The sequence below is a fragment of the Lactobacillus sp. VURO6/B1 (VP7) genome, assembly GCF_058139575.1.
Window position 1 is genome coordinate 57426 of record NZ_JBVOWJ010000002.1, and the last position, 57671, is coordinate 115096.

A 57671-nucleotide genomic window follows, 5' to 3' on the forward strand; every position below is an offset into this window, starting at 1 on the left:
AGTAAAATTTAAGGTTTTTCCTAGGGATAGGAAGCATTTAATTTGTGTGGAGTTCATTTTATTTATTCTAATTTTCTATACATCTATTCTCTTTCATATTAATCATACAATTTTCTCGATGATAAACTCAATTCTGTAAGCGAAAACAATCCTAATAAAACGAAGGCAGTGATTGAGATGTAAAAAAATAAAAAATTTTTAGTTCAATTACATAGAAGATAAGGAGAATATCATGAATCCAATGACTATAACATTACTCATAATGTTAGCCGTTATTATAGCATTCATTTCTGGGAAAATTGCAATTTCATTAATTGGCGTCATAGTTATGTTTGCTTTAGCAATTTTTCAAGTATTACCACCTCAAAGAGCGTTTGGAAATATTACTAATACATCCGTAATTTTGTTTGCTGCAATGTTTGTAATAGGAAAGGGAATACAGAAAACCACGCTTATTACAACAGCCGCGAAATTTGTCGAAAAATTTAAAGATAATCCAAGATTGTTAAACTTTTTTACTTGTATAATTGCAGCGCTTTTAGCCATAGTATCAAACGGTACAATTGCCTTAGTTATTATGCTGCCGATACTTTGTGGCATTTGCGACGATATTGGTCTATCGAGAAGTAAAATTTTATATCCCTTTGAAGTCACTGCGGTTTCTGCCGCTGGCTCTTGGTTTTTAGGCGTTGGTGCCTTAAATATGTCTTGGTCAAGTGTCATGATGAAGTTAGGAGCTAAAGCTCCCGTTAATATCAACGATTTCTTGATTGCCAGAATACCTTTTTTGGTAGCCGTTATTCTTTATATGACTTTTATTGGCCCAAAATTGCTTCCGAATAAGAGCAATGATGATCTTAAAAAATCTTCCCCCGAGTATTCAAAAAATAAAAAGGAGGAAGTCTTACCAAAAAGTAAGAATATTTTAGGAATTTCAATTAGTGCTGTTACCATAATTTTAATGATCTTTTCATCATACATCCATGTTGATTCATATATTATAGCCCTGGCAGGTGCATTACTGATGGTATTAACTGGTGTTTTAAGTAATAAAGAAGCTCTAAATGCTTTAAACTTGAATATTATTTTATTAATTGCTGGAATGCTGGGATTAGCTGATGCTTTACAAGCTACTGGTGCCGGCAAAATGGTGGGCAATGCTATGGCAAACGTTGCTAAGAGCATCAGTAATCCATTTTTAATGATGGGTCTGTTTTTCTTAGTGGCAATCATTATAGCAAATTTGATCGGTGGTTTAGCTGCTGTTTCAATCTTGGTACCTTTGTGGACACTGACTTGTTTAAGAATGGGACTTGATCCCAGAGGGGCAGTTCTGGCTGCTGCTACCGCAAGTTCTTTTAGTTTCTTAACACCAATTGGTGGGCATAGTTTGCCACTAATAATGGATGCAGGTGGTTATAAATTAAATGATTTTTTAAAGTGTGGATTACCTCTAGCCGTCATACTTTGTATTTTAGGCTGCGTAGTAACACAATTAATGTACCCGTTATAAGGAGATAAAAATGAAAAATAAATATGATATTCTTGTAGTAGGTGGCTCTAATTCAGGTAGTTTTGCTGCAACGGCAGCAGCTGAAGCAGGAGCAAAAGTTTTAGTAATTGATAAAAGCAGTACGGTCGAGCACCTATTCCGTCACTGGCTTGGAGGAGTTAACTCTAAGGCTCAAGATCAGGCGGGGGTTCATATTGATCAAGAAGATTTAGTACAATTTTTAACTGCTTTTACCCAAGATAATGTTGACCAATCCTTAATACGCACATGGGTAGAAAATTCTGGTAAAACCATGGATTGGCTGGAAGAAAAAGTTCTAAAACCAAATGGGGCACATTTGTACAGTGAAAAAGATGCGCATTATGAAACCTTGATCAATAAGGCTTTTCCAACTGAACATCATGTAACCAAAGATGATCACTCCGATGATAAGGATTATGGCAATTACCTCATTGATTACGCACGTAAATTAGGTGTTGAATATAGATTTAATACTAAACTTGAACATTTACTAACTGCAAGTGATGGAAAAGTCGTTGGTGTTCAGGTAAAAGATACTAAGACAAATGAAGTTTATGAAATAAGTGCAACAAAGGGCGTTATTTTATGTACCGGAGGTTATGGGGCCAATAAAGCACTATTGCAAAAATGGAATCCTACAATTTTGAAGAAATGTTGCTTTACCCAAAGTCCTCGTGATGATGGTTCTGGTATTATTGCGGCTCTAGAGGTAGGGGCTGTTAAGGATGATGAGGCAGCATCAATTATTTTTGATCGAGGTGCCGTTCCCGTAGGTACAAACACCAAGGACACGTATCACATTGACTGGAGAAATAATCAGTACAATATTGGGTCCTTCCCCTTTTTAAAGGTCAACTTAAATGGTCAAAGATTTTTCAATGAGAGTGCGCCTTATCAGTTTGACATGAATGCTTTAATGCATCAGCCGGGTAATATTGAAGTTTTAATCTGGAATGAAGAAACTATGAATCGTTTAAAAGAGTTTCATACTTTAGGCTGTTCCCGTGTTGGCTGGCCGGGGAATAAAGAGATAGCTGGTCGCAAAAAACAAAATGAAGAAAAGATTCAAGAAGGTCTGGTGCAAAAAGCAGATACAATCTCTGAACTGGCTACAAAGCTGCAATTGCCTCAAGATCAATTAGAAAAGACTGTCGCTCGATATAATGAACTGGCTCATAAAGGTGTAGATGAGGATTTCGGCAAGGAAAAATCACGTTTGCTGTCGATCGAAGGTGCACCATATTATGGTGCGTGGTTTAGCGGTATTTTACTAGCAACTTTAGATGGATTGCATATCAATAAGTACATGCAAGTGCTTAATAGTACTAATCAACCAATTCCAGGCTTGTATGCTGCCGGTAATTGTTCCGGAGGATTTTTCTGGGGTTCATACGAAGACAGAGTTCCTGGTTTAACATGCAGTCATGCTCAAACCTTTGGCAGATTAGCAGGTCAGTATGCTGCTAAATAGTAATTTTATTTCTTAGTTTTATGCAATAAAAAACTTAATTTTATAACAAAAAGGGCCTGTCAAAGTAATTATCTGACAGGCTTCTTGTTTTTCTAAATTTTAAGAGTTTCGCAAGAGTAAAAGTAATATTTGTAAAATATTTTGGAAATATAGAACAAGTCCTACTATAATATCTAACTTTTCTTTAAAAACTATAATAGATAAAAATTAGCCATACATTGGACTTATTAATTGTTGGACCAGTGGCAACATTTGCTGATAACGAGCCAAATAATTTTTCAGAAACCGTTCCTGATAAATCAGAAAATATGAGACTGATACTAAATTGGCAAAATGGTTTTTATTACAAGAATAAGCATTTCGAGAGTTCTATATAGTTAGAATCATTAAAAAACTAAAAAATAAAGTAAAAAAGCTTGAGTTCTCTCAGGCTTTTTCTGTACTCTTATACTAGGTAAGAGATTGGGAAGTTGAATAATGAAGAGTTTTTTGTTTCGTTTATATTTAGCGGCAATGAAGTTAATTGCTCGTTTCACACCAGTGCAAGATAATAAAGTGGTTATACTTAATGGCGCAGGTAGATCGGGTTCAAATGGTTATTTATTTGGCAAATATTTGAAGAAAAATCATCCTGAATATGAAGTTATTACCGTTGAACCATGGCCGTCTTCACATTTATCTTTAAAAACTTGGCGACAAATTGGTGCAGCAAAGTTTGTGTTAACGACACACCAGCCATTTAAAGTTCATGCTGGACAAATCAATATTCAGTTCTGGCATGGTATTCCACTCAAGCGTATGGGATTTATGGCTAATAATACTAGTCGCAAAACTGATCAGCATAATGCTAATTTGTGGCAAAAAAATGCGGATATCGTGTGCTCGAGCAGCGATTTATATGAAAGTTTAATGAGTGCTTGCTGCGCGATTGAAACTAACAAATATCGAAAAACTGGGTTTCCTCGTCTTGATGCCTTGAAAAATCCTGCTATTAGTAAAAAGAAATTATTAACTGACTTATTCAAAGCTGAGGATAATGATGCTCAAATTGGAATATACATGCCAACTTTTCGTTATGAAATGGATGATCGACAAATTATGACGCAAGTTGAGCAGGGTAATTTCTTTGCATTGCCTGATTTTGATGCAGTGAAGCTGAATAATTCTTTAAAAAAGAACCATCAGTTTTTAATAGTAAAGTTGCATCCTTATGAAATGAACCTGTTTAAACACCTGCGGAGCAGCTTTTCAAATATTGCCTTTCTCAATAACGACTATTTGTATCAACTTGATATTGATTTGTATGAACTTTTAGGTAATACAGACTTTTTAATTACTGATTATTCTTCGATTTATTTTGATTATTTAAATATTGACAAACCAATCATATTTATTACCAATTATTTGCGGCAATACGAAAAAAAACGGGGACTTTTAATGGGACCTTATGAAGAAATTGTGCCTGGAGTGTGCGTGAAAGCACAGCAGGAACTTATTAAGGCACTTGTAATGCCAGATCAATTCAGTCAGAAGCGGCACTACTGGCTAAATCTAACTAATGAAGTGCAGACCGATTCAAACTGTGAAAATGTATTTAAATTGTTAAAAATAGAGGGTAAGTTGTGAAAAGAACATTTTTAAACATTCTATATAATGCGGTTTATCAAATATTTTTGGTATTAGTACCACTAATAACCGTGCCTTACCTTTCCCGAATTTTGGGCCCTAAAACATATGGTATTTATAGTAATGTGAATAATATTGTTCAGTTCTTAATGATATTCTGTACCCTGTCTGTGTCATATATTGGTATGAGGACCATTTCGCAGATTAGAGCTTTTGGCAGTGGCCAAGATTTAACCAAAGCCTTTTGGGGATTGTGGTACTTTCAGGCCATAGCTGGATTCGTCACAATAGTGATAGTGATTGCTGTAACCAGTTTTTTCCATATTAAGTACGGTCAATATTTGTTATTAATGGTGCCTTACCTCATTTCAGCCCAAGTAGATATTTCCTGGTTCTTTCAGGGACTGGCTGATTTTGGCCGAGTGGTTTTAAAAAATACTGCCGTTAAACTAGTATCTGTTATCTTGATTTTATTATGGGTTAAAAGTCCCGGTGATCTTTGGAAGTATATGTTGATTATGTCGGTTTCAACTATGTTAGGGTCATTTGTCTTTTGGTTTGATATACACCGTTATGTAGGTGGACCGGTCAAACACTTTTACCAATATCGCGCGACTGTTAAAGCAATCTTTACCCTTTTAATTCCGCAAATTGCCACGCAAATTTATACCTCGCTTGACAAGCCTATTTTAGGACTTTTTCAAAATTCCACTCAGGTTGCCTTTTACGACAATTCCCAAAGAATTTCCAATATGGTTTTGGGAATTGTGACCAGTATTTCCTTAGTGATTATGCCTAAAATGGCGGGTGAAGGTAAAAAAGAACAACGAATAGTTTTAAAAAAATCTTTGGAAGCGACAGTGATGCTAGGGACATTATTTGCAGTTATTATTATGGCGAATACTAAAGAATTTGTGCCTTTCTTTTTTGGGCATAAATTTATCCCAATGACGCCTTTGATGTTCTTCTTCACTTTGACCATCATAATGATTCCAACAGGTGGAGTTTTTGCTAACCAATTTGCCCTTGCTAATCACCGAGACCGAGATTATGCTATTCCCGTGATAGTCGGCGCAGTGTTAGAAATAGTATTGAGCTATTTTTTGGATCGGTTTTATGGTGCAACGGGAGCAATGATTGCAATTTTAATTACCGAGTTTATAGTTTTGCTTTTACGACTATGGATTGTTCGGGATGGTTATGATTTTAAATATTCTTTTCGTGAAATTCCTAAATATTTCCTAATTGCAATTATTGTTTTGGCAGCGGGGATGCTTCTGCCACAATTGTTTGCATCAGCATTTCTTAACATGCTAGTCAAATCAATCATTATGCTTGTTTTGTATATCGCTTTAATGTTCTTGTTGAAACTAGACTTTAATCAAGACATAATTTTGCTATTAAAGAAATTTTTTACTAGAGGTTAACTTATGATTCCCAAAATAATTCACTATGTCTGGGTGGGGGGCAACCCTAAGCCTAAAAATATTCAGCGTTGCATGAAAACTTGGACCAAGCATCTGCAAGACTACCAAATAATCGAATGGAACGAGGACAATTTCGATATTCACGAAAATAAATATGTTGAGCAGGCTTATCAAGCTAAAAAATGGGCGTTTGTTTCCGACTATATCCGGGCTAAAGCCGTTTATGAAATGGGCGGCATTTATATGGATACTGACGTTTTAGTCTTGGACAATTTGCATGATTTATTAAATAATAGAGCTTTTGTTGGTTTTGAAAATAAAGAGAATCCGTTTACGGCAGTCTTTGGCGCTGAAAAAGGTCATCCATTAATTAAAGACATGCTTTCTTATTATGATGACCGAGATTTTACATTTGATAAGCAGGACCAATTGGCGGGAGTCAATACTGTATCGGTGTCTGACATTTTAAAAAACAAGTACGGTGCTCAGCCTAATAACAAGGAGCAGCAATTGCAGACCGGTATACACGTTTATCCGGATGGCATACTTTGTAATCCGTCAGCACAATCAAAAACTATTCATGTGTTTACTGGTACGTGGATGGAAGGTGCCAAACCGTTAAAAAGAAAGTTAGTCACAGCTCTTAAAGTCAGGATTAAGACAAAAAAAGAGGCAGCTCTTTATGCCAAAGTTTTCAGATAATCTGACTGAAGAAGAATTACAGAACCTGGTGGCAGAAGTTTCTCTTAAGTATTTTGGCAGACAGTTTAAGCACCAAGTAAAAATTAATAAGCGCATGACAACAACTGGTGGTCGGTATCATTTAGATGATCACCACATTGAAATTAATGCGCATTTTTTAGTGCCGCAATATTATCAAGAATTGATTGGCATAATTAAGCACGAATTGACGCATTACCACTTACATTTAAATCACAGAGGATATCGTCATCAAGACCATGATTTTAAAGTTTTACTTAATAAAGTTGGTGGTTCAAGGTATGCACCGGATATTGGTCTCAGACGCAAAAGAAAAGCAAAATATTTGTATATTTGCACTATATGCGGTCAACAGTTTGTGCGGGTTCGGCGCGTTAATGTACGTCGTTATGGCTGTGGCAAATGCGGCGGCAGGTTAAAATTAGTCAGTTATAAAGAAGTTAAATAAAAGCTAATTAACATATTTTGTTTGACAAATTGTTAGGCACCAAACTATAATTTAATTGTAAATTATATTAGGTACCTAACTTTTTATTACATAAAAGGAGCTTAGTTATGAGTCAAGCAAGTGATCAATTAATGAAACAACTGCATTTTATTTTGCGGGCTAGTCGTTATTATATGTTTCAAAACAAAGAACCGATATCTGGACAAAAACGGGTATTGGCAGTTTTAAAACTTGAAGACGGTTTAACCCAAAATTATTTAGCTGAAATTTTGGCTTTGAAACCTGGTTCTTTAGCAGAATTATTGAAAAAAATGGAACTAAAAGGTGATATCTCACGTGAAGTTGATGAGCAGGACAAACGAGTTAAACGTGTTTATTTAACAGCAGCTGGGAAAGAAAAGGCTGCCAAGCTGGCTGAATTAAAAGACAAGCAAGATACCGAGCCTTTCTTTGCCGGTTTGACTGCGAAAGAGCAGGAGCAATTTGGTCAATATCTGCAAAAAATTGCTGCTGGCTGGGATGAAGATTTTAAGGAAAAAGCCACCGATTTTGTTGATCCCGCCTACCGCATGGAAAGAATTAAAAAATGGCGCAAATATGCTGCAGACCATGACTTCTCCAGGTCTGATATGCGAGACATGTGCCGCCACATGTATAGGAAGCATCACTGCCATCATGACTTTGAACCACGTGACTTTACCAAAAATTGTTATAATTATGATAAGATGCATAAATATGATCGGGACTTTTGGCGCAAATTCTGGCATAATGAAAATGAAGAATTATAATTAGCAAGATAAATAAAGAGCTTTTCAATTATTGAAAAACTCTTTTATTTAGTCTAACTAAGGAAAGCCGGTATCTTTTATGGCATTCAAGTCACTTAAAGATAAAACACAAAGTGTTAAATTCAGTGATTTTTTAAACTTGTTAAAAAGTTTGAATGTTAAAAAATCGTTATTTGCATTAGGGCTGTTTCTCAGTCTGATCACAAGTGTAGCAAATTTGGCTTTACCATTGTTAACCAGAGAATTAGTAGATACTAGCAAGTGGGATGATTTTAATTATTCGAGCTTAATTATTATTATCATTGTTTTTGTCCTTCAATTAATTTTAGGAACAGTGGGCGGATTTGTTTTGCGCTATTTTGGTGAAAGCGTTGTTAAAAGTCTGCGCGAACGCCTGTGGGGTCATCTTTTAAAGCTGCCTGTAAGTTATTTTGATGTTACTAAAGTAGGTGAAAGCAGTTCTCGTTTGGTTAATGATACGGGAATTATTAAAGATTTGCTGGCTTCTCAATTTCCTAACTTTATTACTGGGGCAATACAACTATTTTTCTCATTAATCATCTTATTTGTGATGGATTGGCAAATGGCCACCTTAATGTTTACCGTAATCCCTATTGTGGTAGTAATTTTATTGCCAATTGGTCGCATTATGGTGAGACTTGGTCGCAAATTGCAGTCAGAAACAGCTAAATTTAACGGTGATGTCAGTGAAAAATTGTCTGAGGTACGTTTAATTAAATCCAGTAATGGCGAACAGTATGAACAAGAATCGGGTAACCACAGGATCAAGAAGATTTTTACTATTGGCGTATTGGACGCTCGGGTTGAAGCTATTTTGCAGCCGATTATCATGACTTTGATGATGGCGGCTTTTGCAGGCATTCTGGCATTTGGTATTATTCGCGTAGGTCAGGGTTCTTTGACCAGTGGTTCTCTTGTAGCATTCTTACTATATCTGTTTAACGTGATTGCACCAGTTGCTAATTTTGCAACTTTCTTTTCACAGATACAAAAAGCCTTGGGTTCAACTGAACGCATACAAGCAATTTTACAAATTGAACCTGAAAAGAATTTAAGTCATCATACTTTTGATTTGAGTAATAAAACGTTGACAGCACAAAACGTTAGCTTTAACTATGTTAAAAATGAACCCGTTTTACAATCTATTTCATTTGTTTCAAAACCCAACTCTGTAATTGCCTTTGTGGGACCTAGTGGTGGCGGCAAATCTACCATTTTTGCCTTATTAGAACGCTTTTATCAGCCTGAAAGTGGCAAATTCACTATTGGGGATGAAAATATTCAAGATATTGACCTGGCAAATTGGCGCTCCCAAATAGGCTATGTTTCTCAGAACAGTGCTATTTTTTCCGGAACAATTCGGGAAAATTTGGTTTATGGTTTGACTAAGGACATGACGGACGATGAACTTTGGCACGGATTGGCTTTGGCTTATGCCGATCAATTTGTGCGGGAATTTCCTGATCAAATGGAGACTGAAATTGGTGAACGGGGAATTAAACTATCTGGTGGTCAGAAACAACGTTTAGCTATTGCCCGAGCTTTTTTGCGTAATCCTAAAATTTTGATGCTGGACGAAGCAACGGCAAGTCTGGACTCGGAATCCGAGGGAAAAGTGCAACAGGCTCTTGATAAACTAATGGTCAATAGAACCACATTGGTTATCGCACACCGCCTGGCTACGATAGTTAATGCTGATCAAATTTATTTTGTAGAGAACGGTAAAATTACAGGTCATGGTACTCACCACGAATTAATGCAAAATCACAGTTTGTATGCCAAGTATGTAAATGAGCAAATGGTCGATTAAAGCTTTTTAGCTAAAATGAGTAAGAAAAGTCTTGTGTTAAATTTAATTTTGGGTTATAGTATTGAATGTGTTGCGGGCATGGCGGAATGGCAGACGCGCAAGACTAAGGATCTTGTGATCGCTTTTAGATCGTGGAAGTTCGAGTCTTCTTGCCCGCATTTTTTAATGGAGCTTTGGCTCCATTTTTTTTGTATACTTAATTATATATGAGCAAAATTGTCATGTTAGCTTACTACTTTTATTTTAAAAATTAATTACATTGCATAATTTATACTCAAGAGAGGTTATACTTAAGAGGAGATTTTTAAAGCAAGGGAAAACAAATGGCGAGAAAACGAAAAAGCAAAAAATTATCTAATACAGCGATCATCATTCGAACATTTATCATTCTATTTTTATTGATTATTGCTTTTGCAACTTTTCGTTATTATCGCAGACAGGCAATTCAATCAGAGCAGATTAGACAGGAGCAGCTTGCTCGAGAACAGGCCAGGCAGAAGATCATCAGGCAACACAAAGCTTTTATCAGAGAAATAGGTCCGATAGCTAAAGAAGTGGATAAATCCTTCGATCTCTTGCCAAGTATTACTATTGCTCAGGCCTGCCTTGAAAGTGATTATGGCAAAAGCGACCTTTCACAAAAATACAATAACCTATTTGGCGTCAAAGGAAATAACCCTAATACTTCGGCAGTACTAAAAACCAAAGAGTTTGAAAAAGGTAAATGGGTAGTTGTTAAAGCTCGCTTTCAAATCTATGATTCCTATGAAGCTTCTATAAGGGCTCATGCGCGCTTGTTCCAAAAGGGGACAACTTGGGACGCAAAACAATATCGTCACGTTCTAGCTGCTAAGAACTATCAAACGCAGGCTCGAGCTCTAGTTAAAGACGGCTATGCAACTGACCCGAATTATGCCGACAAATTAATTAAGCTAATCGAAGAATACGATCTTGCACGTTTTGATAAATAGAATGCAATCAACTCAAAATATGGTCATGATTTTTGGTACAATAGAATAGTTAAAAAATTTTTGGGGTGAAAGAATTCAAAATGAGCGCAGAATCAATTTTAGCAGGTTTAAATCCACAGCAAAAAAAGGCAGTGCAGATTACTGAAGGACCATTATTAGTTGTTGCAGGAGCAGGTTCAGGGAAAACTTCTGTTTTAACCAGAAGAATTGCTTACCTTGTTGCTGAAAAAGGGATTGCGCCATGGAATATTTTGGCTATTACTTTTACCAATAAGGCTGCCACTGAAATGAGAGAGCGTGAGCATAAATTATTGGGACAACAGGCTGACAGTATTTGGATGTCTACTTTTCACGCTCTTTGTGTGCGAATATTACGGCGAGACGCAGAAAAAATTGGTTATACCAGTAATTTTTCGATTGCTGATTCGGCCGAACAGCTCACTTTAATCAAACATATTCAAAAAGAGCAAAATATTAATCCTAAAATGTACGAGCCACGCAGAATTTTGTCTGCTATTTCTAATGGCAAAAACGATTTACTCACTCCAGATGCATATTCTGCCAGTGCTGCTTCACCTTTTGAAAAAGTAACTGCCCAAGTTTATCAGGAATATCAAAAACGTTTAAAGAATGATCAAATTATGGATTTTGATGATTTGATCATGCAGACCTTAGTTCTGTTTAAAACTGATCCTACTGTTTTGCATTTTTACCAAAATAAGTTTCGCTATTTACTGGTTGATGAATACCAGGATACCAACCAGGCTCAATATGAATTGTGTCATGCATTAGCTGCACAATATAAAAATATTTGCGTTGTGGGAGATGCGGATCAGTCTATCTATGGTTGGCGCGGTGCTAACATGGAAAATATCATGAATTTTGAAAAAGATTATCATGATGCAGGCGTACAAACCGTCAAGTTGGAACAAAATTACCGTTCAACTGGACATATTTTGGCTGCCGCTAACGCAGTCATTAAGAATAATAGCAACCGTAAGGCTAAAAAATTATGGACAGACCAAGGTGAAGGAGCAAAAGTAACTTATTATCGAGCTCAAAGTGGCGACGATGAAGCACACTTTATCATTGCTAAAATTCAAGAAGAGGTCAAAGAGAAAAAACGTTCCTACCATGATTTTGCGGTATTATATCGTACTAATGCCCAGTCTAGAACGGTCGAAGAGTCATTCGTAAAGTCGAACGTGCCTTACCAAATTGTCGGTGGTCATAAGTTCTATGACAGAAAAGAAATCATGGACATTATGGCTTATCTGAAGTTAGTGGCTAATCCCAGCGATTCAATGAGTTTTAACCGCATTATTAATACTCCTAAACGTGGTATTGGTCCGGTGAGTGTTAGGCGCTTTATGGATTTTGCCCGTGATAATAATTTATCAATTCTAGGAGCCTTTGATCACCTTAATATGTCGGGCGTTACTGCACGGGCAGCGGCCAAACTGAGTGATTTTGGTGCTAAATTACGTGATGCAATTAATTTTGCTAAAGATCATAGCGTCACCGGTCTAACAGAAAAAATACTGCAGGATTTTGGCTATACAGCTGCTCTTAAGGCAGAACACACAATTGAAGCTGAAACCAGACTAGAAAACCTGGATGAATTTTTGTCTGTTACGAAACGTTTTGATGACGAATACGAAGAAAATGAAGACAGCGATGAGACCGAAAATGCTCTTAGTGACTTTTTAGCAGAAGTATCTCTTTTAAGCGACCAGGATGATTTAGCTAATAATGATGATCAGGTGGCATTAATGACGTTACACGCTGCCAAAGGACTGGAATTTCCGGTAGTCTTTTTAGTGGGGATGGAAGATGGACTTTTTCCTTTATCACGTGCTTTAATGGAAGATGATCAGCTGGAAGAAGAACGTAGACTGGCTTATGTGGGTATTACTAGGGCAAAGCGCGAACTATTCTTAACAAATGCATATTCACGTATGATGTATGGTCGAATGCAGAATAATCCGCCATCCAGATTTTTGGCAGAAATTGATCAAGATGATCTGGATATTGAAAATTCAGTTCCAATTACTTTCTCAAATGACAACTACCAGACACAAACTGCCCCGTTCGCTAACGCAGATGAACGAGCTCGTGCACAGGTTTACACTCCTAAAATTAAACCTGCTGGTGCAGTTGGTGCTGAGAAAAAGGGTTGGAATGTCGGTGATCAAGTAGAACATAAATCTTGGGGCAAAGGCGTTGTGACTAAGGTTAACGGTAAAGGCGAAGACATGGAGCTTGATATTGCATTTAGTGGCAAAGGAATCAAGCGGCTTCTAGCAGCATTTGCACCAATTAAAAAGGTATAATTAAGATAGAAGTAAAAAAATAGTATTTTTAATCAGGAGGAAGAAAATGGCAGATTTAACTCTTGATGAGGCCAGAAAAGAAGTTGCTGCGCTGAGAGATAAACTGGATGATTGGGCAAATGCATATTATACAAATGACACACCAGAAGTTGAAGATAATGTGTATGATAAAAACTATAATCGTTTAGTTGAGCTTGAACAGGAATTTCCGCAACTGGTGTCCCAAGATTCTATTACCCAAAAGGTTGGGGGTCAGATTGACAATCAGTTTACCAAGGTTAATCACGAAATTCCGATGTTATCAATGGGTGACGTCTTTTCAAAAGAAGAACTGCAGCAATTTGATGACAGGGTGCAAAAACAGGTTGGTCATGAAGTTGCTTATAACGTTGAATTAAAAATTGACGGTTTGTCAATTGCGCTAGAATATACTGACGGTAAATTAACCAGAGCTTCAACTCGGGGTAATGGACAAGTAGGTGAAGATGTTACTCCTAATGCTCGTTATATTGCAGATATTCCCCAAACTTTACCAGAAAAACTGACAACGGAAGTACGCGGCGAATGTTACATGGGCAAAGAGCCTTTTGCCAAACTTAATGCAGAACGTGATGAAAAAGGCGAAACAACTTTTGCTAATCCCCGTAACGCAGCAGCTGGGTCTTTGCGGCAATTAGATGCCAGCATTACCAAGCACCGTCATTTAAGTACGTTTATTTATACTTGGGTTAATCCGCCAGCAGAGATTACCAGTCAACATCAGGCTATTGAGAAAATGACGCAGCTGGGTTTTCACACCAACCAAACAGGCCGCAGAATTGCTAAAATGGCTGAAATTTTTGCTTTTATTGATGAATATACTGCAAAAAGAAATTCACTCGATTATGGCATTGATGGCATCGTCTTAAAAGTTGATGACCTAGATTTACAGCAAGAACTGGGAAACACAGTCAAAGTACCTCGCTGGGAAATAGCTTATAAGTTTCCACCAGAAGAGCAGGAAACTGTGGTTCATGAAATCAAATGGACCGTTGGTCGTACTGGTGTCGTAACGCCTACCGCTATCATGGATCCTGTGCAACTTGCCGGTACTACAGTTTCTCATGCTGTTTTGCATAACGCCGATTTGTTGCAACAAAAGGATGTCCGTATTGGTGATACCGTTATGTTGCATAAAGCGGGTGACATTATTCCTGAAATTTCAGAAGTGGTGCTGGCAAAACGGCCTAAGGATGCCCAGCCGTATCCAATCCCGACGACGTGCCCATCGTGTGGTGAAAAACTGATCCATCTAAAAGATGAAGTGGCTTTGCGTTGTGTTAATCCGTCTTGTCCCGCTCAAATTGAAGAAGGAATTACTCACTTTGCTTCAAGACCTGCAATGAATATTGATGGTTTAGGACCCAAAATTGTGCGACAGCTAATTAAGAATGATCTGGTACATAATGTGGCTGATTTATATCATTTAAATGCATCTGATTTAGCAAAACTAGATCATTTCAAAGATAAATCCATCAGCAATTTATTAAATGCAATTAATAATTCGAAAAGAAATTCAGTGGAATTATTGTTAACAGGGCTGGGTATTGATCATGTTGGTGCTAAAGCTGCACGTTTGATTGCACAAAAGTTTAAAAATATGGCAAAGATTATGGCAGCGGACGTGCAAGATGTGGCTGCAATAGATACAATAGGCATGACAATTGCAGAATCTTTAACAACCTATTTTGCTCAGGATGAAGTCGTAGAGTTAGTCAATGAACTTAAAAACAGCGGTCTTAATATGGATTATCTGGGTGCTGGTCCAGAAGAAACTGAGTCTATTCCAGATAATTACTTTAAAGATAAGACTGTTGTTTTAACAGGGACTTTGGCTCACTATACCAGAAGTGAATTTACTAAAAAATTGCAATCTTTGGGTGCAAAAGTAACTAGTTCTGTTTCTGGTAAAACAGACTATGTCATTTATGGTCAGGATGCTGGTTCCAAATACGCAAAGGCTCAGAAACTGGGCGTACCATTATTGACTGAGGAAGAAGCAATTGCTCAAGTTAAATAAAGGACCATTTAAAGTGAAAAAATACTTGCATATATTAGCGCTTTTAGGAATATCATTATGTTTGACGGCTTGTGGAAACTTGAAAAATTCTGACTTGGCGAATAATGCCAAAACATCTTCTAATTCCAATTCTAAAACTTATCAGACTACTGATACTGGTAACAATGGATATACTGTTTTGCTTAAAAACGGACACTATGTAACTAGCCCAATATCTGGTTTAACAGCAACTAATAATGATAATTCGGTGGATACCAGAGAATTAGAACGAGGCTTGGTTCAGATTTCTAAGGGTGTTTATTCAACCAATTCTTATGTTTTTCAAGAAGGTCAGTATATTTCTGCCAACATGGCTAATGAATGGTTAGGGCGCAAGTCAAAGTCAAATCCCAATGGTCTGAATCCTGAGGCTGGAACTAAGAAAAATTATCAGCCGTATTACATAGAAGAAATACTTGAACAAGATTTTTTGACAGGATCCGGTTCGAATTATCATATTGGCGGTATTAGCGTTGGTCTTGCTCTTAATTCTATTGATTACTATCAAAAGAAAAAAGATGGTCCTGAATATCAAGCCCAAATATCGCGTGCAAAGCAAAAGCAATATGGCCAAGCAGCAGCTGAACAAGTCGTAGCTCGCTTGCGGAAGAAAAAATCGTTAAAGAAAATTCCAATCACTGTTGGTCTTTTTGCTAAAGAAAGCAAGGATTCGTTAGTTGCTGGAACTTACTTTTTGAGTGGGACAGCGGCTGCTAATAGTAGTAAAATAACTAAATGGAAAACTATTAATACTCAATCTGAAGTTTTGCCTACTGTTGGTGGTAAAAAAGCAATCAACAGCAGTGATGCTTCCAGTTTCAATAGTTTTAAAGAATCTATTCAAAATTATTTCCCTAATATCAGTGGTGTAACGGCAACTTTACGATATGAAAATGGTAAATTAGCTCAGGAAAATATTTCAATTACTACCCAGTTTTATGGGTATGAGCAAATACAAAGTTTCACGAGACTTGTTTTATCAACTGCAAAGAAGTATTTAGCTAATAACGTGCCAATTGAAATTAAAATTGGCTCTGTTAATGACATCCAGGCTTTAGTTGCCAAGGAAACAGGGGATAGTAGTTATCAAGTCCATATTTATGGTGGCGAATAAGGAGGTATATTTGCGTGGAAATTACAGAAGATACAATTAAACACGTTGCGACTTTGTCGCGACTTGAAATTGATGAAAAAGATATCGGCAAAGTAACTGAACAAATGAGTTCAATTATTAATATGGCAGATCAATTGTCAGAAGTTAATACCGATGGCGTTAAGGAGACAGTTCAGGTTGTTGATCGTGATACTGTTTTTAGAGAAGATAAGCCTGAACACTGGCAAGACAGAGATGAATTAATGAAAAATGTTCCTGATCAAGCCAATGGCTTCATTAAGGTTCCAGTAATTATTAACAAGGATGAGGACGAGTAATGAATTATTTAAATGAAGATATTGACTCTTTAAATGAAAAGCTTGCCCAAGGAACTTTGTCTGCAGACAAATTAGCGCAAGATACAATCGATAATATTAAAAAAACAGATGACAAGTTGAATGCCTGGATTACTGTTCAAGAAGATGCCAAACCTGCAAATAATCTTGATTTTGATCAAAATAAACTTGCTGGTATTCCAATTGCTATTAAAGATAACATTATAACTGATGGTGTTAAGACCACAGCTGCCAGTCATATTTTGGATAATTATATTCCGGTATATGATGCAACGGTTATTGAAAGGCTGAAAAAAGCACAAGTGACTTTCGTGGGCAAAACCAATATGGATGAATTTGCGATGGGTTCTTCTACTGAACATTCATACTTTGGCATTACTCATAATCCGTGGAATCTGGATAAGGTACCGGGTGGTTCATCGGGCGGTTCAGCTGTTGCTGTTGCTTCTGGACAAGTTGTAGCTGCTTTAGGTTCAGACACTGGTGGTTCAATCAGACAGCCTTCTGCATTTAACGGTATTTTTGGTATTAAGCCGACATATGGTCGAGTTTCACGTTGGGGTTTAATTGCATTTGCTTCTTCATTAGATGAAATCGGTGTGATGAGTAAGCGAGCAAAAACCTCGGCTCAAGTTTTAAATGTTATTGCAGGTAGTGACGATCACGACTCTACTCTTTCAACTAGGGCAGTTCCCGATTTTACCAAGTATATTGGTCAAGATGTTAAGGGTATGCATGTAGCGGTAGTTAAAGAATATATGGCTGCAGTAGATGGTGATATGCGTTCTGTTCTGCAAGAACAAATTGATGCTTTGGAAAAAGCAGGTGCTATTATCACCGAGGTATCTTTACCTTTAACAAAATATGCAGTTCCCGACTACTATATCATTGCTTCAAGTGAGGCTTCGTCAAACTTGCAAAGATTTGATGGTATTCGCTACGGCTACCGTGCTCAAGATACTAAGAACCTATTAGATGTATACGTTAAGTCGCGCTCAGAAGGCTTTGGCGAAGAAGTTAAACGCCGGATTATGCTGGGTTCCTTTGCTCTTTCGGCTGGATCTTATGATCGTTTCTTTAGACAAGCATCTAAAGTAAGAACGTTAATTTGTGACGAATTTGATAAGATTTTCGCTGAAAATGATGTGATTATGGGACCAACGACAACAACTCCTGCTTTCGGCATCGGTAGTGAAATTTCCGACCCAATTAAAATGTATAACAATGATATCTTGACAATTTCAGCCAACTTAGCTGGAATTCCTGCTGCCAGCGTTCCAGCTGGTTTAGTTGACGGGATGCCTGTAGGGTTGCAGATTATGGCCAAACGGTTTGATGAAGGCAGTATTTTCCAAGTTGCTGACTTTATTGAAAGAACTAATAAGTTTTATGAAAAAACACCAACTGGAATGGAGGATTAACTGATGAATTTTAAATCAACGATTGGGTTCGAAGTTCACTTTGAATTAAAAACTAAAAGTAAGATTTTTTCACCTTCGCCAGTAAGTTATGGTGCAAAACCCAACACGGAAACAAATGTAATTGATTGGGCGATGCCGGGTGTTTTACCTTACGTTAACAAGGACGTTTACCGTTTAGGCATTATGGTTGCATTAGCCACACATGCTCATATTTTGCCAACAACTCATTTTGACCGGAAAAATTACTATTACCCAGATAGCCCTAAGGCTTACCAAATCACCCAATTTTTCCAACCACTAGCTCGTGATGGCTATGTTGAAATTGAATCTCACGGTAAGAAAAAGCGTATCGGCATTCATGAAATGCACATCGAGGAAGATGCCGGCAAGAATACTCATGGGACCAACGGTTATTCTTACGTTGACTTAAACCGGCAGGGTGTTCCTCTACTTGAAGTTGTTTCTGAGCCCGAAATTGCAGATCCTGATGAAGGCTATGCTTACCTTGAAAAATTGCGTAAGATAGTGCAATTTACCGGTGCTTCCGACGTTAAGATGGAAGAGGGATCAATGCGTGTTGATACCAACATTTCCATTAGACCTGCCGGTCAAAAGGAACTGGGTACCAAAGTTGAAATGAAGAACCTGAACTCTTTTGAACATGTTCGTAAGTCTTTGGCATATGAAGAAAAGCGTCAAGCTCAAGTTCTTCTTTCAGGTGGCCGCGTGCAACTTTCTACTCGCCGCTTTGATGAAGCTACTGGTAAAACAGTTTTGGAGCGTGTCAAAGAAGGCGATGCTGATTACCGTTACTTCCCTGAACCTGATATTGCCCCTGACCATATCAGCCAAGAGTGGATTGATGAAATTAAGTCTACCTTGCCACGATCAGCTGAAGAACGTTACAATCAATACGTGAATGAATTTGGTCTGAAAGAATACGACGCAAATGTTCTTCTGCAAACCAAAGAAAGTTCAGACTTCTTTGATCAGACGGTTGCTGCTGGAGCTGATCCGCAGCTTGCTGCTAACTGGATGAACACTCAGGTTAATGGTTATTTGAATGATAATCGGGTTGAACTTTCTGATATTAAGTTGACACCGGAGCATTTAGCTGCCATGATTAAACTGATTAAAGATGGTACGATTTCTTCTAAGATAGCTAAAAAGGTCTTTGCAGAGACAATTGCTAATGGTACCGATCCTAAGAAATATGTTGAAGACAAAGGTATGGTGCAGTTATCTGATACCAGCGTCTTGGCACCTATGGTTAAAGAAGTTGTTGATAACAACCCACAATCAGTAGAAGACTTTAAGAATGGTAAGGATCGGGCAATTGGTTATCTTGTCGGTCAGTTAATGAAACAAACCAGGGGCAAGGCCAATCCAAAGATAATTAATAAGTTGCTGAATGAAGAATTGCAAAAGCGTTAAGTAAGTTTTGAAGTAATAAGGGTAGAAATTATGACTGAAAAAGCAAGATTGATCTATAATCCTGTATCTGGTCACGAACAGATGCCTAAAAATGTCGCGGATATATTGGACGTTTTGGAACAAGCTGGGTATGAGGCAAGTGCTTTCAGAACTACACCAGAAAGGCAGAGTGCTCAAAGAGAAGCTACCCGTGCTGCGAATGAAGGTTTTGACCTGATTGTCGCTGCTGGTGGTGATGGCACCATCAATGAGGTGGTAAATGGGATTGCTTATTTAGAGAAAAGACCCAAGATGGCAATAATTCCTGCTGGCACTACCAACGATTATGCGCGAGCATTACACATTCCGCGAAATGATATTTCTGAAGCAATCAAAGTTGTCCTTAAAAATAAAACTCGTAAGATGGACATTGGGCAAGCGACTTTTGCCAAAGATGTCCAGTATTTCGTCAATATTGCCGCTTGTGGCTCACTAACAGAATTAACTTATGGAGTTCCATCGGAAGTAAAGTCTGCCCTGGGTTATACTGCATATTTAATTAAGGGTGCGGAAATGTTGCCGCATCTTACAGAAAACGAACTGCGTCTGACTTATGATGAGGGCGTGTATGAGGGCAAGCTTTCAATGCTATTGCTCGGAATGACTAATTCTATTGGTGGTTTTGAACAAATAATGCCTGACGCCCAACTAAGTGATGGCTTATTCCAATTGATAATTGTTAAACCTTCTGATCCAGTAAAGTTATTAAAATTAATGGCTTTAGCTTTAAACGGCAAACACGTTGATGATCCTGACATTATTTACACCAAGACGCGTAGTTTAAAGATTGAGTTAATTGGTAAAAGCAAGGGAGAGAAGTTGCCGGTTAACCTTGACGGTGAAATTGGTGATTATTGTCCTGTTACCTTTAAAAATTTACAACAACGAATTGAATTTTTCGTTGGTGAGTAATTAAAACACAAAGAAAGAGCAACTGCTGTTAATAGTAGTTGCTCTTTTACTTGTTAATAAAATCTATTAGTTACGGCTATTGCCACTGCCACCAAAGATTTCTAGTAAGAACATAAAAATGTTAATGAAATCAAGGTAAAGTTGTAATGCGCCAAGAACTGCTAAGCCATTAGTTGAAACTTGATTTCCGTAATTGACGTATATTGCTTTCATTCTGTTAGCATCACTAGCAACTAAGCCGGTGAAAAGAATGACACCGATAAATGAGAAGACATAGGTAACGGCAGGGCTACGTAAAAACATATTAACCACCCAGGCAACAACGAAACCAAGTAAAGCAGCACTCAAGTATGAATTCCAATTGCTAAGATCCCTTTTAGTAAAAGTACCAAACAAGGCCATGGCAATAAACACGGCAGATGCTGAAACAAAAGCAGTGGTGATTTGGGTACCGGTATAAAAGCCGGCAATTAAGGCAAACTCAAAGCCGTAAATTGCTGATAAAATTGTTAACATTACTAGACTGGCAACTGGATTGCGATCAGCTTTAAAACTAATACCCATTGACAAGCCAAATGGGACAAATAAAATGAGCCACATCATGGCCACTGGCATGTTCATCACAGCGCTTCTGAATACGGTCATTGTTAAGTAGGCTGCTAACGCAGAAACAAGTACCGCTCCAGCCATCAAGGCATACATTTTAGTTAAAAAAGTATTGGTTTCGGAGATGGTGTGGATTTGGCGCCTATCTGAATTAGTATCGTAATTATTCATGAAAAACGTCCTTTCTTTAAGTTATTAGTATTAAAAGTAACACAGACAACAATAAGTGTGAAGGGATAAAGTTGAAATTAATCCAATATTAAGAATAGGCATGTACATTACTTTTGCTTGGATTTTTAGTAAAATAGATATATTAATCAGTGTTTGTAAAAAAGGACAAAATATGGAAAAGAATCAAATAATTGAACTTGAAATTACCGACTTATCATATGAAGCTATGGGAGTAGCTCATTATGAAGGGATGACGGTATTCGTTAACAATGCTTTACCGGGAGAAACGGTAGAAGCCAAGATCTTAAAAGTCAAAAAGAGTTTTGCTTTTGCTAAAATCGAGCAAATCATTAAGGAAAGTCCTGACCGGGTTAATATTAAGCTCAACCAGTGGGTTCAAACCGGCTTGGCATCTTTAGCACACGTTAAATACGATAAACAACTGGAATTTAAACGTAATCAAGTAGTAAATTTATTGCAGAAAGCACATTTAGATGATGTAAAAGTAGGCGAGACTTTGCCTAGTCCAGAACAAACTGGCTACCGTAATAAGGCACAGGTGCCAGTGCGTGAAGTTAAAGGCCAGCTTGAAATTGGTTTTTTTAGAAAACATTCTCATGATTTAGTGCCACTGACTAATTTCTTTACGACTGATCCTGAAATTGACCGAGTTTTGGTTGCTGTGCGTGACATTTTAAGACAATATCGTGTTCCAGCTTACGACGAAATTCATAATCAGGGTGAAGTCAGATATTTGGACATTCGCCGCAGTAAAGCGACTGGTGAAATTATGGTCATCTTGGTTTGTCTGCACAAAGATTTTCCTCAGTTACCAAAAGTAGCAGAGGCTATTAAACAAATTGATGGTGTCACTAGCTTAGTATTGAATTATAACCCGAAGAAGACCAACGTTATCTTAGGTAAAGTTGATTACTTAATCTTTGGCAAACCACAAATTACGGATCAAATAGGTGATGTTAAGTTTAAGATTTCCCCTGAAAGTTTCTTTCAAATCAATTCACTGCAAACTCCCCGCTTATATGATTTAGCTATTAAAAAAGCTGATTTACAGCCTGACGATATTGTGATTGATGCATATTCTGGTATTGGAACCATTGGTTTAAGTGTTGCCAAACACGTCAAATCTGTTCGCGGAATTGAAAGTGTGTCTGACGCGGTGAAAGATGCCAATAATAATGCCAAACTAAACGGTATCAATAATGCCAAATATGTGACTGGTAAGGCAGAAGAAGTGCTGCCAAGATGGGCTGCTAAGGGGATGAAAGCTGATGTCATCTTTGTTGACCCGCCAAGAAAAGGATTAACACCAGAATTTATTGAGGCAGCAGTAAAAACTGGTCCAAAGAAGATTGTTTATATTTCATGCAATCCCGCAACCATGATTCGTGACCTGCAAGAGTTTATGAAGGATGGTTACACCTTTAGCCAAATCGATCCCGTTGACATGTTTCCACAAACACCACATGTCGAAGCAGTGACGGTATTAGAACGGGCTTAAAAATAGCTAATAAATATTTGTAAGATGAAAAAATTGATATAAAATAATAAAGATATGACACAAATATCTTTTTGTAAAGTAAATGTGAATAAGTTTGGAAAAAGTAATTGAATAAAAGTTTAAAAACTGACGTTAGAAAGTTCTAATGTCAGTTTTTATGATGAAATAATTTTGACCAATCAGGAAAAAATAGCTTAAAATTAAAGTTATTAACATTAGTTATAAGCTATAGAAAAACAAGAGATTTTTATAAATAAGGGAAGATAGGATACAGAAGTAATGGATACTGATGATGAAAATTTAAGATCTACAAAAAACGTGAAAAATCTCACAAAAATAATTTCTCCAGATATTAAGTCTATTCAAGAGGCACTTAATTCAGGTGATGAAAAGCAACTTAAAGCTGTTCATATGGAAATAGATGGAAAGTATTCAGCTTATATTAAAAACTTTGGTCAGAGTATGTATGCTTACGATAAAAAATATGGATTTACTTATGAATATTTGGATAAAGAGTCATTAATTCATAATTTGCATATTATGAAAGGAAGGCTTACTGGATATGTTAATATTTTTAAAATTGATCAGAATTCCACGTTAATGCAAAATATTAACTTGAATGTTCCAATTAGCAATAAAAATGAGCAAAACATGAACTTTTCCTTCGAAAATGCAAAATCTCGGATAGAAAATTTGCCAGGTCTTAGTGAAAAAGATACTGAAAACGTGAAGTCTAGAATAGATGAGTTAGAGAAAATAAATAATTCTAAAATGTCAAAAAAAAGAAAATGGGAAAAGGTGAAGCCAATAGTCTTATTTGTATTGGATAAGGGTGCTGATGTTGCTATTACAATTATGAATTTAATACTTCAGATGAAGCTTGGAATGTGATTTTACATATTAATGTCTAATGTGTGACCTTCTGGAACCATTTACAATATTGAGGTTATTGGAATGGTAGATCGAAAATAGTAGAGTTCCTTTGTAATAGCTAAAATTTGCAAATATTATTATCTTGCTGCTGGATAAGGGAGATATCAAATTTATCATGATCGCATTGATTACTTGTTATATGATTTGAAACATTACTTTATGGGTAAAGAAACGCCAATGCAAAAAGCCTATCAAAATAATAATACTAAAATTTGGCTAGATGCCTTTACTGATGATTTCCCAAAATTTATTCATGAAATGCACTTCGAAGATTTTGTTAATGAAGACTATGATGTGCTGGATATTGAGTTTGGACAAAGAAAAACTGTTACTGGCGATTTACAGCAACTTCAGAGTAATTCTAAGAATAAAATTGTTCAAAAACGATACATGGAACAGCTGTTGACTTTGGACAAGTTGTTTTAATAAATTTAGTTTCATTCGTTTGTTGTAAAATATTATTTAGTAATAAAATTTAGTTAGGTAGAATTTATTATTAATAAAACTATGCATTTAAATGCATAAAAAATAGGACAAATGAAAATGGATAAATGGCAAGAAGAGTGGGCTTATAATAAATATTGGGTGATGGCTCATTCTCAACAGTGCTATGAGCAGATTAGGTTGCTGGCTAAGGACAACGAATGGACAGAGCAAAAGAATATTGAATTTAAGGGTTTATTAGAAAAAGCAGCCAGGCAAACACCAACGGTTAAAACTTTAACCAACGCTTATCAACATGTCTGGGGCTACTTTAAGAAAATGTGTACTCCGGAAGAAAAACAAACTTACTTACATTTATTGCAAGAATTGTCACCAACAGAAGATGAATTGGGTCCATTTTTAAGTCGTTTAGCTGAAAAATATCAAGTTTCTTATTTATTAAACTCACGTTTAATTCAGGAGTGCAAAGAAAAATCATGAGATTATGGCATCAAGACTTAATTTGGCGATTGCCTAAGCAACAGTTATTAGGGCAACATCGAGAAATTGCTGCTTTGCGCGGACGTGGCTGGGGCAAACCACATGCTACTGTTAACTATGTTTTTCAACATTCACCTTACAAATTGTATCAATTTCATTTATTAGTATTAGCTGAAATGCAACGGCGCCATTATCATCCAGATGCTAAATGGTTTGATCCTTATTATAGAGGACAATATTGTCTTAAGTATGATAGTTTACCAGCTATTCCGTGGACTGATCCAATTTACCCAGAGCACGACGATGCATATTTACAAAGTTGCCTAGATAATTTACATCAAAAGGGAATAGATTTATATTGAGTTTAGTTTGCTAAAAAGCGGAAGACTAACATTGAATGATGATATTTTCATAAATTTCTTTATTAAGAAACACAAGTAAAAAAGTTGAGCACTTTGATATGAATGCTCAACTTTTTATTTTGCCATTGCAATTAGATTACTTTGTTTTGATTTTATGATTAATACTTGCAATCTCCTTTGCAATTTTATGGTAATTATAATACCAGCAAATTAAATAGATGATGACGAAAATTACAGTAAATTTTATAAAGTTAACCAAGTTTAACGAAACCCAACCAGCTAAAAGGGCTAAAAAAACAAACCCTAAATAGTAGGTAAAGAAATTTATAACCGTCTTCTTTAATAATGACCATTGGTTAATAGTGAAGATAAAACTGCCAAGACCGAAAAAAATTCCAGTGACCGCCCAGAGAATAATTGAGACGCTAAAAGCATTGAGCAAATTACTAAATTTTGTCGTAAAAGATGGACTGGATGGAACGTAAACTGAGCTATGTGATGCATAACTGCAAAAGATAGAAATCATTAAGCCAATGAAGATGCCTCTAACGGCAAAATTAAACAAATAATTGATAAATCTCTTTGTGTTTTTCATATTCCTAACCTCTCTTTCAGGTTCTTAATATTTCTTCTTGATATTTGTACGCGATGCTTATTAGTCAGAACAACATCGATTAACCCATTATTAAGTAATTCAAGGTGATCGATGTGTTGATAATTAAATATAGCGCTGCGTGAAGCTTCAATAAAATAGTTCGGTAAATCTGCTTTCAAATTTGATAAACGATCATTATATGTAAGTTGCTGCTTTTCTGTATAAACATTAATATCTCTATTAGCAACTTCAAGTGAATAAATATCTTCAAAATTAATCGGATAAATTTGAGATTGATAATGGCACCATAATGAATTTTCTGACTGTGCTAATTTTTGCAAAAGTTCATTAATTGCTGGTGTCAATTTTTTGATCCATAATTCACCATGCTCTTCACCGATATTAGGGTCAACGTGACAATTTATTTTCATTTCTGGCTTCTCCTTTCTGTTAATAAGTATAGTAGATGAATTTCACTTTTATCCCAGATTACTGCAAATGGTGGAATAAATGTCATTAATGGTTAATTTTTAGTATAAAGTGGTTTTAAGTTTTTAACTTTTTCAAAACACATAATGTTTAAACCGCTTACACTAAATAATATACAAAATGACTATACAAAATTAATATTTTTTCTTGATATTTCAATTGAAATATGATAAAACAATATTATATTTCAAATGAAATATTTTAAAATATGTGAAAGGAATAACCAGATATGATTCAACAACAAAACCTTTTCAATTTAATTGGAAATAAAGATGTTCAGATATATCTTTGGGTCCTTTTTTCAACGTTTGAGTTTTTAATAGTTTTTATTTCGATATACTTCAAAATTTTTAATTTTTTACAGTTTTCAACTAAGAATATTTTTAATTCAAAATTTTTAAAGAAAGAAAAAATAAGGATCTTAAAAATTTCAGTTTTTACTGTTATTTTATTTTTAGATAACAGTATTATCTTATTTCCTTTTCGTAATTTAAGAATTTTTAACTTGTTTCTCGATGCTGTACCAATTGTCTTGAACATTAAGTCTTATATTTATAACACTAATGAGGAAAAAAGTAATATCAGTATATTGATGTTAGTCTTATCCATATCTAGTTTTTTTTTAGAACTTCATTTCTATTATTTTCCTTTCAAGAAAATTCTTTATTTAGTTATTTTAATAATTGATTATTTATTTTTAAATTTTTTTAAAAATGAAAATTAATAAAATTTCTGTTTTAGTTCTTAACATGGAAGATATATTAGCGGTAAAGGAATTTTTCCAACTTAGTGTAGAATAAAAATATTGCTATACTGCCTTAGCAATTAATATTTTCTCACGTTTCAGTGGGCAAGCTAATTAAATATTAGTGACTAAGAGGAGTAAAAAAGAGCAATGTGTACTGTTTAAGAAAAAGGCAGGAAAGGTCATTAAGGTATTCAGCGCGGAGCAATTGATAGGTTGAAAGCCTATCGTAAATATTGTTTTGCACTTATCATAAATTAAAGCAGATGAACAGAATTAATTTGATTATGCTAAAATTAAAAATAGTAAAAGATATACCTGACGAAAATATAATAACTTAAGAATAGTAATTTTTAGACTTTTAGGAGGTTTTATTTTGAGATTAGAGCAAGTTGTGACTTTCTTTTCTGGACCTAATTCATTGGAATTAAAAAAGAAATATAGTAACTACAAAGTTTATACTAATGAAGATTTGGAAAAAGATCTACATCTAGGCTTTGTTACAAAAAATACCCCTATGTCCGAATCACCAATATTGGATATGGGAGATATCGTAACTAATACAATGACTAATCGAACGGCAATTGTTTCTCCGGATTCCCGAGATAAAGTGATTCCACAAAATATTAATAAGCTCAGTTTTAAAAAAGGTGGAGATGCTTGGTACTTGTGTTATTTACTCAATGAGTCTCAAACTGTGAAACTTCAATTACATAAAACGATGGAAGGTAGCGTTTTAAGAAGAGTAACTTTGAAAAACTTGAAGCAGCTCGAAATCAAATTGCCTACTTTAGAGGAACAGCAAGAGATAGGAAAGTTATACCGTTTGTTACTAATTAAAGAGAGACAGCAAAACGAATATCAGAATAAAATGAGGCAAGCTATTTTAGAAATTATAAATAAAAAAGATATTAATGGAGGATATAAATAATGTCAAATACAACTACAAGTTTACAACAAGGGCTGTTCAGTGCAGCAGACTCATTACGATCGAAAATGGATGCGAGTCAATATAAAAACTATTTATTGGGCACAGTCTTTTATAAATATTTATCTGATCACATGCTTTACAACGTTTTGGAATTATTAGCTGATGAACCTGATGGAACGCTAGATGAAGCTCAAAAAATTTATGAAGATAATGCCGATGATGCAGAACTAGTTAATGAATTGCGGGTATCATTAGGTTATGTAATTGAACCTGAATATACATACAATAGTATTTTAAAAGCGGTCAACAACCATACTTTTCAGGTCAAGCAATTAGGGGATGCCTTTAATAAACTAGAAAGCTCGGATCAAGACTTTGAAGGGTTATTTGATGATTATGATTTGTATTCTAAAAGTTTAGGAAGTACAGCGCAAAAAAGAACAGATACTATAGCTGGAGTTATTCAAGCAATTGGCAAAATAGAATTGGTTAAAACTTCAGGAGATAGTCTGGGAGATGCTTATGAATACTTAATTAGTCAGTTTGCTTCAGAATCTGGCAAAAAAGCGGGTGAATTTTATACACCTCAACAAGTTTCTGAGCTGTTAACACGCTTAACATTAGTGGGTAAAGATTATTCTGCCGGAATGACAGTTTATGATCCTGCTATGGGGTCTGGGTCTTTGCTCTTAAACTTTAAAAAATATGGCTCAGCTCGTGATCGAGTTACTTACTATGGGCAAGAAATTAATACTTCTACATATAACTTGGCCAAAATGAACTTGATTTTGCACAACATTGACCAAGCAAACAGGCATTTGCGTAATGGCGATACTTTAGACGAAGATTGGCCAGCAGAGGAAGCCAATAACTTTGACGCGGTTGTTATGAATCCACCATATTCATTAAAATGGTCAGCAAACAAGGGCTTTTTAGATGATCCTCGTTTCTATCCTTATGGTGTTTTGCCACCTAAGTCCAAGGCTGATTATGCCTTCTTGCTTCACGGTTATTACCATTTAAAGCACAGTGGTGTGATGTCTATAGTTTTGCCTCATGGCGTTCTTTTCCGTGGCGGTGCTGAAGGTAAAATCAGACAAAAGCTGCTTGAAAATGGTGCGATTGATGCAATTATCGGTCTACCAGCAAATCTTTTTTACAGTACCAGTATTCCAACAGTGATTGTTGTACTTAAAAAAGATAAGCAAGACCGTGACGTCATGTTTATTGATGCTTCTAAAGGTTTTGAAAAGGTTAAAACGCAAAACAAATTGCGTGAAGAAGATATAAACCGGATTTTAACTACTTATTCTGCACGTCAAGATGTTGAAAAATATGCTCATTTATCAAAATTTGATGAGATTAAAGAAAATGATTTTAATCTAAATATTCCACGTTATGTTGATACTTTTGAAGAAGAACCACCAGTTGATGTGCAAAAACTAGTTGCAGATATGGCCAGCATTACAAAAGAAGAAAAAGAAACAACTGATGAAATTAAGCATTCTTTGGATGAATTGGTTGGCACAAACCCAGAAGCACAAAAAACGCTTGAACAATTAAAGGATATTCTATAGTAAGGTTTGGTAAAAATGAGTGAACATAAAGCTGTGCCAAATATTAGATTTAAGGGATTTGAGGATGAATGGGAAAAAGATTCTATTAAAAATATCTCTACCATGAAGTCGGGTGGTACACCTAGTGTCAATAAGAGAGAGTATTATGTTGGCGATATTCCTTTCATTAGATCATCAGATATTAAAAAGGAATCAACCGAGCTGAAAATTAATAATGAAGCATTAAAAAATTCATCTGCTTTTATGGTTAAAAAAGGAACTGTTTTATACGCTCTTTATGGAGCTACAAGCGGCCAAGTTGCGATTTCAAAAGTCACTGGTGCAATTAATCAAGCAGTGCTTGCTATATTTCCTGATGAATTTGTTAATAAATATTTTCTTTTATACTGGTTGTCATTAAATAAGGGAAAAATAACAAATAAGTATTTACAGGGTGGACAAGGAAATCTTTCTGCGAAAATAGTGAAAAATTTATTATTGTTTTTTCCTACTAAACTTGAACAACAAAAAATCGGCAATTTATTTGCTAAATTAGATAAGCTACTTGATTTGCAGCAGCAAAAGATTGACAAGTTGGAGCTGCTAAAAAAGATTTTGTTGCAAAAACTTTTTCCTAAGCATGATGCCGATATACCTGAATTACGATTTAAGGAGTTCAATGATGAGTGGAAAAGCATGAAAATCGGTAGTTTATTTGATCATAAGAGTGGCACTTCAATAGAGAAATATTTCAATTCTGATGGAAAATATAAAGTCATTTCTATAGGTAGCTATGGAAAAAATTCAAAATATATTGATCAGGGGATCAGAGTAAATCTTAACTCTGTGACCAAAAGCCATTTAGTAGATAAAAATGATCTTACTATGGTCTTAAATGATAAAACTCCTGATGGTCAAATTATAGGAAGAGTATTGTTAATAAATAAATCAAATGAATTTGTTATTAACCAGAGAACAGAAAGATTAATTCCTAGAAACATAAATTCTAAATTTGCATTTACTTATTTAAACGGTCCTATTAGGAAAAGTATTAAAAAAATGGTGCAAGGGGGAACACAAATCTATATAAACTATTCAAGCATAGAAAAAATAGATGTATTAGTTCCGAAAACCATAGAGGAACAACAAAAGATCGGCAATCTCCTATCTAAGGTTGACCAATTAATCGAATTAGAAAATAAGAAATTACAAAATTTTCAACAAGTTAAAAAGTGTCTTTTACAAAATATGTTTGTTGAATAGTAGGGAAAGGAGACAGATATGTCAGTGGCAGCTGTTAAAGAAGCTCAAATGGAAAAAACTTTAATTGAGCATTTAACTAAAGAGGCTAATCAATGGCGTTTACGTGAAGATTTAAAAACCATTCCGCAATTATGGGCTAACTTTTTCCAGATTCTTGAAGATAATAACCGCGATCAACTTCATGATGTTCCACTAACACAAAATGAAAAAGAAACCATTCGTACGCAAATAACTAAGCCTAATTTTTACCAAGCTGCTAAGTTTTTGGCGGGTGCTAACAGACAGGTTAGGCATCACTTGAAGCGTGATGATTCTTCTTTGCCGGATGCTGATTTATTAATTTTAGATAATACCAATATTGCCGGTGGAACTTCCGTTTATGAAGTAGTACACCAAGTAGAAGTCAATAAGACGAGCTTGTCACCACTTGATCAAGATAGGCGCTTTGATGTTACTCTCTTGATTAACGGTTTACCCCTAATTCATATTGAATTGAAGACACCGAATTTTCCTTTTATGGATGCGTTTCGTCAAATACAAAAGTATATAGATGAGGATAAATTTGGTGACATCTATAATTTTGTAGAAATGTTTGTTGTCACCAATGGTACCAATACTCAATATATTCCTGCTGGGCAAACTCTACGTGCTAATTTTTTGATTTCTTGGATTAATCAAGATAAGCAACAAGTTAATGATTACTTAGATTTTGCTCGTGATGTCTTATCCATTCCAATGGCACATCACATGATTGCTGATTATACTGTTTTAGATGATAATGCTCAAAGAATTATTCTGCTGCGCCCATACCAAATTCAAGCAATACAAGCAATTTTTAAAGCATCGCGTGAAGGAAAATCTGGCTTTATTTGGCATGCTACGGGTTCTGGTAAAACCCTGACTTCCTATAAAGTTGCCCGTAATTTATTACAAATACCAGCTATTGATAAGACAATCTTTCTAATAGATCGTAAAGATTTGGACATGCAAACTGTTTCAGCATTTCAAACTTATGCAAATAATGACACTATTGATGTGAAGGAAACCGCGAATAGTTTTGAATTGGCTAAGAAATTGGGTGATGGCAACCGCAATGTGGTTGTAACTACCAGGCAGAAACTGCAAACGATTTTTAAGCGAAGGGAAAATTCACCTGAAATTGCTAAAAAGTATGAAAAGTTGAAAGATTTACGCTTAGCTTTTATTGTTGATGAATGTCATAGAGCAGTTACGCCAACTCAAAAGAGAGAACTAGATCGATTTTTTAATCGTCAACCATTATGGTATGGCTTTACCGGTACGCCAATTTTTGCGGAAAACGCACGGTCTGAAAACGGACAAGATGCTCGTACCACTGAGCAACTTTATGGTCCAATTTTACACAAATATACGATTGAAGACGCAATTCATGATAAAAAAGTACTAGGCTTTAAAATTGATAATGAAGGAAATTCAAATCAAACGGATAACGATGATATTTATCTCACAGATGCTCACATGAAGGCAGTGGTCAAGCAAATTTTAGATTTAGCTTATCGTAAACAAGGTCTTAGCAATGGCAACAGATATTCCGCACTGTTTTCAACATCTTCTATTAAACAAGCGCAGAAATACTACCACTTGTTTAAAGAGGCAATTGCCAACGGTGAAGTGCCTAATCGTATTCAAAAAGTGGCACCGGATTTTCCCCGCATAGCTATTACGTATTCAATCTCTCAAAACGAAGATGAATCAATGGTTAACCAAGCAGAAATGAAACAGTCATTGGATGACTACAATAAAATGTTTAATACCCAGCTTTCTATGACTGATATTCCTAGTTATAATCGCAATGTCAATGATCGCTTAGCATGCAAAAATAAAGCATATCAAGCACGAGACCAACAACTAGACATAGTGATCGTAGTTGATCGGTTATTGACTGGATTTGATGCACCAAGATTATCCACACTATATCTTGACCGACCACCAATGAATGCCCAAAACCTCATACAAGCTTTTTCAAGAACAAACCGTATTTATGATGATGGCAAAAAATGGGGTCAAATAGTAACTTTCCAATATCCTAATCAGTATAGTGATGAAATAGATAAAGCGTTGACACTTTATGCGAATGGTGGCACTAATGGCGTTCTTGCCCCAGATTGGAATACGTCACGTAAGCGTTATGTACAAGCACGTAAGAAACTAGACAAATATGTCGATAATCCACAGATATTGGCTACGCTCATTGATGCCCCCAAAAAAGAACAGAAACAGTTTGCTGAAGCTTTTCAAAAATATGATCAGGCGCTTGCTGCTATTAAAACATATGATGAGTTAGATAAGCAGGATAAACTGCCTGCTTCTGCACAAGTTAATGTTGCTGATATCCCACCTGAAATAGAAAATACTTTAGAAGGCACATATCAAAATATTATCGATAATTTAAAAGCAGAAAATAGAAATGATGATGATCCAGTAGACGTTGATCTTGACGAGGATTACGAGCTTGAATCTATTCATATTAAAGAAGTGGATGAACGTTATATTATGTCACTCATTCAAGATTATATTTCAACTGCTAACCAGCGGGTAAGTGCATCACAAAAATCTGAAGATCAAAGTGAAACCTCACAAGTTGGTGATTACATTGATCAATATGCTAAAACTAATGAGCCACGTGCGAACCATATTCGTTCGATTTGGCAAGATGTTCAACTTAATCCGCAAAAATATTCTGATCAAAAAGTAGAAGATGTGTTAGAGAACTCTATCAAGCAGGAAAATAAAAAAATTTTAAGTCAACTTGCGGACGATTTCGGTCTTGATTATGGCAATTTGAACTATGTTGTTAACAATTATAAGCCTGATGAAATCAATCATAAAGGTATGGGAGATTTGGTAAGTAAAAGATATTTTGATAGGTTCAAAGAGACTCATCCTGATAGTAAATTAAAGAATTGGCTTAGCTGGAAGACTGAGGTACGCGAAAAGGTTAAGGTAGTCTACAATACAAAGATCAAACCTTTAGAATCTGAAGAGTAAAAATTGATAGTTATTATTTGTAAATATAATTTCTCGAAAGTTGTGAGACGTGTTGCCAAAAAGTGAATATGATTTTTTAATGAAAAAGCCAATTATTGAAATTTTGGATGGAGACGCTTGCTTAGATAATTTAATTAGTGAGGATAAAATACATAATGGCCAACCTATGAATGTAGAGATTCATATGCCGTATTTATCAGGTCCAGATATTTGTGACTTATCTGAAAAGTTTGGAAGCCCAATTGAATATGATATATTCTCTCGCTGGTCATACATGCAAGAGATGTTTGAAAAGGCAAAATATAAAAATAAGACACAGGAAATTTTGAGCTATTTGTTTAGTAAAACTAATTTTAGCATGTGTAAAAATATTTCTGACTTGTCCGTTGAAATGTTCGAAGAGTATTATCAAAAAGCAACAACTCTAGCTATTAAAAAAATTAATAACTTCATTGATTATACTGGGGATAAATTAATTATTAAAAATAATAATGTGTTTTTAAAATCTGACCTGTTTGAAATAAAGAGCAAATATATCCAAAAGATTGACAGAACATACATTAAAGAGGTTCAAAGTAAAGCAAATGAAAATTTAAGGCAAGGCAACTTTGATAGTGTTTTAACTCAAGCAAGAACTCTTCTTGAAGAGGTATTTATGTATGTTCTTGAAGTAGATGGGATTCAACCTTCAAGAAAGGGAAATATTAAGAAACTGTATGGACAAGTTAAATTAGCTTATTCAATGAGTACAGGCAAAGATGTTGATAAGAGAATAAATGAATTACTTTCCGGTCTAGAAAATATCGTTGATGCGATAGCAGAAATGAGAAACAAAGAAAGCGATGCTCATGGTTTGGGAAGAAAAAGAATAAAAGTTGAAGAACACCATGCGCGTCTTGCTTTAAACGCTGCTTTAACTATGGCAGATTTTATTTTGTCAGTATCGGCAAAAAATATAAGTAAGAGAAAATAATTTCATATAAAAATTTATATTTATAAAATGGAGATAAAGTGAATGGCTAATCGACAAATTAATATTGAGAATCTAACTATGAAAGAAATTCTGATTGCAATGCGTCGTCTTGGTGGACAAGTTACAAGGCGTGAAATTAGTTCAGATATTCGTGACAATTCTACTGCAATCTCAGAACAAGAAGTAGATAAAATTAAAGTGTCTAAGAAAACGGGTAATAAATATAAACCTTTTGACTATACGCTGAATTATGCGGTTATCTATTTGGTGAGAACAGGCTATTTAGCTGAAGACGGTCATCAAGTAGAATTAACTGAAAAAGGGCGTAAAGTTGATCTTGATACTTTTGATCCAGAAAAGGATGTACGGCCATTCTTAGAAGATAATGATTCTCAGGAATTAAAGAAAAAGAACTTGGCTGAAATTGATTCTGCTAAGGATTCAACTGATGAAGATACAGAAGAAGAACAATGGAGACAAGATTTGCTAGATGCTCTGATGAAAATGAGTCCGAAAAAGTTTGAACTCTTTTGCCGCGGGTTACTTACAAAAATGGGGATTGATGTTGATAAGACGATAGGCGTTAACTATATTGCTGATGGTGGCCTTGATGGTTTTGGCTATGTTCGTTCAAATGATTACCGTACTACCAGAGTGGCATTGCAGGCAAAGCGCTGGCAATCCAATGTGCCCGCTCCTGAAATAGATAAGTTTCGGGGAGCAATGGATAAATACAACGCGGAATTTGGTATTTTTATTACAAATTCTGATTTTACTCGCGGTGCAATTAAGACAGCACGTCAGGGCACAAGAATTATCACTTTGATTGATGGTGAGGAAATCTGTGACCTGGTGGCAAAGTACAATTATTATGTTGAACCAGTAACAACATATCGGTTGAAATCATTTTATACTGATAAAGATTAAACTATTTAACACGAATTTAGTAAAACCAAATGAACAAAAACGAAACATTACATTACCTAGATCAACTTGGAATTAAATATGAGATAGTGGAGCACCAAGCTGTCTACAATATGGCAGAAATGGAAAAAATTGCTCTGCCATATTCTGAAGCAGATGCTAAAAATCTGTTTGTGAGGGATGACAAGAAACGTAACTACTACCTTTTGACTATTAAAGGTGATAAAAGAGTTAACTTACAGCAATTTCGTGAAGAAAATGGCACATGCAGACTTAGTTTTGCCTCACCGCAAGACCTAAAAGAAAAATTAGGTTTAGAACCTGGCTCAGTCACACCTTTAGGTCTGTTAAATGATCCTGGGCATGAAATACCGTTTTATCTTGACTCATATTTTAGTCAACAGCCGAAAATAGCTGTGCATCCTAATGACAATACAGCTACTATTTGGTTAAAGCCGCAAGACTTGCTTAAAGTCATAAAGGACTTGGGCAATCCTGTTAGGGTAGTAAAGATGTAATTTTTATTCTGAGTATTATAAAAGATGTGTGTGGGAAAAAGTGCTCTTTGAAGTTAAATTAAAAAATTTCACAATTTAAAAAGACTGACAAATCAACGTTTTATTGACGTGATTTGTCAGCCTTTTTAGTTAAGTTAGAGTTTTTTCCCAGACACATCTTTTTTATAGCAACTTTTAAATTTCTTTTTTTAATATTTCAGGTAGGACTTTTTCCTTGATGGAATTGCTATCAATTTTAGTATAAATTTCGTACCCGCGTGCTAACACATCGCACAGATAAAGTTGAGAAACTTGTCCAGCTACAGAACCAATATTTATAAATTCTCCCACTGCTGTTTGTAATTGAACGTCGCCTAAATTTGCTATGGGTGAGCTCAATTCATTAGAAATGGTAATGATTTTTGCCCCGTTCTTTTTAGCTAGTTTTAAAGAGTCATATGTATCTTTGGTATGACCCGAAAGAGATAGGCCAATAACAACATCTTTTTTTGTTAGTAATGAACTAATTTGTACTTGAATGTGTGGATCAACTTCGGCATGTGCTATTAGACCTATCCTTAACCATGTTTTAGCAAAATCTTTTGCTGATTCTCCAGAGTGCCCTAGACCAAATAAATAAACTCGCTTGGCTTTGGCCAGTATCTTAACCGCTTTAAGTAAATTTTGGGGAAATAACAAACTTTTAGTTTTGTTGATTGAATCAATTAATAAGTTTGCACTTTCAATATAAAAGTTACTATCCGCACTAGTGGCAGCCAATTTATTCTGCGAAATTGATTCTTGTGCTAAATAAATTTTTAGTTTAGAAAAGCCTGAAAAGCCAAGTTTTTTACAAAGGCGAATAATGGTAGCGTCACTTGTGTCTGAAGCTATAGCCAATGATTTTATCGTATCGTAAATTACTTGTTCTGCGTGACTAGCAATGTAATTAGCTAATTTTACTTCAGATTTGGTCAACTCTTTTTTGTTCTCATTAAATAATTGAATAAAATTCATTTCTTAAAAAGCCTCTTTCGCTAATGAGTAAATTATATCATCCTTTTTCAAGAAAACGATTGCATTTCCCGCAAAAAAATAATATCATACTTTATGAAGTAAAACTTCAAAAAATAATATTAATGGAGTAAAAATACACATGGAAAAAGAAAAGTTTATCAATAAGATCCATAAGGGATTGATTGTTTCTTGCCAGGCTTTACCCGGAGAACCTTTGTATACTGAAAAAGGAGGGATAATGCCTCTTATGGCGAAGGCTGCTGAAGAAGCAGGTGCGGTAGGTATACGTGCAAATTCAGTCCGTGATATTAAAGAAATTCAAGCTACGGTTAGTTTACCTATAATCGGAATCATTAAAAAGGATTATCCCCCTGAAGAGCCGTACATTACGCCAACGATGAAAGAAGTAGACGAATTAGTTGAAACCAAGGTTGATGTTATAGCTTTTGACTGCACTTTACGTCCTCGGCATGACGGACAAACCATTAATCAATTTATCAAAGAAGTTAAATTGAAATATCCGCATCAGTTAATGATGGCTGATATATCAAATTTTGAAGAAGCGCAGAACGCTTATGAATGTGGCGTAGATTTTGTTGGTACTACCTTGGCTGGTTATACAGCTGAAAGTGAAAACAAGTCTGGACCAGATTTTCAATTAATTAAAAAAATTGTGGATGCTGAACTGCCACTAATTGCAGAGGGTAAAATTCATACTCCAGCTCAATTAAAAAAGGTAATAGACCTTAATCCGCTTGGAATCGTAGTTGGTGGTGCTATTACCAGACCTCTGCAAATTGCTAGGACGTTCACTTCAGTATTTAAAAAAGGGAGAGAATAAAATGACTAAAAATAAGAGATTCACTGCAATTGGTCAGTGGTTTTCCCAATTAGGGCAAGCTTTCATGTTGCCAATTGCTATTTTGCCAGTTGCTGGTTTATTGTTAGGACTTGGCGGAGCTCTAACAAATGATGCGGCTGTTTCAGCTTTTCCAGTTTTAAATCAAGTTTGGTTACAAAATACATTAAAAATAATGAATTTTGCTGGTAATGCAGTTTTTAGTAACTTGGCTTTAATCTTTTCAATTGGATTGGCCGTTGGCTTAGCTAAAGGTGATAAGGGTACTGCCGGTTTAGCTGGTGGTGTAGCTTATCTTGTATATACTGCGACAATTTCCGGTTTGCTACAATTGTTTAACCCTAAAAATACAATTGACACTGGTGTTTTAGGTGCGATCGTAATTGGCTCCGTTGTAGCATATTTGCATAACCACTACCGTAAAATTCAGTTGCCACAATTTTTAGGCTTTTTTGGCGGATCGAGATTCGTACCAATTATTTCTGCAATTGCTGCTATAGTTATCGGTGCAATATTTTACTTAATCTGGCCTCCAATTCAAGGTTGGCTGACTACTGCAGGACATGCAATTGCAGCAATGGGCAGTTTTGGTAGTTTCTTGTACGGATTTTTATTAAGGCTGACTGGAGCCGTCGGTTTACATCATACTATTTATCCAATGTTCTGGTATACGGCACTCGGTGGCACAGCAGAAGTAGCTGGAAAAACCGTTGTCGGAGCGCAAAATATTTTCTTTGCCCAATTAGCTGATCCGAATTTCCATGGTTTATTCACTTATGGTACTCGATTTTTTGCCGGACGTTTTGCAACCATGATGTTTGGCTTGCCTGGAGCTGCTTTAGCAATGTACCTTTGCCTGCCAAAAGCTAACAGGAAAAAAGATGGTGGATTGTATCTTTCAGGTGGTCTTACTTCTTTTCTTACAGGTATTACCGAGCCTTTAGAATACTCATTTCTATTTGTAGCTCCTTGGTTATATTTGATTCATTCATTTCTTGATGGTTGCTCATTCTATCTTGCAGATATTATGAACATCAGAATTGGTAATTCTTTTTCTGGTGGATTAATAGATTATCTGTTGTTTGGTGTTTTGCAAGGAAAAGATAAAACAAACTGGCCTAATGTATTAATTATTGGTGTTATTTGGTTTTTCCTCTACTTCTTTGTTTTCACTTTTTGTATTAAAAAATTCCACGTCAATATTCCAGGAATGCAAACTGAAGTAGATGATGACGTTGAAAAAACTGATTACAAATCAGGAAACGTCACCAGTCTACATACAGAGTCTGAGCAAATTATTGCAGCTTTAGGTGGGGCTGAGAATATAAATACTATTTCTGCTTGTGCTACCAGATTAAGAATTTCACTTAAAGATAACAGTCAAGTTAATGAACCTGTATTTAAAAAATTAGGTTCTCCGGGTGTTTTAAAAGTCGCTGGTGGACTTCAAATTATTTTTGGTGGTAAAGCCGATCTTTATAGTCAAGAAATAAATGATTTGCTTGCTCATCCTGAAAAAATAAATGAGACCACAACTAGCCAAGATGCTGAAGATAATAAAATTAAAATTGAGTTTACTGCGCCCGTTAATGGTAAATTTAAATCTTTAGTTGATGTTGATGATGAAGTCTTTTCTAAAAAAATGATGGGTGAAGGTTTTGCAATTGAACCAAGTGATCAACATGTTTTTAGTCCAGTAGAAGCTGAAGTTATTTCAATTTTTAAGACCAAGCATGCAATTGGGCTTAAAACGAAAGGCGGACTGGAAGTATTATTACATATGGGAATCGATACTGTTGATCTAGCAGGCAAACCGTTTACTATTAAAGTCAAAGAAGGAGATAAAGTTTCTCCGAAAACCGAGTTGGCAGAAGTTGATCTTGAACAAATTAAAGCAAGTGGCAAAAAATCAACGATTATTACAGTAATTACAAATTCAATAGATCATGTTATACAAGCAGGTAATGATGCCAAAACAGGCGATGAGATTCACGCTCAAGATAATGTTTATCACGCTTTAGTCAAATAAATCAAATTAGTAGATAAGATGATATTGGTTAGCAAAAGATTAGTCCTATGTTGATTGTGATTTTATTTTAGCCAGAATTAAAAAGATATATTTCTCAAGTTGGAGTATTTAAAAATAATGTAAATTAAAAGCTATTTTGTTGATAAACCATACAGCTATTTGTTTGTATATATTAACTAAATAAATACCACTAAATTATTAACAAAAGGTAAATATTTTTATTAATGAATGTAATTGGTTAAATTATATCAACTTTCATTGTAGAATCTTTTTCGTTGCCGTTAATCTCTGGTCAGGATTAGGATATTGCTTTTAAAAGCACCAAGAAATTAAGACCTGAACGCAGCCTATAATGGTAACGAATCTGATGTTAAAAATATAGTTATTAGTTTAACCGTGACTTTAATTAAACAATTACATCATTGTTAAATAAGTATCTTTCTTTCTTGTGTATAAATCTAATTTCTCAATAAAATGTTGTTTTAGTTAGAATAATTCATATTCATTTAATCATTAAATTGCGATAAATTTTATCTGATTATTTTTTATGTAAATTTGCTAATATCTCATCAACGTTAAAATAAAATAGCGGATGATTAAAGCAAAAAGTTGAGGCTCTTACCTTTTACATCTTTCAGGAAAAAGGATTGTTAGTTGATCACTTAAGCTAATACTAGTTACAAACTAGTAGAAAAAACGCATATGAGTAGGGATAGATTAATTATTAGCATTCTGACTAAACGACTAAAACCAGTGGTAATCACAACTAATTTTAAGTCGTAATTGGAGGTGTGACATCAAGACAGTTAGCGATTACCTGTTACTAAAATTTTACCTAGCAATAAACTTAAAAAAAGCAATATCGTCTGGTTAAACAAAATTACTATTTTACAAGCATCAGAAAAGTAAGGCTAAGATGATAAAAAAACTTTTTACCATTCTTAGCCAAATAGTTAATGCTATACCCCCAAGTGAACTGCCGATTCTTCATTTTTACTTCATGGTGTTGACATAATTAATAAATAATGATAGATTAAAAGTCAATTAAATAAACAACATCTTGCAAAGCAGAGTAACTATTTTGTTGCTGATAAAGAGAGCTGATATTTGGTGAAAATCAGTTAGCAGTAAGTAGTGAACATGGGCTTCTAATTGATGTCCATTGGTGATAATCAGCCAGTGGCGGAGTTGCATCCGTTATTTTTGCAAGCTATTGTTTGATAGTTAATGAGGTTTATTACGTGAGTAATAAATGAATAAAAGGTGGTAACGCGAGCACTCGTCCTTAAGAAGAAAAGGATGAGTGCTTTTTTTATACAAAAATTTGGAGGTTTTTTAGATGACTAAAACTGCTTATACTAACGTTAATTTGTTTAACGGGATTGATGATAAAATTCAATCTAATACCACGTTGGTGGTTGATGATGAAAGCGGCAAGATTACCAAAATAGGTGAGGGTATTGCACCTGAGGCTGATCAGACAGTAGATTTACAAAATAAATATGTGATTCCTGGTCTAATCAATTGCCATACACATATTATTATGGATCCCTTAACCCCCGATGGTGGCAGTGAATCTGATGTGGTATCTTCTACGGTTCGTGCAGTAAAACATTTGCATGATTTATTAAAATCCGGTGTTACCTATATTCGTGAATGCGGCAGCACGTACAATATTGATATTGCTCTTAATAATTTAATTAAGAAAAATAAGTTAACCAAAGTCCCAGAAATCGTGCCTGCAGGTCACCCATTCTCTATGACTGGAGGACACGGCGATTTGCCTAATTTTGGTGTGCTGGTCGATTCACCAGATGAAATGCGCAAAGCGGTTCGTCAGGGAATTAAAGCTGGTGCCAAAGCAATTAAAGTCATGGCCACAGGTGGCGTAATGACGGAAAACGATTCTCTTGATGATCCTCAATTAAGTGAAGCTGAAATGCACGTTGCAGTCGAAGAAGCTCACCACAAGGGTTTAACTGTGGCCGCACATGCGGAAGGCAATCCGGGAATTTTGAATGCGATTAAGGCCGGCGTTGACAGCATTGAGCACGGCTTCTACGTTAATGATGAAGAAATTAAGCTGATGATTGAAAAAGGAACATATTTGACGCCAACGATAGTTGGAGCTTGGGCATTTATCGAATATGCACCGGGTAAAATTCCAGACTGGGAAATGAATAAAATTGCGGCTGCTTGGAAAGATTTGCGCGGCAACATTACTAAGGCTAAAAATGCTGGTGTCAAAATTACTTTGGGCACTGATGCCGGCACACCATTTAATGACTTCACGATGACTCCTGAAGAATTGCCTTTACTAGTAGAACAAGGCTTTACTAATTTTGAAGCTTTAGAAACCAGCTATAATTCCGCTAAACTACTTAAAATTGCTGACGAATATGGTTCTTTAGAAGAAGGCAAATACGCTGACTTTTTGGTATTGGATGAAAATCCGTTAGAGAAGATCAGTGCGGTTGTCCAAAAAGACAAAGCGGTTTACAAAAAGGGTAAGAGAGCTTACTAAAGAAAAGCAAATGATTTTGCAATTTCGAACAAGTGTTCAATAATAAAAGAAGCTACTGAAAAAGTAGCTTTTTTATTATGGGGGAGAAAAAATGAATCAGAAGTTTTTAGATGTCATGAATGATGAAGGACCAGTCACCATTGTTACTATTAATGCCAACCCAGCCAGTGTGGTAAATACGTGGATGTCGTATGTAAAAGTCGACGAGGCAAATAATTGCCTTTATATCCCTGCAGCGGGAATGCACAGTATTGAGAATGATTTTGCCCAAGATAATCATGTCCTATTAACTATGGGTTCAAAAAAAGTAGAGGGTACAGCTGGCCCAGGAGCTGGATTTCATGTTAAAGGAACCGGAAAATTTTTGGCAGAAGGACCAGAATTCTCTGAAATGCAGGCACGTTTTCCCTGGTTAAGAGAGGTTTTACGGGTTAATATCAACCAAATTGAACAAAAAATTTAATTTAGCACTTTAAAATAATGTGCAAATCTGATGGTCTTATTAGCTTTCATATGATTAGGCTTAAATTATTAATTATTATTTTTTAAAATTTATCTTTAATTTTATTCTAATTTTAGATACAATAAGAGATATAAATTTTTTATCCAAAAAGGAGGATTAATAATGAAAGCTTTACTTTACAATATGACCCCGGAGCAACAGGTTTATGCTGACAAGTGGAATAAAGATCATCCTGAAGATGATTTGGTTTCAACTGAAGACAAGCTTGATGCTAAGACTGTTGAGATGGCGCAAGGCTATGATGTTGTCAGCGTTTTGCAGGTCTTTGACATAGATGAGGAAGAGGTCTATCGTAAACTGAGCTCATATGGAATTAAGCAAATAGCTTTAAGGTCTGTTGGGTATAACATTGTTAATTTTGATTTTGTGCACAAGTATCATATGATTGTAACGAACACACCGGCATATTCTCCACGTGCAGTGGCGGAGAACACTTTGACTTCTGCAATGTACTTGTTGAGAAAGTGGGGTCCTATTTTAGATAATGAAAGAGAGCACCTCAATTTTGTTCGGTCTGAAGATTTGATGAGTGATGAAATCTATAACCAAACAGTTGGTATTATTGGTGTTGGTCGTATTGGTTCTTGCGTTGCAGAAATGTTTCATGCGTTAGGAGCCAAGGTACTCGGTTATGACTTGGTTGAAAATCCTGCCAACGAGGCATTTTTGGAATATACCGATTTTGATACCGTAGTTAAAAATGCAGACATCTTGACGTTGCATACACCTCTTGAGCCTTCAATGGAAAACATGATTAGTGCCAAGCAATTTAAAGAAATGAAGAACACCGCATATCTGATTAATGCAGCTAGAGGTCCACTGGTTAACACTCAAGACTTGATTGATGCATTGAAGAACAAAGAAATTGCTGGTGCTTCATTGGATGTGATGACTGGTGAAGAGGCAATTGTTATGAAGAAATTTAAGGATATTTCCGAATTGCCAGTTGAGTACCAGGAATTAGCAAAAATGCCTAACGTAGTCTTTACACCGCATTCCGCATACTACACGAAGACCTCTGTCAAGAATATGATTGAACACAGTATGACTGATGTTAAGCGCGTTTTAAATGGTCAAAAGCCAGTATATTTAGTTGAAGAATAATTTTTGTTTATTAAGTGATCGATTTACAGTCGATCGCTTTTTTTATTGTTAAGATTGTAGTTAGCAACTCTGGTGGAAAAATTGCTATAATGTACAGGTGTAGAAAAATAAACGGAGAAAAAGATGAAAAGGTTTCATCATAAGTTTACGCTACCTGCAATTCTAATCTTACTAGTTGTTGCAATTGGACTTCTTATTACTGGTATAGCCAATATGCATAACCAGACGACATTGCCGCCAAACGGTAATTCAAGTGCAATTGGCGTCGAATTAAACCAGGATTACGGTTATGTTGATTTACATGAACTACAGGCTAATGGTATTTCATTTGTCTATTTGAGAAGTACACAGGGACGTTCATACTTCGACGATGATTATCTGTCATATCGTGATCAAATATTAGGAACTAAACTGGCTTTTGGTACTATTGTTGCCTACAGCAATGAATCAACACCATTGCAGCACTATCAGTATTTTTTGAAAAAGGTGGGCACTAACACCGGTAGTTTGCCGATTTGGATAGAACCAGCTATTGATAACTATGATTTAGCATATATTAAACAAATGGCTCAATTTGCTAGTATGCTTCAAGGATTAAATAAGCGAGTCATGGTAGATGTTGCTGTTAAATATAAAAAATATTTTCCCCATGGTGTGCAGTTCATTACTGGCGGCAAAAAAGCCCCGAACAAAATGCAATATTCATTCTGGCGCTATAACAATGACGGACGGGTAAAGTCCGTGAGAAATCTAGAAAGTGGGGTAGTTATGCTGACATACAATGGTACAGTTACCCAGTACAAGGAGAAATACGGACAATTAACACAATAATGAAACAAGAAATTCAAGCAGTTTTAACAAAATTAAAAATGGCTGAACCAACTTTGATTCAGCAGAAAACGCGAACGCCGATCTTAAATGGTGCAAGTTGTATTGCACTTGCCAAAACAGGAACGGGGAAAACCTTGGCTTATGCGCTACCTGCATTGGAAAAAGTAGAAAAAGGCAAACCCAATAGTTTAGTGATTATTGCACCAACAACAGAATTAGCGGTGCAGATTCGCCATGCCATTAACCCTTTTATTCATGCTCTTGCTTTAACGGGAATTACACTTGTTGGAGCTGGTAATCGTAGACGTCAAGAAGATAATTTAAAAAAGAAACATCCTGAAATTGTCGTTGCCACTCCCGGAAGATTTTTTGATTTCTTTTCAGCTAATCGCATCAAAGTTAATCAAATAAGAACTCTGGTAATAGATGAGGCGGATGACGTTTTAGAATTTAATAAAATGGAATTATTAAGTTCTTTAGGACAAAATATGACAGCTGATGCGCAGATCTTGCTTTTTGGTGCTACTGAATCAGAGATAACCAAACAGGCAGAAGATATTTTTGCTCGCAAATTTATCACGATTGATGTCCGACCAGAACAGAAATCAACTGTTAAAAATTATTTTTTACAAATAGATAATGTCCATAAAATTGATTTTATTCAGCGCTTGATGCGCCTTGATGGTTTTAAAGGCATTCTGTTTTTTGATTCAAACCAAACAATGATGCGCTTTGCCGGCGTTTTAGCACACACTAAAACTAAATTTGGTATTTTAGCTAATGACTTCGGCAAGCAGAAAAGAGAAGCAGCTCTCAATAATTTTAAAGTTGGCAGAATCAAATTGCTCCTAGCAACCGACTTGGCTGCCCGTGGTTTAGACATTGCTGGTGTAACATATGTGATAAATTACGACATTCCTAGTGAAGTTAACACATACATGCATCGTGCCGGAAGAACTGGCCGCATGGGTGCCAAAGGATTTGTGGTTACCCTGGGTGATGACCATGATCTGCGCGATCTTAGGAAGCTGCTCGAGCAGAGTGTTAAAATTGATCGGGTATATTTTGCAGGGTTTCATTTAACTACTAAAAAGCCACGTAAAAAGGAAAATAAGAAACAGGACGCAGCTGAAGAAAAGAAGGTTAGTGGATCAAACAAAAAACATAAAAAGCATAAGAATAAAAACAAGGGATATCATCCCCATTACTTGAAGAGAAAGGAGCAAAAATGAGTCGATTAGTTACTTGGCTTGAAGACTATATTTTGCCTTTAGCTAACAAGATAGGGCAAACTCACTGGCTTGTGGCTCTAAGGGATGCATTTGTTTCCGTGATGCCGATTACTATTGCCGGTTCCCTCGCTGTATTGGTCAAAAGCCTGATTGCTGCAGCCAAGACCGAATTGGGCTGGCACACTTTTGCTTGGGCAATGCAGCCGCTCTCATTAGTATGTAATGTAGTTTGGCGTGGTACTTTTGCTTTATTTGCCCTCTTTTTGTCAATGTCTCTAGGCTATCATTTGGCTAAAAGCATGGAAGTTGATCCTGTTGCTGGAGCAATTGTTTCTTTATCATCTTTAGCCATGAGCATCGCCAATTTAACTAAGCTTAAAGTTAACGGCAAAATCATCTCTATTCACAAAGCTTTTAATATTTCACAATTTTCAACCACTGGCATTTTTACTGCGATTTTATTCGGCTCAATCGGTGTTACTATCTTTGCGCTTTGTTTTAGGGCGAGAATCAAGCTCCATCTTTCTGCTAATTTACCATACGCGGAGCAAATGGCATTTGATTCACTCATTCCTGCAATTATCGCGATATTTTGTATTGGTATGATTAATTTTGTCTTTCAGACAATCACGGGCACTTTTTTTGGCAACTGGCTGCTCAATTCGATTCAAACGCCTTTAGTAAAATTAGGTCAAGGCTTCGGCATGGTAATGCTTGTGACCATATTAGTCCAAATTTTCAGCTTTTTTGGTTTTAACGGTTTAAGTGTCTGGGCTCCAATTTTAGATTCAATTTGGCTAACTGCCCAGAATGTTAATGTCACAGCTGCCCGTGCAGGAAGAGAAGCACCTTTTATCTGGGTTCGCGGATCATTTGACGCATTTGCCTGGTTCGGAGGAGCAGGTGGCACGTTGATGCTGATTGTGGCCATACTGCTGTTTTCCAAACGGAGTGACTACCGAACAATTGCTAAAGTTGCACTTGCACCCGGAATTTTTAATATCAATGAACCGATTATTTTTGGCTTGCCTGTAGTTCTCAATCCGGTTTATTTTATTCCATTTGTTGTTGCTCCTTTAGTCAATGTGGCCTTTTCATACGGCGTCAGCATGATGAATTTAGTTAATCCTGTACAAGTAGCAGTTCCTGCCGTTGTGCCACCAATCATCGGACCATTTTTAGCCTGCAATTATGATTGGCGTGCTATTATATTGTCCATTGTTAACATGCTCATTGCTTTAGCCATTTGGACACCGTTTGTCTTTGCCGCAGATAAGATCGCTGATTCTAATGCACCACAACCATATTTTACTCGTCAATATTAGTTACTAAAAAAATTGGCTTTTATCACTCAAATTTGGTAAAGTTAATCTATTGCGACCCTGTAGTTTATCTGGATAGAACAATGGTCTCCTAAACCGTAGAGGTGAGTTCGAATCTCACCGGGGTCATATAAAGTATAATTTAAATGCAAATTTGGTAGCATTTAAATTTATTAGAAACAGTTGCTAATCTTTTGTAGCAGGACCATTTTGTCTTAACTAACCTGTTTTAAACGAGATTGGCTTTTTTAGTTTAATTAGAATTTTTAAAAATGAATCCACACAAAATGTCTTTACCCGAAGTTTTAGCTAATTTTCGGGCTCGTAATGTAACTTTTGAATTAAAAGATGGTACTAAAAGAACAATTTTTGTTAATGAAATTGAGGACGAAGATGATGACCAGCCTGAAATGATTTTTATGGCTGATGATCCAAAAGATGATGTTTTTATCTCTCAAGTGGTTGATGCAATTCCAGGCAGTGCCAATTTTTCTTTGGCTATACATCAAATGACATACTTTGAATTAAAATTTGTCCTAAAAGGTAAAAAAGCTGAATTTAAACTTAAAGATGGTGCAATTAAAACTTTTATTGTAACGAATGTTTTAATCAAAAATGCAGCAAAGACCAATTTCACATTTGTTGGTAACAAAAAAGAAGATAGTATTGATAGTTCAGATATTTTAGGGGTAAAAATAATTGTGGACAAATAAAAGTCTGATTACCAAGAAGATAATCAGACCAGAATTTGAAAGATTTGTTATTTATGTAAATATGAATAAAATAAAGTTTATATTTTAGTTTGAGAAATATAGATTAATTAAAATGTCAGATTAGATAAAATATATGAAAATAGTAGTAATAACAATGTATCGATATATTAGCCTGCGGCTTTGGGACTGTCATGACCATACGAATTTTTAAGATTAATACGCCCGTTTCTTTTTTGACTAATTAGTTCGGTCTTTTTCTTTTGTGCCAGACTTTTTGCATATTCTAAAGCATCAGCTTTTCTGTCAAAAGTTTTAGAGATTTTGTCGCTACCAGCAATTTTAACAGCCCATTTATCGCCGTGAGTAGTGACCCAAACATTTTTAGTGACTTCCGCCTTGCCCATAATTTATTCACCTCTTTTCAAAATCATTATACAGCGAATTAATATATAAAGTGAAAGAATAAACACTTTTATAAAATAAATATTTGTGTAGTTACTGATCTAGAGCATTTTCTTACTATATTTTTAATATAAAGGTGATTTCAAAATACGAATAACTAAAAAGATAATTAATATGAATAGAATTACTGCTATTCCAAGTAAAATTCTTCTGCATTTGACTGTCTTTCTGCTGTCAAAACTAAAGACAAAACAAAAAGCTGCTAAAACTATTAACAGTCCTGTAATTAGTAATAATTTAAATCCATGATACATTTCTTCACCAACTTTTGTTATTCAATAGTTATTAAACCATAATTTACTTGTTTTTTTGCCGCTAATTTACTAATATATTAATAAAATGGAGGAAATTATGAGCAAAATTAGGGTAATGACTGTTTTTGGTACCAGGCCTGAGGCCATAAAGATGTCTCCGTTGGTACAGAGACTAAAAAAAGATGATCGATTTGAAGAAGTTACGGTGGTTACAGCACAACATCGAGAGATGCTGGATCAAGTTCTTAATATATTTAAAATCAAGCCGGAGTATGACTTTAATATTATGAAGAAAAACCAAACTTTAGAGAGCGTGACAGCCAAAGTATTAATCGACATGACAAAAGTTCTAAAAGAAGTTAAACCAGATATTGTTTTGGTTCATGGAGATACAACTACCAGCTTTGCTGCTGGTTTGGCCAGCTTTTATCTTCAATGCCCACTTGGTCACGTTGAAGCAGGCCTTAGAACCTGGAATAAGTATTCACCTTTTCCTGAAGAAATGAACAGGCAAATGACTGATAATTTAACTGATCTTTATTTTGCACCAACTGCGGTTAGCAAGCAAAACTTGATTAAAGAAAACCACAATTCTGATAATATTTTTATCACTGGTAATACAGCTATTGATGCCTTGGAAGAAACTGTTCAAGCTGATTACCACCATGAGGTTTTAGATCTGATTAAACCTGGAAACAAGATAATACTTGTGACCATGCACAGGCGGGAAAATCAGGGAGAACCTATGAGACGGGTTTTTAAGGTGATGAAGCAGGTCGTAGACAACCATGATGATGTTGAAATTATTTATCCTGTGCATTTATCACCAAGTGTCCAAAAAGTTGCTCACGAAATTTTAGGTAATGACTCGCGAATTCATTTGATTGCCCCTTTAGATGTGGTTGATTTTCATAACTTAGCCAAATTAAGCTACTTCATTATGACAGATTCTGGTGGGGTTCAAGAAGAAGCTCCTGCTTTAAACAAGCCAGTCCTAGTTTTAAGAGATACTACAGAGAGGCCAGAAGGTGTTAAAGCTGGTACACTCAAATTAGTGGGAACACAAGTTGATAATGTTAGAAACGCAATGTTGGAGTTACTTGATAATAAAAAGGTATATGAACAAATGGCTAACGCCAAGAATCCTTATGGTGATGGTCATGCATCAGAACGAATAATGGATGATATTGCTTACTATTTTGCTCAAAATAAGGGTGAAAAACCAGCTGATTTTAAATGAGCTATCTAAATTTTGTTATACAAAAAGCCAAGAAAATTTTTTTCTTGGCTTTTATTTATTACTTTTTTCTTTACGTGCTTTAATTTTCTCTTTTGCCCGCGCAATCATGGTAGTTTCTTGAGCTTGAAAAACTGATCTCGTAGTGAGGTAATTAAAAATACCCACTAAAATTTGATCAACAATTTTTACTATCAGTGCATCTAAATGAAGCCAGGACAACCCAACCAGCATAATTAAACTGTCAGGAATAAGACTAATAATCCTATAGGTGAAAAAAACAATCAGCTTTTGCCAAGTAGAATGTTCCTCATCGACATTATTGATAAAGACAGCCTTTTGGTTAAATACAAAGGACGCTAAATTAGAAACAATAAATGCAATAGTATTCGATACTAAAACAACGCTATGCCACCATTTATGTAAAACCATAAAAACTACTGTGTTAATTAGGGCTGCTATAAAGCCAAAGATCATGTAAACAAATAAATTACGATGTCTTTTGACTACTTTTTGTGCTAAGCGATGGATTTTAGGATCAGACATTGAGTCAAATTTTTGTGAATCCGTTTTCTTATTCTTAACCATTTAACTGATCAGCCATTTCCTTAGCTGCATTATCAATCGCATCTATATCGTTATCGTTTGGTGCATTTTCAATAGTCACAGGTTTTGCTACTTCTTTTGCTCCAACTTGCTTAAACATTTTTTCAAAATCAAAGACATTTTCACAAAAATGATCAGCATACATCATGTCACCACTGCCCATCACAGCAAAATATTTTCCAGTTAAATCCAAGTCATTTAGTTGGTCATAAAAATCTGCAATATCGTCAGTCATAGTGCCTTCGCCATAGGTATAAGTAATAAAGATGCACAAATCACTTGATAAGTAATCACTGGCGTCAGTAAATTCAGCTTCGCTCGTTTCCACATCGAAGCCCAAATCTTGCAAATCTTCTTCCAGAATATCTGCTATATCTGCATCGTTGCCAGTCATACTTGCATAGACTATTCTAGCTTTCATTAAATTCATACCTTTCACAAAAACTAATTCATCAAAACATTATACCTAATTTTGCGTAATTAATGAAATTCTTTAGTAAACTTTTAAAAAACGCTATAATGTAGTCAAACATCATTTAATAGAGGAGAATTTAAATTTGATTACAATTAAATCCATTAGAGAATTAAAGGGTATGCAGGCTTCAGGTCGCTTATTAGCATCAATGTTCGAGGGCCTGCAAGACGTGATTAAACCTGGAATTACTACTTGGACTATTGAAGAATTTTGTCAAGATTTTGTCAAAAGTCGTGGTGGTCGATTGTCAGAACAAGGCTTTGAGGGTTATAAATACGGGACATGTATTTCTGTTAATGATCAGATTGCTCATGCTACTCCACGTAAAGACACAGTTTTAAAGGAAGGCGATTTGGTTAAAGTTGATGTGACTTGCAATCTCAATGGCTTTGAAACCGATTCTTGTACTACTTACCCGGTAGGCGAAATTTCTCAAGCAGATCAGGATTTAATGGAAACTACCAAAAAGGCTATGTATTTGGGTATTGATCAAGCTGTTTTAGGCAATCGTATTGGGGATATCGGAGCGGCCATTCAGCATTTTGTGGAAGATGAACATCACTATGGCGACGTTAAAGAATTAGTTGGTCATGGTATCCAGCCAAGTATTCATGAAGACCCCGAAGTGCCACATTGGGGTAAAGCGGGACACGGATTAAGATTGCGCGAAGGGATGACTATTACTTGTGAACCAATGGTCGAAGCCGGTGGGGACTGGCGCATTATAGAAAAAAGCGTATCCGATCCTAAAGATGATTGGGTCTTTTACGCTACACCGGATGGCTCAAAATCAGCTCAGTTTGAACATACCTTTGCAATAACTAAGGATGGTCCTAAAATTTTAACGTTGCAAAAACCCTATGATGGCTACGAAAAATACTTACCACATTTTGACGAAATGGATGACTAAATTGCATGGGTAGAAAAGCTGAGGCAATCAGGAAACGCTCTTTTTTATTTTACAAAACTGTTTCCTTGAAATTTACTCAAGGTGAAGTTTTAACAAGCGCAATTGCGATTGCTTACTATGTTTTGTTTTCGATATTTCCGTTAATTATTATTATCGGAAATATTTTGCCGTTATTTAATATTAATACTGAACCGATTGCCAGTTATTTAAAACTGATTTTTCCAGATAAAATTGCTAAATTTATTATGCCGATAATTAACTCATTATTAAAAAGCAAATCAAGTGGTTATATTTCATTCGGTATTATATTGGCATTATGGTCTGTTTCTTCGTTAGTTAATGCTATTAGAATTGGTATGAATCGCATCTATGGTGTTCGCGGCCAAGAATTAAAGCAAAAGTGGCAGGTTACTGTTTGGACAAGGTCTATTACGATCATGTTGACCAACCTCATGATTATAGTATTTGCTTTACTTAATTTAACTTTGATTTTTGGTCAGCAGGTATTGGAATTTCTACGGCCAATTTTCTCCTTTTCTGTCGGTGAAATTGAGAAGATTTTCAGTTATCGCTATCCCGTCATTATAATCACGATGATGGGATCGTTATATTATGTCAATTATTTTTTACCTAATATCAGATTAAAGAAAAAAGTAATTTGGCCCGGTGTTTTCACTACTTTATTCGGCTGGATTATTCTTTCCTGGCTTTTTAGTTTCTATCTGCATCACTTTCGTATTAGTTGGGAAAACTATGGCATCATCGGTACTTTTATTATTTTTATGTTGTGGTTGAACATTTCCTCAATCCTCTTTTTACTGGGGACATGTGTAAATGCTGCGATAGTGAAACTTAATTATGGAGAAGTACACTATTCAGTGGGTCGCTTAGCTGAATATATTCAAAGAAAGCGCAGTCATTAAAAATTGGCGCATTCAATTTTATTTTGGTATATTAGTTTTATGATTTTAAAGAAAGCGTAAAAAAAATGAAAGTAAGAAAAGCGATTATTCCTGCTGCTGGTCTTGGTACTAGGTTTATGCCGGTAACTAAGGCGATGCCTAAGGAAATGTTGCCGATTGTCGACAAACCAACTATTCAATTTATTGTTGAAGAAGCTAAAAAATCTGGTATTGAAGACATTTTGATTGTCACTGGAAAAAATAAGCGCTCGATTGAAGATCATTTTGACTCCAATCCTGAACTTGAACAAAATTTGCAGGAAAAAGGTAAGACTGTCCTGCTTAAAATGTCGCAGGAAATTACCCATCTAGGAATTAATATTTATTATACTCGCCAGCCTTATCCAGCAGGTTTGGGGGATGCGATTGCCCGTGGACGTAGTTTTATTGGGGATGAACCATTTGTCGTGATGCTGGGCGACGACTTGATGATGGACAAAGAACCATTAACCAAGCAATTGATTGACCGCTATAACGATACGAATGCTTCAACAATTGCCGTTATGCCGGTGCCACATAAAGAAGTTTATAAATACGGCATAATTGAACCAGATAGTGAAATTGCGCCTGGCTTAATAAATGTTAAATCTTTTGTAGAAAAGCCAGAAGTAGACAAGGCTCCGAGTGATTATGCCATTATCGGTCGTTATCTTTTAACTCCAGAAATTTTTCCAATATTGGCTAAGCAAAAACCAGATAAAGGCGGGGAAATTCAATTAACTGATGCGATTGACACCATGAATAAAACGCAACGCGTTTTAGCGCATGTTTTTAAGGGGACTCGTCATGATGTTGGCAATAAGGAAAGTTACTTGGAAACTTCAATTGAGTATGGCTTAAAACATCCGGAAACGAAGGATGCATTGCGTAAATACATAATTGACTTAGGAAAGAAATTAGCAGAACAAAATTAACAATAACAAATAAATTATGCAATTAAAGGAACCATCAATTAATGGTTTCTTTTTTATGTAAAATTTTTCTTAATGTCGGACTAATTACTGTCTTCGAGTAGAAAATTTTTGTATCATGCGACTTGAAACTTTTAGCTAGGGGATAGGTTAAATGAAAGATATATATATTGTTGCAGCTAAAAGAACTCCTTTTGGTCGCTATCATGGGTTATGGGCTGAAAAAAATGCAATAGATTTAGGAGAGTTAGCCTTAAGAGAAACACTAAAAAGCATTAATCTGCGTGCTGAAAAACTGGACGCCTTATTTATGGGTAATGTTTTGGGTGCTGGTTTAGGTCAAAATATGGCTCGGCAAATTGCTCTGAAAACGGGTATGAGTCCCAAAAGCAGCAGCGTTACAATTAATGAAGTCTGTGGTTCAAGTTTAAAAGCTCTCAGACTGGCTCAAGGACAGATGGAACTGTGTGACTTTGACTTGGTAGCTGTTGGCGGTGCTGAAAGTATGTCTAATGCTGTTTATTTAACAGAGGACAAAGGAAAACCACAGTTTCAAAGTGAAATGCTGCAAAATGGTCTCATTGATGCTTTTTCTCATGAGCATATGGGATTAACGGCTGAAAACGTAGCAGAAAAATATGGGGTTACGCGGACAGAAATGGATGAATATAGTTTAGCTTCTCATCGCAAAGCAATTGAAATTGTTCAGCAAAATTTTTTCAAAGACGAAATAATTGGTGTAAAAGTTAACGGCAAAATGATCCACCAGGACGAAAACATTCGCGCAGACACTAATATGGCAGCACTGAGCAAGTTGAAACCTGTCTTTAAAGAAAATGGTTTAGTGACTGCTGGTAATTCTTCGCCCTTAAGTGATGGCGCCAGTATGGTAATTTTGGCAACGGCAGAAAAAGCAAAGGAGCTCAAACTGCAACCTCTGGCGCGGTTGGGATCGTTTGCTGAATCAGGGACTGACCCGGCATACATGGGAGTAGCGCCATATTTTGCAGTAGAAAAATTACTACAAAAAACAAACAGTACCATTAATGATTATGATGTAATCGAAGTTAATGAAGCTTTCGCTGCACCTAGCGTGGTCTTAGCTCGAAAACTCCGAATTCCACCCGCTAAACTAAACATTTTTGGTGGAGCTATTGCACTAGGACATCCTCTTGCTGCTACCGGAACTCGATTAATTGGGACCGCAATCAATATTATGAAACATATCAATGGCCGCAAGGCTTTGGTAACTCTTTGTATTGGTGGCGGACAAGCAATTGCATGTGAAATAGAGAAATTGTAAATGAAATTTTATGAATTAGCACCTGAAAAAAGACGAGAATTGTTGCAAAGACAGGGGATCAAATTGGATGAAATTGACCCCCAAGTTTTATATGATTTGGACTTATTAAGTGAAAATGTAATTGGTCAATTAAGTTTACCTGTAGGTTTGGTTCAAGACTTAATGGTTAATGGTCAAAATTACCAAGTACCACTGGTGACTGAAGAAGCCTCGGTAGTTGCCGCGGCTAATAATGGCGCTAGTATCGTTGCGAAAGCTGGCGGCTTTATCGCGAGCAGTCAACGAGACGGTATTTGGGGCCAGATTGTGATGCAGGTAGCTGAAAATTTTGCAGTTTCTCACTTGCAAGAAGTGTTGCCAACTCTTATTAAAAAGACAAATTTCCATTTTGCTAGTCTTGTAAGTCATGGCGGTGGAGTCCGTAAAATAGCACTTAAGCAAATAAATAATTTGCTTTATATAAAAGTATTAGTTGATCCAGCAGAAGCGATGGGCGCTAACAAAGTAAATTCTATTTTAGAATTTATGGCAGATGAATTAACAAATTTTTCTAGCATTAACCAAAAATTATTTGCCATTTTGTCAAATTATCCTAGCCAAATCACAACGGTCAAGGCTGCAATTCCCGTTCATTTACTTGGTGGGATAGAAACTGCCGGGAAAATCGTTTTATTGAGTCAAATTGGTCAGGACGATCCAATGAGAGCCGTTACCAATAACAAAGGGATCATGAACGGAGTTGATGCTGTATTACTGGCAACTGGAAACGATACTCGCGCAGTAGAGGCAGCTTGTAGTGTTTTTGCAAGTAAAAAGGATACCTACACCAGTCTCAGCAAATGGCAGCTTGAGAATGAAAAGCTTGTCGGCAAGCTTAGCATTCCCTTGCCAATTGGAACTGTTGGCGGCTCAATCGATTCCAGAAAAGATGTTAAGCAAAACTATCGTATTTTAGGGGATAAAATTACTGCAGAACAATTAGCTAATATTATTGCTGCCATTGGTTTAGCTAATAATTTAGCAGCACTACTGGCAATTTCTACCAAGGGAATACAGGCAGGGCACATGAAACTGCAGGCCAGAAATATTGTTGCAGTTTTAGATGCTACTGCTGCTGAGAAAAAAGTTGTATTCCAAAAAATCATAAATAGCAAAAAATACAGTCAATCTGCAGCCCAGGAATTTTTAAAAGAAATCAGAGAGGAAAATAATGCAAGTCGGAATTGATCAAATTGGTTTTTATACACCAAATAAATTTGTCGATATGGTAGATTTGGCGCATGCGCGCAATGAAGATCCTAATAAATTTTTGATTGGCATTGGTCAAAATAGAATGAGCGTGGCTGATCAAACTCAAGACGCTGTTTCAATGGGAATTAATGCAACGCTTAGATATTTAGATCAAATTGAACGCGAAAAAGTCGGTTTATTAATCGTTGGAACAGAAAGTAGCGTTGACCAGTCTAAATCAGCTTCGCTTTTCATCAAATCGGCTTTGAAATTGCCAGCAAACATCAGAACTTTTGAAGTAAAAGAAGCTTGCTTTGGCATGACTGCAGGCATCATGATTGCTCGGGATTATGTTCGCCTCCATCCCCACCGTAGTGCAATTGTAATTGGCTCTGATATTGCTCGCTATGGCATTAATACTGGCGGTGAAGTGACACAAGGAGCTGGCAGCATTAGCATGCTAATTAAGGCTGATCCCCAAATTTTGGCTATCAATCAGGGCCACAGCTCCTACAGTGAAGATATTAACGACTTTTGGCGCCCTAATGATTCAGCAGTTGCCGTAGTTGATGGCAAATATTCTAAAAATGTATATTTAGACTTTTTTAAACACACATTCAAGGATTACCTGAGACAAACTGGAATAAAAACTAGTGATTTCACAGCATTACTTTATCATTTGCCTTTTGTAAAAATGGGCTTTAAAGCAAATGAATGGGCAATTACTGATCTGGATGAAAAGGCAAAAAAACGACTGACAGAGAATTTTACTGCTGCCGCTCAGTATTGTAAGGAAATTGGTAATATTTACACTGCTTCTTTATATTTAAGCCTTTTGAGTTTACTGGAAAATGCCAAATTGCCAGCAAATGCAAAGGTTGGTTTATTTTCGTATGGTTCGGGGGCAATGGGTGAGTTTTATTCAGGACAAATAGTTAAGGGCTATGAAAAGAATCTACATGCAAATGCAGATCAGAAAATGATTACTCGCCGTCAAAAATTAACTATCCCTGAATACGAAAAAATTTTTAATCAGGCTTTAGAATCTCCACAAGATAATTTAGAGCTTCAAAGTGACGAACAAACCGGCACCTGGTATTTTGCTGGGACCAAAAACCGCATTCGTCAATATTTGCAAAAATAGATAGAA

At 35.8% G+C, this 57671-nt stretch carries 52 protein-coding genes, 2 tRNA genes and 1 other annotated feature (1 of these 55 only partly in view); of the genes, 46 read left to right on the forward strand and 8 right to left on the reverse strand.

What is annotated here, in order from left to right; translation table 11 throughout:
* Positions 1–57, reverse strand: the beginning of a protein-coding gene (locus ACZ2M0_RS01445; protein WP_338211910.1) for a LysR family transcriptional regulator. The gene continues 858 nt to the left of window position 1, outside the view; only the first 57 of its 915 coding nucleotides appear in the window; it begins with the start codon at positions 55–57; the stop codon falls past the left edge of the window.
* Between the two features lie 175 nt (positions 58–232).
* Between ACZ2M0_RS01445 and ACZ2M0_RS01450 the strand changes: the two genes are divergently transcribed.
* The 17 genes from ACZ2M0_RS01450 (at position 233) to ACZ2M0_RS01530 (ending at position 20502) form a co-directional block, all read left to right on the forward strand.
* Positions 233–1513 carry an SLC13 family permease gene (locus ACZ2M0_RS01450; RefSeq protein ID WP_490058242.1) on the forward strand — a complete coding sequence of 427 codons (1281 nt, stop codon included), beginning with the start codon at positions 233–235 and terminating at the stop codon, positions 1511–1513.
* A gap of 10 nt (positions 1514–1523) precedes the next feature.
* Positions 1524–3005 (forward strand): FAD-dependent oxidoreductase, encoded by a 1482-nt coding sequence (locus ACZ2M0_RS01455; RefSeq protein ID WP_490058243.1) that lies wholly within the window; start codon positions 1524–1526, stop codon positions 3003–3005.
* A 477-nt stretch (positions 3006–3482) separates the two neighbouring features.
* Positions 3483–4631 (forward strand): CDP-glycerol glycerophosphotransferase family protein, encoded by a 1149-nt coding sequence (locus ACZ2M0_RS01460; RefSeq protein ID WP_490058244.1) that lies wholly within the window; start codon positions 3483–3485, stop codon positions 4629–4631.
* On the forward strand, positions 4628–6058 hold the full coding sequence (locus ACZ2M0_RS01465) for an oligosaccharide flippase family protein (RefSeq protein WP_490058245.1): 1431 nt from the start codon (positions 4628–4630) through the stop codon (positions 6056–6058). The genes ACZ2M0_RS01460 and ACZ2M0_RS01465 overlap by 4 nt, the downstream gene beginning before the upstream one ends.
* A 3-nt stretch (positions 6059–6061) precedes the next feature.
* Positions 6062–6760 (forward strand): glycosyltransferase family 32 protein, encoded by a 699-nt coding sequence (locus ACZ2M0_RS01470; protein ID WP_223902445.1) that lies wholly within the window; start codon positions 6062–6064, stop codon positions 6758–6760.
* Position 6761: 1 nt separating this feature from the next.
* Complete coding sequence (locus ACZ2M0_RS01475; protein ID WP_223902567.1) at positions 6762–7226, forward strand: SprT family protein; 465 nt, start codon at positions 6762–6764, stop codon at positions 7224–7226.
* 107 nt (positions 7227–7333) lie between these two features.
* Complete coding sequence (locus ACZ2M0_RS01480; protein ID WP_223902446.1) at positions 7334–8014, forward strand: MarR family winged helix-turn-helix transcriptional regulator; 681 nt, start codon at positions 7334–7336, stop codon at positions 8012–8014.
* Between the two features lie 79 nt (positions 8015–8093).
* Positions 8094–9845, forward strand: a complete 1752-nt coding sequence (locus tag ACZ2M0_RS01485) for an ABC transporter ATP-binding protein (RefSeq protein ID WP_223902447.1) — start codon at positions 8094–8096, stop codon at positions 9843–9845.
* Positions 9846–9917: 72 nt separating this feature from the next.
* A tRNA-Leu gene (locus tag ACZ2M0_RS01490) sits at positions 9918–10003 on the forward strand.
* 165 nt (positions 10004–10168) lie between these two features.
* A complete protein-coding gene (locus ACZ2M0_RS01495; RefSeq protein ID WP_198180913.1) occupies positions 10169–10816 on the forward strand; it encodes a glycoside hydrolase family 73 protein in 648 nt (215 codons plus the stop codon).
* Positions 10817–10896: 80 nt separating this feature from the next.
* Positions 10897–13149 carry a DNA helicase PcrA gene (pcrA, locus tag ACZ2M0_RS01500; RefSeq protein WP_223902448.1) on the forward strand — a complete coding sequence of 751 codons (2253 nt, stop codon included), beginning with the start codon at positions 10897–10899 and terminating at the stop codon, positions 13147–13149.
* 46 nt (positions 13150–13195) lie between these two features.
* Positions 13196–15208, forward strand: coding sequence for an NAD-dependent DNA ligase LigA (gene ligA / locus ACZ2M0_RS01505; protein WP_490058246.1), 2013 nt, complete (start codon positions 13196–13198; stop codon positions 15206–15208).
* Positions 15209–15221: 13 nt separating this feature from the next.
* Positions 15222–16361, forward strand: coding sequence for a CamS family sex pheromone protein (locus tag ACZ2M0_RS01510; protein WP_034977775.1), 1140 nt, complete (start codon positions 15222–15224; stop codon positions 16359–16361).
* 14 nt (positions 16362–16375) lie between these two features.
* A complete protein-coding gene (gene gatC, locus ACZ2M0_RS01515) occupies positions 16376–16678 on the forward strand; it encodes an Asp-tRNA(Asn)/Glu-tRNA(Gln) amidotransferase subunit GatC (protein WP_045927721.1) in 303 nt (100 codons plus the stop codon).
* Positions 16678–18117, forward strand: coding sequence for an Asp-tRNA(Asn)/Glu-tRNA(Gln) amidotransferase subunit GatA (gatA, locus tag ACZ2M0_RS01520; RefSeq protein WP_490058247.1), 1440 nt, complete (start codon positions 16678–16680; stop codon positions 18115–18117). Before gatC ends, gatA begins: the two co-directional genes overlap by 1 nt.
* 3 nt (positions 18118–18120) lie before the next feature.
* Complete coding sequence (gene gatB, locus ACZ2M0_RS01525) at positions 18121–19551, forward strand: Asp-tRNA(Asn)/Glu-tRNA(Gln) amidotransferase subunit GatB (protein WP_490058248.1); 1431 nt, start codon at positions 18121–18123, stop codon at positions 19549–19551.
* 30 nt (positions 19552–19581) lie between these two features.
* Positions 19582–20502 carry a diacylglycerol kinase family lipid kinase gene (locus ACZ2M0_RS01530; protein WP_490058249.1) on the forward strand — a complete coding sequence of 307 codons (921 nt, stop codon included), beginning with the start codon at positions 19582–19584 and terminating at the stop codon, positions 20500–20502.
* 66 nt (positions 20503–20568) lie between these two features.
* Here the strand turns inward: ACZ2M0_RS01530 and ACZ2M0_RS01535 are convergent, their stop codons facing one another.
* A complete protein-coding gene (locus ACZ2M0_RS01535) occupies positions 20569–21279 on the reverse strand; it encodes a Bax inhibitor-1/YccA family protein (RefSeq protein WP_490058250.1) in 711 nt (236 codons plus the stop codon).
* A 172-nt stretch (positions 21280–21451) separates the two neighbouring features.
* On the opposite strand from ACZ2M0_RS01535, the gene rlmD reads away from it, so the two are divergent.
* From rlmD to ACZ2M0_RS01560, 5 genes are all read left to right on the forward strand, one after another.
* Complete coding sequence (gene rlmD / locus ACZ2M0_RS01540) at positions 21452–22798, forward strand: 23S rRNA (uracil(1939)-C(5))-methyltransferase RlmD (protein WP_490058251.1); 1347 nt, start codon at positions 21452–21454, stop codon at positions 22796–22798.
* 279 nt (positions 22799–23077) lie between these two features.
* Positions 23078–23689 (forward strand): hypothetical protein, encoded by a 612-nt coding sequence (locus tag ACZ2M0_RS01545; protein WP_198213280.1) that lies wholly within the window; start codon positions 23078–23080, stop codon positions 23687–23689.
* A 201-nt stretch (positions 23690–23890) separates the two neighbouring features.
* Entirely contained in the window at positions 23891–24157 is a 267-nt protein-coding gene (locus tag ACZ2M0_RS01550) for a hypothetical protein (RefSeq protein WP_490058252.1), read from the forward strand.
* Positions 24158–24274: 117 nt separating this feature from the next.
* Positions 24275–24655 (forward strand): YbgA family protein, encoded by a 381-nt coding sequence (locus ACZ2M0_RS01555; RefSeq protein ID WP_490058253.1) that lies wholly within the window; start codon positions 24275–24277, stop codon positions 24653–24655.
* Complete coding sequence (locus ACZ2M0_RS01560; RefSeq protein WP_490058254.1) at positions 24652–25017, forward strand: TIGR02328 family protein; 366 nt, start codon at positions 24652–24654, stop codon at positions 25015–25017. Before ACZ2M0_RS01555 ends, ACZ2M0_RS01560 begins: the two co-directional genes overlap by 4 nt.
* 136 nt (positions 25018–25153) lie before the next feature.
* Here ACZ2M0_RS01560 and ACZ2M0_RS01565 read toward each other — a convergent pair whose 3' ends face one another.
* A complete protein-coding gene (locus ACZ2M0_RS01565; RefSeq protein ID WP_490058255.1) occupies positions 25154–25612 on the reverse strand; it encodes a DUF3021 domain-containing protein in 459 nt (152 codons plus the stop codon).
* Entirely contained in the window at positions 25609–26043 is a 435-nt protein-coding gene (locus tag ACZ2M0_RS01570) for a LytTR family DNA-binding domain-containing protein (protein WP_490058256.1), read from the reverse strand. Before ACZ2M0_RS01570 ends, ACZ2M0_RS01565 begins: the two co-directional genes overlap by 4 nt.
* A 1179-nt stretch (positions 26044–27222) precedes the next feature.
* Here ACZ2M0_RS01570 and ACZ2M0_RS01575 point away from each other — a divergent pair.
* Genes ACZ2M0_RS01575 through ACZ2M0_RS01605 form a run of 7 tightly spaced genes read left to right on the forward strand, consistent with a single transcriptional unit; the run spans position 27223 to position 36038 of the window.
* Positions 27223–27777: a restriction endonuclease subunit S gene (locus ACZ2M0_RS01575; RefSeq protein WP_490058257.1), complete on the forward strand. Its 555-nt coding sequence runs from the start codon at positions 27223–27225 to the stop codon at positions 27775–27777.
* A complete protein-coding gene (locus ACZ2M0_RS01580) occupies positions 27777–29354 on the forward strand; it encodes a type I restriction-modification system subunit M (protein ID WP_490058258.1) in 1578 nt (525 codons plus the stop codon). The genes ACZ2M0_RS01575 and ACZ2M0_RS01580 overlap by 1 nt, the downstream gene beginning before the upstream one ends.
* Positions 29355–29369: 15 nt before the next feature.
* Complete coding sequence (locus ACZ2M0_RS01585) at positions 29370–30596, forward strand: restriction endonuclease subunit S (RefSeq protein WP_490058259.1); 1227 nt, start codon at positions 29370–29372, stop codon at positions 30594–30596.
* 18 nt (positions 30597–30614) lie between these two features.
* Entirely contained in the window at positions 30615–33623 is a 3009-nt protein-coding gene (locus ACZ2M0_RS01590; RefSeq protein WP_490058260.1) for a type I restriction endonuclease subunit R, EcoR124 family, read from the forward strand.
* 52 nt (positions 33624–33675) lie between these two features.
* Entirely contained in the window at positions 33676–34596 is a 921-nt protein-coding gene (locus ACZ2M0_RS01595) for an abortive infection family protein (RefSeq protein WP_490058261.1), read from the forward strand.
* A 42-nt stretch (positions 34597–34638) separates the two neighbouring features.
* A complete protein-coding gene (locus tag ACZ2M0_RS01600) occupies positions 34639–35523 on the forward strand; it encodes a restriction endonuclease (protein WP_490058262.1) in 885 nt (294 codons plus the stop codon).
* 29 nt (positions 35524–35552) lie between these two features.
* Positions 35553–36038, forward strand: a complete 486-nt coding sequence (locus ACZ2M0_RS01605; RefSeq protein WP_490058263.1) for a prolyl-tRNA synthetase associated domain-containing protein — start codon at positions 35553–35555, stop codon at positions 36036–36038.
* 174 nt (positions 36039–36212) lie between these two features.
* On the opposite strand, the gene ACZ2M0_RS01610 is transcribed toward ACZ2M0_RS01605, so the two are convergent.
* On the reverse strand, positions 36213–37034 hold the full coding sequence (locus tag ACZ2M0_RS01610) for a MurR/RpiR family transcriptional regulator (RefSeq protein ID WP_109586028.1): 822 nt from the start codon (positions 37032–37034) through the stop codon (positions 36213–36215).
* Between the two features lie 139 nt (positions 37035–37173).
* Between ACZ2M0_RS01610 and ACZ2M0_RS01615 the strand changes: the two genes are divergently transcribed.
* From ACZ2M0_RS01615 to ACZ2M0_RS01660, 10 genes are all read left to right on the forward strand, one after another.
* Complete coding sequence (locus ACZ2M0_RS01615; protein ID WP_490058264.1) at positions 37174–37875, forward strand: N-acetylmannosamine-6-phosphate 2-epimerase; 702 nt, start codon at positions 37174–37176, stop codon at positions 37873–37875.
* 1 nt (position 37876) lies between these two features.
* Positions 37877–39922, forward strand: a complete 2046-nt coding sequence (locus ACZ2M0_RS01620) for a PTS sugar transporter subunit IIABC (RefSeq protein WP_490058265.1) — start codon at positions 37877–37879, stop codon at positions 39920–39922.
* A gap of 1051 nt (positions 39923–40973) precedes the next feature.
* Positions 40974–41212: a binding site (T-box leader), on the forward strand.
* 49 nt (positions 41213–41261) lie between these two features.
* On the forward strand, positions 41262–42446 hold the full coding sequence (locus tag ACZ2M0_RS01625) for a metal-dependent hydrolase family protein (protein ID WP_490058266.1): 1185 nt from the start codon (positions 41262–41264) through the stop codon (positions 42444–42446).
* Positions 42447–42537: 91 nt separating this feature from the next.
* Positions 42538–42909: a hypothetical protein gene (locus tag ACZ2M0_RS01630; protein ID WP_046331814.1), complete on the forward strand. Its 372-nt coding sequence runs from the start codon at positions 42538–42540 to the stop codon at positions 42907–42909.
* A 162-nt stretch (positions 42910–43071) separates the two neighbouring features.
* Entirely contained in the window at positions 43072–44073 is a 1002-nt protein-coding gene (locus ACZ2M0_RS01635) for a D-2-hydroxyacid dehydrogenase (RefSeq protein WP_122052111.1), read from the forward strand.
* A 123-nt stretch (positions 44074–44196) separates the two neighbouring features.
* On the forward strand, positions 44197–44904 hold the full coding sequence (locus tag ACZ2M0_RS01640; protein WP_490058267.1) for a GH25 family lysozyme: 708 nt from the start codon (positions 44197–44199) through the stop codon (positions 44902–44904).
* Positions 44901–46136: a DEAD/DEAH box helicase gene (locus ACZ2M0_RS01645; protein ID WP_490058352.1), complete on the forward strand. Its 1236-nt coding sequence runs from the start codon at positions 44901–44903 to the stop codon at positions 46134–46136. The genes ACZ2M0_RS01640 and ACZ2M0_RS01645 overlap by 4 nt, the downstream gene beginning before the upstream one ends.
* The gene (locus tag ACZ2M0_RS01650; protein ID WP_490058268.1) at positions 46133–47461 is read left to right on the forward strand and encodes a PTS sugar transporter subunit IIC; all 1329 of its coding nucleotides are present in this window, start codon (positions 46133–46135) and stop codon (positions 47459–47461) included. Before ACZ2M0_RS01645 ends, ACZ2M0_RS01650 begins: the two co-directional genes overlap by 4 nt.
* A gap of 53 nt (positions 47462–47514) precedes the next feature.
* Positions 47515–47587 (forward strand) — tRNA-Arg (locus ACZ2M0_RS01655).
* A gap of 143 nt (positions 47588–47730) precedes the next feature.
* Positions 47731–48171, forward strand: a complete 441-nt coding sequence (locus ACZ2M0_RS01660; RefSeq protein WP_187161038.1) for a hypothetical protein — start codon at positions 47731–47733, stop codon at positions 48169–48171.
* Between the two features lie 167 nt (positions 48172–48338).
* Here ACZ2M0_RS01660 and ACZ2M0_RS01665 read toward each other — a convergent pair whose 3' ends face one another.
* The gene (locus ACZ2M0_RS01665; RefSeq protein WP_187161037.1) at positions 48339–48575 is read right to left on the reverse strand and encodes a DUF2188 domain-containing protein; all 237 of its coding nucleotides are present in this window, start codon (positions 48573–48575) and stop codon (positions 48339–48341) included.
* Positions 48576–48984: 409 nt separating this feature from the next.
* Here ACZ2M0_RS01665 and wecB point away from each other — a divergent pair, with 409 nt between their 5' ends.
* A complete protein-coding gene (gene wecB / locus ACZ2M0_RS01670) occupies positions 48985–50127 on the forward strand; it encodes a non-hydrolyzing UDP-N-acetylglucosamine 2-epimerase (RefSeq protein ID WP_490058269.1) in 1143 nt (380 codons plus the stop codon).
* 51 nt (positions 50128–50178) lie between these two features.
* On the opposite strand, the gene ACZ2M0_RS01675 is transcribed toward wecB, so the two are convergent.
* Together ACZ2M0_RS01675 and ACZ2M0_RS01680 are read right to left on the reverse strand one after the other, a co-directional pair.
* Entirely contained in the window at positions 50179–50712 is a 534-nt protein-coding gene (locus ACZ2M0_RS01675) for a GtrA family protein (RefSeq protein WP_490058270.1), read from the reverse strand.
* Positions 50705–51151: a flavodoxin gene (locus tag ACZ2M0_RS01680; RefSeq protein ID WP_490058271.1), complete on the reverse strand. Its 447-nt coding sequence runs from the start codon at positions 51149–51151 to the stop codon at positions 50705–50707. Before ACZ2M0_RS01680 ends, ACZ2M0_RS01675 begins: the two co-directional genes overlap by 8 nt.
* Positions 51152–51287: 136 nt before the next feature.
* On the opposite strand from ACZ2M0_RS01680, the gene map reads away from it, so the two are divergent.
* The 6 genes from map (at position 51288) to ACZ2M0_RS01710 (ending at position 57665) form a co-directional block, all read left to right on the forward strand.
* Positions 51288–52115: a type I methionyl aminopeptidase gene (gene map / locus ACZ2M0_RS01685; protein WP_490058272.1), complete on the forward strand. Its 828-nt coding sequence runs from the start codon at positions 51288–51290 to the stop codon at positions 52113–52115.
* A 5-nt stretch (positions 52116–52120) separates the two neighbouring features.
* Positions 52121–53038 (forward strand): YihY/virulence factor BrkB family protein, encoded by a 918-nt coding sequence (locus ACZ2M0_RS01690; protein WP_490058273.1) that lies wholly within the window; start codon positions 52121–52123, stop codon positions 53036–53038.
* A 65-nt stretch (positions 53039–53103) separates the two neighbouring features.
* Positions 53104–53991 (forward strand): UTP--glucose-1-phosphate uridylyltransferase GalU, encoded by an 888-nt coding sequence (gene galU, locus ACZ2M0_RS01695; RefSeq protein WP_490058274.1) that lies wholly within the window; start codon positions 53104–53106, stop codon positions 53989–53991.
* Between the two features lie 151 nt (positions 53992–54142).
* On the forward strand, positions 54143–55291 hold the full coding sequence (locus ACZ2M0_RS01700; RefSeq protein ID WP_490058275.1) for a thiolase family protein: 1149 nt from the start codon (positions 54143–54145) through the stop codon (positions 55289–55291).
* Positions 55292–56518 carry a hydroxymethylglutaryl-CoA reductase, degradative gene (locus tag ACZ2M0_RS01705; RefSeq protein ID WP_490058276.1) on the forward strand — a complete coding sequence of 409 codons (1227 nt, stop codon included), beginning with the start codon at positions 55292–55294 and terminating at the stop codon, positions 56516–56518.
* Complete coding sequence (locus ACZ2M0_RS01710; protein ID WP_490058277.1) at positions 56502–57665, forward strand: hydroxymethylglutaryl-CoA synthase; 1164 nt, start codon at positions 56502–56504, stop codon at positions 57663–57665. Before ACZ2M0_RS01705 ends, ACZ2M0_RS01710 begins: the two co-directional genes overlap by 17 nt.
* Positions 57666–57671 lie beyond the last annotated feature (6 nt).

What these genes read in the sequence shown, in the direction of transcription:
- ACZ2M0_RS01460 (WP_490058244.1), top strand. Translation starts at nt 3,483, where the DNA reads ATGAAGAGTTTTTTGTTTCGTTTATATTTAGCGGCAATGAAGTTAATT.
- ACZ2M0_RS01690 (WP_490058273.1), top strand. Translation starts at nt 52,121, where the DNA reads ATGGGTAGAAAAGCTGAGGCAATCAGGAAACGCTCTTTTTTATTTTAC.
- ACZ2M0_RS01610 (WP_109586028.1), bottom strand. Translation starts at nt 37,034, where the DNA reads ATGAATTTTATTCAATTATTTAATGAGAACAAAAAAGAGTTGACCAAA.
- ACZ2M0_RS01660 (WP_187161038.1), top strand. Translation starts at nt 47,731, where the DNA reads ATGAATCCACACAAAATGTCTTTACCCGAAGTTTTAGCTAATTTTCGG.
- ACZ2M0_RS01590 (WP_490058260.1), top strand. Translation starts at nt 30,615, where the DNA reads ATGTCAGTGGCAGCTGTTAAAGAAGCTCAAATGGAAAAAACTTTAATT.
- ACZ2M0_RS01585 (WP_490058259.1), top strand. Translation starts at nt 29,370, where the DNA reads ATGAGTGAACATAAAGCTGTGCCAAATATTAGATTTAAGGGATTTGAG.
- gatB (WP_490058248.1), top strand. Translation starts at nt 18,121, where the DNA reads ATGAATTTTAAATCAACGATTGGGTTCGAAGTTCACTTTGAATTAAAA.
- pcrA (WP_223902448.1), top strand. Translation starts at nt 10,897, where the DNA reads ATGAGCGCAGAATCAATTTTAGCAGGTTTAAATCCACAGCAAAAAAAG.
- ACZ2M0_RS01620 (WP_490058265.1), top strand. Translation starts at nt 37,877, where the DNA reads ATGACTAAAAATAAGAGATTCACTGCAATTGGTCAGTGGTTTTCCCAA.
- wecB (WP_490058269.1), top strand. Translation starts at nt 48,985, where the DNA reads ATGAGCAAAATTAGGGTAATGACTGTTTTTGGTACCAGGCCTGAGGCC.
- ACZ2M0_RS01480 (WP_223902446.1), top strand. Translation starts at nt 7,334, where the DNA reads ATGAGTCAAGCAAGTGATCAATTAATGAAACAACTGCATTTTATTTTG.
- ACZ2M0_RS01555 (WP_490058253.1), top strand. Translation starts at nt 24,275, where the DNA reads ATGGATAAATGGCAAGAAGAGTGGGCTTATAATAAATATTGGGTGATG.
- ACZ2M0_RS01675 (WP_490058270.1), bottom strand. Translation starts at nt 50,712, where the DNA reads ATGGTTAAGAATAAGAAAACGGATTCACAAAAATTTGACTCAATGTCT.
- ACZ2M0_RS01665 (WP_187161037.1), bottom strand. Translation starts at nt 48,575, where the DNA reads ATGGGCAAGGCGGAAGTCACTAAAAATGTTTGGGTCACTACTCACGGC.
- ACZ2M0_RS01640 (WP_490058267.1), top strand. Translation starts at nt 44,197, where the DNA reads ATGAAAAGGTTTCATCATAAGTTTACGCTACCTGCAATTCTAATCTTA.
- ACZ2M0_RS01485 (WP_223902447.1), top strand. Translation starts at nt 8,094, where the DNA reads ATGGCATTCAAGTCACTTAAAGATAAAACACAAAGTGTTAAATTCAGT.
- ACZ2M0_RS01635 (WP_122052111.1), top strand. Translation starts at nt 43,072, where the DNA reads ATGAAAGCTTTACTTTACAATATGACCCCGGAGCAACAGGTTTATGCT.
- rlmD (WP_490058251.1), top strand. Translation starts at nt 21,452, where the DNA reads ATGGAAAAGAATCAAATAATTGAACTTGAAATTACCGACTTATCATAT.
- ACZ2M0_RS01450 (WP_490058242.1), top strand. Translation starts at nt 233, where the DNA reads ATGAATCCAATGACTATAACATTACTCATAATGTTAGCCGTTATTATA.
- ACZ2M0_RS01550 (WP_490058252.1), top strand. Translation starts at nt 23,891, where the DNA reads ATGGGTAAAGAAACGCCAATGCAAAAAGCCTATCAAAATAATAATACT.
- ACZ2M0_RS01570 (WP_490058256.1), bottom strand. Translation starts at nt 26,043, where the DNA reads ATGAAAATAAATTGTCACGTTGACCCTAATATCGGTGAAGAGCATGGT.
- ACZ2M0_RS01630 (WP_046331814.1), top strand. Translation starts at nt 42,538, where the DNA reads ATGAATCAGAAGTTTTTAGATGTCATGAATGATGAAGGACCAGTCACC.
- ACZ2M0_RS01605 (WP_490058263.1), top strand. Translation starts at nt 35,553, where the DNA reads ATGAACAAAAACGAAACATTACATTACCTAGATCAACTTGGAATTAAA.
- ACZ2M0_RS01625 (WP_490058266.1), top strand. Translation starts at nt 41,262, where the DNA reads ATGACTAAAACTGCTTATACTAACGTTAATTTGTTTAACGGGATTGAT.
- ACZ2M0_RS01545 (WP_198213280.1), top strand. Translation starts at nt 23,078, where the DNA reads ATGGATACTGATGATGAAAATTTAAGATCTACAAAAAACGTGAAAAAT.
- ACZ2M0_RS01470 (WP_223902445.1), top strand. Translation starts at nt 6,062, where the DNA reads ATGATTCCCAAAATAATTCACTATGTCTGGGTGGGGGGCAACCCTAAG.
- ACZ2M0_RS01710 (WP_490058277.1), top strand. Translation starts at nt 56,502, where the DNA reads ATGCAAGTCGGAATTGATCAAATTGGTTTTTATACACCAAATAAATTT.
- ACZ2M0_RS01705 (WP_490058276.1), top strand. Translation starts at nt 55,292, where the DNA reads ATGAAATTTTATGAATTAGCACCTGAAAAAAGACGAGAATTGTTGCAA.
- ACZ2M0_RS01580 (WP_490058258.1), top strand. Translation starts at nt 27,777, where the DNA reads ATGTCAAATACAACTACAAGTTTACAACAAGGGCTGTTCAGTGCAGCA.
- ACZ2M0_RS01565 (WP_490058255.1), bottom strand. Translation starts at nt 25,612, where the DNA reads ATGAAAAACACAAAGAGATTTATCAATTATTTGTTTAATTTTGCCGTT.
- gatA (WP_490058247.1), top strand. Translation starts at nt 16,678, where the DNA reads ATGAATTATTTAAATGAAGATATTGACTCTTTAAATGAAAAGCTTGCC.
- ACZ2M0_RS01680 (WP_490058271.1), bottom strand. Translation starts at nt 51,151, where the DNA reads ATGAAAGCTAGAATAGTCTATGCAAGTATGACTGGCAACGATGCAGAT.
- ACZ2M0_RS01455 (WP_490058243.1), top strand. Translation starts at nt 1,524, where the DNA reads ATGAAAAATAAATATGATATTCTTGTAGTAGGTGGCTCTAATTCAGGT.
- ACZ2M0_RS01535 (WP_490058250.1), bottom strand. Translation starts at nt 21,279, where the DNA reads ATGAATAATTACGATACTAATTCAGATAGGCGCCAAATCCACACCATC.
- ACZ2M0_RS01650 (WP_490058268.1), top strand. Translation starts at nt 46,133, where the DNA reads ATGAGTCGATTAGTTACTTGGCTTGAAGACTATATTTTGCCTTTAGCT.
- ACZ2M0_RS01530 (WP_490058249.1), top strand. Translation starts at nt 19,582, where the DNA reads ATGACTGAAAAAGCAAGATTGATCTATAATCCTGTATCTGGTCACGAA.
- ACZ2M0_RS01615 (WP_490058264.1), top strand. Translation starts at nt 37,174, where the DNA reads ATGGAAAAAGAAAAGTTTATCAATAAGATCCATAAGGGATTGATTGTT.
- ACZ2M0_RS01600 (WP_490058262.1), top strand. Translation starts at nt 34,639, where the DNA reads ATGGCTAATCGACAAATTAATATTGAGAATCTAACTATGAAAGAAATT.
- ligA (WP_490058246.1), top strand. Translation starts at nt 13,196, where the DNA reads ATGGCAGATTTAACTCTTGATGAGGCCAGAAAAGAAGTTGCTGCGCTG.
- galU (WP_490058274.1), top strand. Translation starts at nt 53,104, where the DNA reads ATGAAAGTAAGAAAAGCGATTATTCCTGCTGCTGGTCTTGGTACTAGG.
- ACZ2M0_RS01700 (WP_490058275.1), top strand. Translation starts at nt 54,143, where the DNA reads ATGAAAGATATATATATTGTTGCAGCTAAAAGAACTCCTTTTGGTCGC.
- ACZ2M0_RS01495 (WP_198180913.1), top strand. Translation starts at nt 10,169, where the DNA reads ATGGCGAGAAAACGAAAAAGCAAAAAATTATCTAATACAGCGATCATC.
- ACZ2M0_RS01560 (WP_490058254.1), top strand. Translation starts at nt 24,652, where the DNA reads ATGAGATTATGGCATCAAGACTTAATTTGGCGATTGCCTAAGCAACAG.